At 71.1% G+C, this 55,185-nt stretch carries 45 protein-coding genes, 2 tRNA genes, 2 pseudogenes and 1 riboswitch; of the genes and pseudogenes, 21 read left to right on the top strand and 28 right to left on the bottom strand.

What is annotated here, in order from left to right:
- Nucleotides 1–132: 132 nt before the first annotated feature.
- The 5 genes and pseudogenes from ABD901_RS59350 to ABD901_RS51470 all read left to right on the top strand — a co-directional run.
- Nucleotides 133–348, top strand: a pseudogene (locus tag ABD901_RS59350) (IS1634 family transposase); the annotation flags it as partial.
- Between the two features lie 42 nt (nucleotides 349–390).
- Nucleotides 391–1,764: an IS4 family transposase gene (locus ABD901_RS51485; RefSeq protein ID WP_425556847.1), complete on the top strand. Its 1,374-nt coding sequence runs from the start codon at nucleotides 391–393 to the stop codon at nucleotides 1,762–1,764.
- A gap of 16 nt (nucleotides 1,765–1,780) precedes the next feature.
- A pseudogene (locus ABD901_RS51480) lies at nucleotides 1,781–2,218 on the top strand (IS1634 family transposase); the annotation flags it as partial.
- A gap of 207 nt (nucleotides 2,219–2,425) precedes the next feature.
- On the top strand, nucleotides 2,426–2,860 hold the full coding sequence (locus ABD901_RS51475) for a hypothetical protein (RefSeq protein WP_345141291.1): 435 nt from the start codon (nucleotides 2,426–2,428) through the stop codon (nucleotides 2,858–2,860).
- Complete coding sequence (locus ABD901_RS51470; protein ID WP_486303875.1) at nucleotides 2,860–3,057, top strand: zinc-binding dehydrogenase; 198 nt, start codon at nucleotides 2,860–2,862, stop codon at nucleotides 3,055–3,057. Before ABD901_RS51475 ends, ABD901_RS51470 begins: the two co-directional genes overlap by 1 nt.
- A gap of 35 nt (nucleotides 3,058–3,092) precedes the next feature.
- On the opposite strand, the gene manD is transcribed toward ABD901_RS51470, so the two are convergent.
- A complete protein-coding gene (gene manD, locus ABD901_RS51465; RefSeq protein WP_345141285.1) occupies nucleotides 3,093–4,301 on the bottom strand; it encodes a D-mannonate dehydratase ManD in 1,209 nt (402 codons plus the stop codon).
- The gene (locus ABD901_RS51460) at nucleotides 4,298–5,320 is read right to left on the bottom strand and encodes a LacI family DNA-binding transcriptional regulator (RefSeq protein WP_345141282.1); all 1,023 of its coding nucleotides are present in this window, start codon (nucleotides 5,318–5,320) and stop codon (nucleotides 4,298–4,300) included. The genes manD and ABD901_RS51460 overlap by 4 nt, the downstream gene beginning before the upstream one ends.
- 150 nt (nucleotides 5,321–5,470) lie before the next feature.
- Here ABD901_RS51460 and ABD901_RS51455 point away from each other — a divergent pair, with 150 nt between their 5' ends.
- Nucleotides 5,471–7,471, top strand: coding sequence for an alpha-glucuronidase (locus ABD901_RS51455; protein ID WP_345141279.1), 2,001 nt, complete (start codon nucleotides 5,471–5,473; stop codon nucleotides 7,469–7,471).
- Here ABD901_RS51455 and ABD901_RS51450 read toward each other — a convergent pair.
- The 7 genes from ABD901_RS51450 to ABD901_RS51420 all read right to left on the bottom strand — a co-directional run bounded on the left by ABD901_RS51450 (nucleotide 7,465) and on the right by ABD901_RS51420 (nucleotide 17,798).
- A complete protein-coding gene (locus ABD901_RS51450) occupies nucleotides 7,465–9,489 on the bottom strand; it encodes a beta-galactosidase (protein ID WP_345141276.1) in 2,025 nt (674 codons plus the stop codon). The genes ABD901_RS51455 and ABD901_RS51450 overlap by 7 nt on opposite strands.
- A gap of 25 nt (nucleotides 9,490–9,514) precedes the next feature.
- Entirely contained in the window at nucleotides 9,515–10,195 is a 681-nt protein-coding gene (locus ABD901_RS51445) for a YesL family protein (protein ID WP_345141272.1), read from the bottom strand.
- A gap of 5 nt (nucleotides 10,196–10,200) precedes the next feature.
- Nucleotides 10,201–11,727, bottom strand: coding sequence for a GH39 family glycosyl hydrolase (locus ABD901_RS51440; RefSeq protein WP_345141268.1), 1,527 nt, complete (start codon nucleotides 11,725–11,727; stop codon nucleotides 10,201–10,203).
- Nucleotides 11,728–11,815: 88 nt separating this feature from the next.
- The gene (locus ABD901_RS51435; RefSeq protein WP_345141265.1) at nucleotides 11,816–13,471 is read right to left on the bottom strand and encodes an ABC transporter substrate-binding protein; all 1,656 of its coding nucleotides are present in this window, start codon (nucleotides 13,469–13,471) and stop codon (nucleotides 11,816–11,818) included.
- 66 nt (nucleotides 13,472–13,537) lie between these two features.
- A complete protein-coding gene (locus ABD901_RS51430; protein ID WP_345141262.1) occupies nucleotides 13,538–14,458 on the bottom strand; it encodes a carbohydrate ABC transporter permease in 921 nt (306 codons plus the stop codon).
- Complete coding sequence (locus ABD901_RS51425) at nucleotides 14,455–15,435, bottom strand: ABC transporter permease (protein WP_345141259.1); 981 nt, start codon at nucleotides 15,433–15,435, stop codon at nucleotides 14,455–14,457. Before ABD901_RS51425 ends, ABD901_RS51430 begins: the two co-directional genes overlap by 4 nt.
- A complete protein-coding gene (locus ABD901_RS51420) occupies nucleotides 15,432–17,798 on the bottom strand; it encodes a beta-xylosidase/alpha-l-arabinosidase (protein ID WP_345141255.1) in 2,367 nt (788 codons plus the stop codon). Before ABD901_RS51420 ends, ABD901_RS51425 begins: the two co-directional genes overlap by 4 nt.
- Nucleotides 17,799–18,094: 296 nt before the next feature.
- Between ABD901_RS51420 and ABD901_RS51415 the strand changes: the two genes are divergently transcribed.
- On the top strand, nucleotides 18,095–19,117 hold the full coding sequence (locus ABD901_RS51415; RefSeq protein WP_345141252.1) for a LacI family DNA-binding transcriptional regulator: 1,023 nt from the start codon (nucleotides 18,095–18,097) through the stop codon (nucleotides 19,115–19,117).
- 15 nt (nucleotides 19,118–19,132) lie between these two features.
- Nucleotides 19,133–20,155, top strand: coding sequence for an acetylxylan esterase (locus tag ABD901_RS51410; RefSeq protein WP_345141249.1), 1,023 nt, complete (start codon nucleotides 19,133–19,135; stop codon nucleotides 20,153–20,155).
- A gap of 6 nt (nucleotides 20,156–20,161) precedes the next feature.
- On the opposite strand, the gene ABD901_RS51405 is transcribed toward ABD901_RS51410, so the two are convergent.
- From ABD901_RS51405 to ABD901_RS51395, 3 genes are all read right to left on the bottom strand, one after another.
- A complete protein-coding gene (locus ABD901_RS51405) occupies nucleotides 20,162–21,121 on the bottom strand; it encodes a ricin-type beta-trefoil lectin domain protein (protein WP_345141247.1) in 960 nt (319 codons plus the stop codon).
- 635 nt (nucleotides 21,122–21,756) lie between these two features.
- Nucleotides 21,757–22,044 (bottom strand): ribbon-helix-helix domain-containing protein, encoded by a 288-nt coding sequence (locus tag ABD901_RS51400; RefSeq protein WP_345141245.1) that lies wholly within the window; start codon nucleotides 22,042–22,044, stop codon nucleotides 21,757–21,759.
- A 2-nt stretch (nucleotides 22,045–22,046) separates the two neighbouring features.
- A complete protein-coding gene (locus ABD901_RS51395; protein WP_345141242.1) occupies nucleotides 22,047–22,334 on the bottom strand; it encodes a hypothetical protein in 288 nt (95 codons plus the stop codon).
- Nucleotides 22,335–22,991: 657 nt separating this feature from the next.
- Here ABD901_RS51395 and ABD901_RS51390 point away from each other — a divergent pair.
- The 5 genes from ABD901_RS51390 (at nucleotide 22,992) to ABD901_RS51370 (ending at nucleotide 28,245) form a co-directional block, all read left to right on the top strand.
- Complete coding sequence (locus tag ABD901_RS51390; protein WP_345141240.1) at nucleotides 22,992–23,123, top strand: hypothetical protein; 132 nt, start codon at nucleotides 22,992–22,994, stop codon at nucleotides 23,121–23,123.
- Between the two features lie 10 nt (nucleotides 23,124–23,133).
- Nucleotides 23,134–25,203, top strand: a complete 2,070-nt coding sequence (locus ABD901_RS51385; RefSeq protein WP_345141237.1) for an alpha/beta hydrolase-fold protein — start codon at nucleotides 23,134–23,136, stop codon at nucleotides 25,201–25,203.
- 264 nt (nucleotides 25,204–25,467) lie between these two features.
- Nucleotides 25,468–26,202, top strand: coding sequence for a GNAT family N-acetyltransferase (locus tag ABD901_RS51380; RefSeq protein WP_345141234.1), 735 nt, complete (start codon nucleotides 25,468–25,470; stop codon nucleotides 26,200–26,202).
- Nucleotides 26,202–26,426 (top strand): translation initiation factor IF-1, encoded by a 225-nt coding sequence (infA, locus tag ABD901_RS51375; protein ID WP_345141232.1) that lies wholly within the window; start codon nucleotides 26,202–26,204, stop codon nucleotides 26,424–26,426. The genes ABD901_RS51380 and infA overlap by 1 nt, the downstream gene beginning before the upstream one ends.
- 1,009 nt (nucleotides 26,427–27,435) lie before the next feature.
- A complete protein-coding gene (locus tag ABD901_RS51370; protein WP_345141230.1) occupies nucleotides 27,436–28,245 on the top strand; it encodes an arginase family protein in 810 nt (269 codons plus the stop codon).
- 579 nt (nucleotides 28,246–28,824) lie between these two features.
- On the opposite strand, the gene ABD901_RS51365 is transcribed toward ABD901_RS51370, so the two are convergent.
- Nucleotides 28,825–28,898 (bottom strand) — tRNA-Ile (locus ABD901_RS51365).
- A gap of 91 nt (nucleotides 28,899–28,989) precedes the next feature.
- Nucleotides 28,990–29,062, bottom strand: a tRNA-Asn gene (locus tag ABD901_RS51360).
- Nucleotides 29,063–29,287: 225 nt separating this feature from the next.
- Between ABD901_RS51360 and ABD901_RS51355 the strand changes: the two genes are divergently transcribed.
- Nucleotides 29,288–29,620, top strand: a complete 333-nt coding sequence (locus ABD901_RS51355) for a hypothetical protein (RefSeq protein WP_345141227.1) — start codon at nucleotides 29,288–29,290, stop codon at nucleotides 29,618–29,620.
- A 75-nt stretch (nucleotides 29,621–29,695) separates the two neighbouring features.
- Here the strand turns inward: ABD901_RS51355 and ABD901_RS51350 are convergent, their stop codons facing one another.
- The 8 genes from ABD901_RS51350 to ABD901_RS51315 form a co-directional block, all read right to left on the bottom strand.
- Nucleotides 29,696–30,703, bottom strand: a complete 1,008-nt coding sequence (locus ABD901_RS51350) for a sugar phosphate isomerase/epimerase family protein (protein WP_345141224.1) — start codon at nucleotides 30,701–30,703, stop codon at nucleotides 29,696–29,698.
- 293 nt (nucleotides 30,704–30,996) lie between these two features.
- Nucleotides 30,997–32,535, bottom strand: coding sequence for a ThuA domain-containing protein (locus ABD901_RS51345; RefSeq protein ID WP_345141221.1), 1,539 nt, complete (start codon nucleotides 32,533–32,535; stop codon nucleotides 30,997–30,999).
- A gap of 222 nt (nucleotides 32,536–32,757) precedes the next feature.
- Nucleotides 32,758–33,939 carry a xylose isomerase gene (gene xylA, locus ABD901_RS51340; RefSeq protein ID WP_345141217.1) on the bottom strand — a complete coding sequence of 394 codons (1,182 nt, stop codon included), beginning with the start codon at nucleotides 33,937–33,939 and terminating at the stop codon, nucleotides 32,758–32,760.
- Entirely contained in the window at nucleotides 33,936–35,072 is a 1,137-nt protein-coding gene (locus ABD901_RS51335; protein ID WP_345141302.1) for a Gfo/Idh/MocA family protein, read from the bottom strand. Before ABD901_RS51335 ends, xylA begins: the two co-directional genes overlap by 4 nt.
- Before the next feature lie 89 nt (nucleotides 35,073–35,161).
- Nucleotides 35,162–36,217 carry a substrate-binding domain-containing protein gene (locus ABD901_RS51330; protein WP_345141214.1) on the bottom strand — a complete coding sequence of 352 codons (1,056 nt, stop codon included), beginning with the start codon at nucleotides 36,215–36,217 and terminating at the stop codon, nucleotides 35,162–35,164.
- A 128-nt stretch (nucleotides 36,218–36,345) separates the two neighbouring features.
- Nucleotides 36,346–37,386 (bottom strand): ABC transporter permease, encoded by a 1,041-nt coding sequence (locus tag ABD901_RS51325; RefSeq protein ID WP_345141211.1) that lies wholly within the window; start codon nucleotides 37,384–37,386, stop codon nucleotides 36,346–36,348.
- Nucleotides 37,383–38,972: a sugar ABC transporter ATP-binding protein gene (locus tag ABD901_RS51320; RefSeq protein ID WP_345141208.1), complete on the bottom strand. Its 1,590-nt coding sequence runs from the start codon at nucleotides 38,970–38,972 to the stop codon at nucleotides 37,383–37,385. The genes ABD901_RS51325 and ABD901_RS51320 overlap by 4 nt, the downstream gene beginning before the upstream one ends.
- A complete protein-coding gene (locus ABD901_RS51315) occupies nucleotides 38,969–40,159 on the bottom strand; it encodes an ROK family transcriptional regulator (protein ID WP_345141205.1) in 1,191 nt (396 codons plus the stop codon). Before ABD901_RS51315 ends, ABD901_RS51320 begins: the two co-directional genes overlap by 4 nt.
- Before the next feature lie 354 nt (nucleotides 40,160–40,513).
- On the opposite strand from ABD901_RS51315, the gene mptB reads away from it, so the two are divergent.
- Nucleotides 40,514–41,878, top strand: a complete 1,365-nt coding sequence (mptB, locus tag ABD901_RS51310) for a polyprenol phosphomannose-dependent alpha 1,6 mannosyltransferase MptB (protein WP_345141202.1) — start codon at nucleotides 40,514–40,516, stop codon at nucleotides 41,876–41,878.
- On the opposite strand, the gene ABD901_RS51305 is transcribed toward mptB, so the two are convergent.
- Both ABD901_RS51305 and dnaG read right to left on the bottom strand, forming a co-directional pair.
- Nucleotides 41,875–42,414: a hypothetical protein gene (locus ABD901_RS51305; RefSeq protein WP_345141199.1), complete on the bottom strand. Its 540-nt coding sequence runs from the start codon at nucleotides 42,412–42,414 to the stop codon at nucleotides 41,875–41,877. The two genes, mptB and ABD901_RS51305, sit on opposite strands and share 4 nt — an antisense overlap.
- A gap of 37 nt (nucleotides 42,415–42,451) precedes the next feature.
- Nucleotides 42,452–44,302, bottom strand: a complete 1,851-nt coding sequence (gene dnaG, locus ABD901_RS51300; RefSeq protein WP_345141196.1) for a DNA primase — start codon at nucleotides 44,300–44,302, stop codon at nucleotides 42,452–42,454.
- A gap of 105 nt (nucleotides 44,303–44,407) precedes the next feature.
- Between dnaG and ABD901_RS51295 the strand changes: the two genes are divergently transcribed.
- Nucleotides 44,408–45,229 carry a SanA/YdcF family protein gene (locus tag ABD901_RS51295; RefSeq protein WP_345141193.1) on the top strand — a complete coding sequence of 274 codons (822 nt, stop codon included), beginning with the start codon at nucleotides 44,408–44,410 and terminating at the stop codon, nucleotides 45,227–45,229.
- A gap of 286 nt (nucleotides 45,230–45,515) precedes the next feature.
- Nucleotides 45,516–46,622: a polyprenyl synthetase family protein gene (locus ABD901_RS51290; protein WP_345141189.1), complete on the top strand. Its 1,107-nt coding sequence runs from the start codon at nucleotides 45,516–45,518 to the stop codon at nucleotides 46,620–46,622.
- 16 nt (nucleotides 46,623–46,638) lie between these two features.
- Here the strand turns inward: ABD901_RS51290 and ABD901_RS51285 are convergent, their stop codons facing one another.
- The 3 genes from ABD901_RS51285 to ABD901_RS51275 all read right to left on the bottom strand — a co-directional run bounded on the left by ABD901_RS51285 (nucleotide 46,639) and on the right by ABD901_RS51275 (nucleotide 50,682).
- Nucleotides 46,639–47,361, bottom strand: a complete 723-nt coding sequence (locus tag ABD901_RS51285; protein WP_345141186.1) for a hypothetical protein — start codon at nucleotides 47,359–47,361, stop codon at nucleotides 46,639–46,641.
- A 263-nt stretch (nucleotides 47,362–47,624) separates the two neighbouring features.
- Nucleotides 47,625–47,763: riboswitch (cyclic di-AMP (ydaO/yuaA leader) on the bottom strand.
- A 96-nt stretch (nucleotides 47,764–47,859) separates the two neighbouring features.
- Nucleotides 47,860–49,410, bottom strand: a complete 1,551-nt coding sequence (locus tag ABD901_RS51280) for a diguanylate cyclase domain-containing protein (protein ID WP_345141183.1) — start codon at nucleotides 49,408–49,410, stop codon at nucleotides 47,860–47,862.
- A 93-nt stretch (nucleotides 49,411–49,503) separates the two neighbouring features.
- Nucleotides 49,504–50,682 (bottom strand): FAD-dependent monooxygenase, encoded by a 1,179-nt coding sequence (locus tag ABD901_RS51275; protein WP_345141179.1) that lies wholly within the window; start codon nucleotides 50,680–50,682, stop codon nucleotides 49,504–49,506.
- Nucleotides 50,683–50,749: 67 nt separating this feature from the next.
- Here ABD901_RS51275 and ABD901_RS51270 point away from each other — a divergent pair, with 67 nt between their 5' ends.
- The 3 genes from ABD901_RS51270 to ABD901_RS51260 all read left to right on the top strand — a co-directional run bounded on the left by ABD901_RS51270 (nucleotide 50,750) and on the right by ABD901_RS51260 (nucleotide 52,874).
- Nucleotides 50,750–51,667 carry a TetR/AcrR family transcriptional regulator C-terminal domain-containing protein gene (locus ABD901_RS51270; protein ID WP_345141176.1) on the top strand — a complete coding sequence of 306 codons (918 nt, stop codon included), beginning with the start codon at nucleotides 50,750–50,752 and terminating at the stop codon, nucleotides 51,665–51,667.
- A gap of 23 nt (nucleotides 51,668–51,690) precedes the next feature.
- On the top strand, nucleotides 51,691–52,521 hold the full coding sequence (locus ABD901_RS51265) for an aldo/keto reductase (protein ID WP_345141173.1): 831 nt from the start codon (nucleotides 51,691–51,693) through the stop codon (nucleotides 52,519–52,521).
- 137 nt (nucleotides 52,522–52,658) lie between these two features.
- A complete protein-coding gene (locus ABD901_RS51260) occupies nucleotides 52,659–52,874 on the top strand; it encodes a hypothetical protein (RefSeq protein ID WP_345141171.1) in 216 nt (71 codons plus the stop codon).
- Here the strand turns inward: ABD901_RS51260 and dusB are convergent, their stop codons facing one another.
- A complete protein-coding gene (gene dusB, locus ABD901_RS51255) occupies nucleotides 52,875–53,990 on the bottom strand; it encodes a tRNA dihydrouridine synthase DusB (protein ID WP_425556846.1) in 1,116 nt (371 codons plus the stop codon).
- A 321-nt stretch (nucleotides 53,991–54,311) separates the two neighbouring features.
- On the opposite strand from dusB, the gene ABD901_RS51250 reads away from it, so the two are divergent.
- The coding region (locus ABD901_RS51250) for a PEP/pyruvate-binding domain-containing protein (RefSeq protein ID WP_345141169.1) at nucleotides 54,312–55,185 on the top strand (874 nt) is incomplete at its 3' end.

Below are 55,185 nucleotides of genomic sequence, written 5' to 3'. Positions count from 1 at the left end.
CATGCACGTCACGACCGGGATCACGACGCGGGCTTGTCGACCGCACAGCTGTAGGCATGACCATGATTGTCTTGCCCACCAACGGCATCGACCCGCAACGACTCACCGCAAAATCGAAAGATCTTTAAGGGGGACACCACCTCCACCTACTTCGAAACCGGCGAGGCCGACGACCCGGTCGGCCGCGACGAGCATGGCCGCCGCGTCGGCGGCGACGACGAGCCGGTCAGCGAGGCGGGATTTCGCAGTTTCGGCAAGTCCAAGGACCACCGCGACGACCTGCCCCAGGTGATCGTGGGCATGGCCGTGACCCGCGACGGGATCCCGGTGCGCTGCTGGTGCTGGCCCAATGCCGTTGCGTTAAGCGACTTGCGGCATACTCAGCCCGCGATGGATGGATCTTGGCGGCCTGAGATCGGGTTGGGGGCACCGACCCGATGGTGTCCCCCTGAACTGGTCGAGGCGGCGATCGACAAGGGTGGCCGGCGGGAAGAGCGACGCAGACTGCTTGCGGCGCGGACGATGGTGTACTTCGAACTCGCTCGGTGCCTGTATCCCGGCCAAGGATACGAGCAGGTCTTCGACCATCTCCTGCCCGACGATGTCGATCTGCCCTCGGCAAGGTCGTGGCCGGTTGTGAACAAGTCCTCGCTGTGCCGTGCCAGGTCCAGGCTGGGCGCGGCGGTGCTGGAGACCGTGTTCCGCGCCGTTGCCGGGCCGATCGCGCAGCCGGACACCTGTGCGCCGGCGTTTTGGCGTGGTCTGCGGCTGGAGGCGTTCGACGGCACCGTGTTGGATGTCGCGGATACTCCCGAGAACGCCGAGGAGTTCACGCGCCCCGCCGGCAGCTGCGGGGTAGGCGGGTACCCGCAGGCCCGGGTGGTCGCGCTGGTTGAGTGCGGCACGCACGCCCTGGTCGAAGCCGCGATAGGGGGCCGTCAGCAGGGCGAAACAACGTTGGCCATGAACTTGGCCGGCTCGGCCGGACCGGGCACCCTTGTGCTGGCCGACCGCAACATGCTCGGTGTTCCACTGTGGAACGCCTTCGTCGAAGCCGGAGCGCAGCTCCTGTGGCGGCTGAAGAAGACCGTCGCCAAGAAACCGCACGCAGTACTGGACGACGGGAGCTATCTGGCTCGGGTTCGACTGGACAAGCACACGGCAGCAGCGCTGCGCCGGGAGGGCAAGGGCGTGCCCAGCGCTATCACGGTCCGGGTGGTCGAGTACACCCTCGACGGCAGTGACGAGGTCTATCGGCTGGCCACATCCCTACTTGATCCCGAAACCGCACCCGCCGGGGAGCTCGCCGCCCTGTATCACGAACGTTGGGAGTCCGAGGGCGTACTCGCCGAGGTGAAGACAGTCCAATGTGGACCGCAAGGCGTGCTGCGCTCGGCTCGGCCTGACGGGATACGGCAGGAGATCTGGGCCCACCTGACCGTCCATCACCTGACCAGGGACCTGATACAGCATGCCGCGACCGGAGCGAACCGGTCGTTCGATCCACAGCGAATGTCGTTTCGCCGCGCACAGCACCTCGTTCGCCGCAGCATGGTCGCCGCGCCTCGACCTGCACAGCGGCACCGCGCAGCAGAACACGTTGCTGCCAGACTGGCGGCCAAGCCCAACCCGGACCGTCGGCCGCGCAGTTACCCCCGCGCCATCAAGCGGCGCACAACGCCCTATCCGACGAAGACCGCCAAGATGCGTGGGACCAGGCCCGATCCCAACTTTGGCCTCACAATCCACCGTCGACCGCTGTAAAGGCAACGGCATTGGGTGCTGGCCGGGCAACACCGCCGACTCCGCCCTGATCCGCCAGGTCAAGACCGACATGCGCGCGTGGAGCCTGGCCCGGGTGGTCTGGGTCGCTGACCGCGGGTTCGCCTCCGCGGCCAACCGCCGCATCCTGCAGCAGAGCGGCGGGCACTACATCCTCGGCGAGAAGCTGCGCGGCGGAACCCCGGCCGCCGACGCCGCCCTATCGAGGCAGGGCCGCTACCAGACCGTCCGCGACAGCCTGCAGGTCAAGGAAGTCCGCCTCGCCCCCGACCTGGCCGACGACCGGTTCGTCGTCTGCTACAACCCCGCAGAAGCCGAACGCGACGCCGCCACCCGGGCCCGTCACGTTGCGGCACTGACCGATCTGATCGACGGCACCGACACCCTGCCCCGGCCCCGGCGCGACGAACTCGCCGGGGTGATCTCCACCAAGCCCCACAGTTCAACGCCTGTTTTCGAGGACTAGGACTGCTACTCATCTGTGGAACCCGGGTTTCCGGCCTGCGCACCGGGACGCCTTACTTCGCACCCGCCTCGCCGCGGTGCGGCGAACCTTCCTCAGCGTGCCTATCGGTCGACGCCCGGGAGGCGAGTCGCCGCGCCCATCAGCAACAGCAGCACAACTACACGATTGGAGAAACGAATGCGTCGCACGACTCGACTGATCGCCAGCACGCTCGTCCTTGGGGCGGTCGTAGCTGGTGGAGCTGTGGCCAGGAGTGCCACGGCCTCGGCGTCCAACAAGACTTGGTTCCCCGAACAGGTACATCTCAAGCTCACGCCGTCGACACCGCAACTTGCCGCCTGCATGCCCAATGTCCGAGTCAACGTCGACGTCCAGCTGACCACCGAACGGCTGGGATTCGACACCTTCACGGTCAACGCCTTCAATCTGCCGCCGAACACGACGTTCACGGTCTTCCTGCTGCAACAGGCAGGCCCGCCGTTCGGGGCCGCCGAATACATCGGCGACTTCACATCCGACTGGCGCGGCCGCGCGCTCAACAGCTTCAAGCTGATCGTCCAGGCACCGGCGGCCTCTTCGCAGGCCTGCCCAGGACGGCGCGCGCGGTCCTGATGGGCCTCGGTTCCACCACAGTGCGGCTCGTGACCCCGGCCGTGAACCACGAGAACCTGACCGCGCTCCTGCGACTCCTGGAATCCGGCGAGGTCAAGGTGGTCATCGACCAGACCTACGCGCTCGGCCAAGCGGCGAGCGCCGTCAGGCACATGCTCGACCATCACGCCAGCGGCAAGATCGCGATCGTGGTGTAGCGGCCGGGGCCGGCGGCGCGCTCGGGCGCGGCGGCTCACCAGCTGTGCAGCGTGCCGTCCTCGAGGCGGTTCACCGGCAGCGACGCGGGGCGGTACGGGTACTGCGCGGCGAGCTCCTCGTCGATGTCGACGCCGAGGCCCGGCGTCTCGGCGGGCTGCAGGTAGCCGCCGGCGTAGTGGTACCCGTGCGGGAAGACCGCGTCGGTGGCCTCGGTGTGCCGCATGTACTCCTGCAGCCCGAAGTTCGGGATGGCCACGTCGAGGTGCAGCGCGGCGGCCATGCAGACCGGCGAGAGGTCGGTGGCCCCGTGGGACCCGGACCGCACGTGGTGCAGCGCGGCGAGGTCGAAGATGCGGCGCAGGTGCGAGATGCCGCCGGCGTGCACGACCGTCGTGCGGATGTAGTCGATGAGCTGTTCGCGGATGAGCTGCTCGCAGTCCCAGATCGTGTTGAAGACCTCGCCGACCGCGATCGGGGTGGTGGTGTTCCGGCGGATCAGCCGGAAGCCCTCCTGCAGCTCGGCCGGGACCGGGTCCTCCATCCAGGTCAGCGCGTACGGCTCCAGGCTCTTGCCGAGCCGGGCGGCCTCGATCGGGGTGAGCCGGTGGTGCACGTCGTGCAGGAGCTTGAGCGTCGGGCCGAACTCCTCGCGCACCCGGGCGAACACCGACGGCACGTGCGCGAGGTAGCGCTCGGTCGACCACACGTTCTCGGTCGGCACCGCCGCGTCGGCCGGCTCGTAGAACGTCTTGTCGTGGCTTACCCCGTAGGTGCTGGCCAGCCCGGGCACCCCGGTCTGCACCCGCACCGCCCGGTAGCCCATCTCGACGTAGCGGGCCACCTCGACCAGCACGTCGTCGACCGTCTCGCCGTTGGCGTGGCCGTAGACCGTCACGCCGTCGCGGGAGCGGCCGCCGAGCAGCTTGTAGACCGGCAGCCCGGCGACCTTGCCCAGGATGTCCCACAGCGCGGTGTCCACGGCGGCGATCGCGCTCATCGTCACCGGGCCGCGGCGCCAGTACGCGCCCTTGTAGAGGTACTGCCAGGTGTCCTCGATCCGGCTCGGGTCGCGCCCGATGAGCAGCGGGGCGACGTGGTCGCGCAGGTACGACGCGACCGCCAGTTCACGGCCGTTGAGCGTGGCGTCACCCAGCCCGTACACGCCCTCGTCCGTGACGATCTTCAGCGTGACGAAGTTGCGGTCCGGGCACGTGACGATGACGCGGACGTCGGCGATCTTCATGCGGATCCCTCGTGGTTCGAAGTGCGCGCCGGGCGGTCCGGGGCCGGGCCGGTCGATCCGCGCACCATCAGCTGGGCGAACAACTCGCGGCGCGCGGTTGCGGCGCGGTCGGGGTGCTCCAGCAACTGCAGCAGGAGCTCCACCCCGGCCCGGCCCGTCTCCTCAACGGGCTGGGCCAGAGTGGTCAGCGCCGGGCTCACCATCCCGGCGAAGACGATGTCGTCGAAGCCGACCACGCTGATGTCGCCCGGAACGGCGACGCCCCGCGCGTTGAACCGGTTGAGCAGGCCCAGGGCCACCAGGTCGTTGTAGGCGACGACGGCGGTGACACCCGCGGCCAGCACCAGGTCGGCGGCGGCCACACCGCCGGTGAACTGCGGCGCGACCGCCGCGACCTCCACCAGCTCGACGCCCGCCGCGGCGGTGGTCACGCGCAGTGCGCGCAGCCGCTCGCGGTTGGACCAGGCCAGGCGCGGCCCGGCGACGTACCCGATGCGGCGGTGCCCCAGCGCGACGAGATGCGCCACGGCCTGCCGGACGGCGTCGCCGTTGTCGACGGTCACCGACGGGACGCGGCCGATGCGCCGGTGGAGCAGCACGATCGGCGTGTCGCCGCAGGCGTCGAGCAGCTCGGCCTCGCTCGTGCGGGGTGAGCAGAGCAGAATCCCGTCGACCTGCTTGCCGAGTGCGCGAATGAGGTCGACCTCGGCCGCGTCCCGCTCGTCGGTGTCGGCGAGGAAGATGGAGTAGTCGGCCTGCCGCGCCCGGACCTGCACGCTCTTGACCACGCCGGGGAAGAACGGGTTGGTGAGGTCGGGCACGATCAGGCCGATGTTGCCGGTGCGACCGGTGATGAGCCCGCGCGCGGCCCGGTTGGGGTGATAACCGAGCTCGCCCGCGGCCCGTTGGACGCGTTCCCGCGTCCGCGGCAGCACCAGATCGGGCATGGACAGCGCCCGGCTGACCGTCGACGCCGAGACGCCGGCCGCGCGGGCGACGTCCTTGATCGTGACGGGCATCGGGCCTCCCGGTCTTTCCTGCCGTTGCGCTGCTGAGCAGTCTGAAATCCTTTGCACAACGTGTCAAGGCCGCCTCCCTGTCCAGCCCTTGACCTGAGCAGCCCCAGCCTTCATCGTTATGAAAAGGTTTGCAGCAAGGAGGCTCCCCCCGTGAAACGACAGGACCTGCACGCCGCCTGGCTGCCACCCGCAGCGTTCCGGTCCGTCGGCTCCCGGCACACCGTGGTCCACGGCGACGGCCCCCTCCTCGACACCGTCCTGGCCGAGCTGCGCGAGGCCGCCGGGCGCTACGGCGGCACGGTGCGCCACGGGGACGGCGCGGAGCCGGTCGACCTGGTCCTCGCCCTGTCCGCGGTGCCGGCCGAGTCCGGCGGTACCGGAGACGAGGGCTTCGTGCTGGCCCGGCGTGACGGCGTCACGACGCTGCTCGCCGACGCGCCCGCCGGGCTGCTCCACGGCCTGTTCCACGTGGTGCGCCTCGGCGAGCCGGCGTTCACCGGGGAACGCCCCGCCGAGCACCATCGGCCCGCGCTGCACCGCCGCATCGTCGACGACTGGGACAACGTCGACGTACACCCGGTGATGGGGCAGGTCGAGCGCGGCTACGCCGGCGGCTCCATCGTCTGGCGCGACGGCGCGCTGCGGGAGGACCTCAGCCGCGTCGCCGGCTATGCCCGGCTGCTCGCCTGCTGCGGGATCAACGGCCTCGTCGTCAACAACGTCAACGTCCACGCGAGCGAGGCGCACCTGCTCACCGACCGGCTCGGCGAGGTCGCGGCGGTCGCCGGCCTGCTGCGGCCCTACGGCATCCGGATCCACCTGTCGGTCAACTTCGCCTCGCCGGTACAGCTCGGCGGGCTGCCCACCGCCGACCCGCTCGACGAGCGGGTGCGCGAGTGGTGGGCGCACACCACCCGCGGGGTTTACGAGACCATCCCCGACTTCGGCGGGTACCTGGTGAAGGCCGACTCGGAGGGGCAGCCCGGCCCGTTCGCCTACGGGCGGACCCACGCCGACGGGGCGAACATGCTCGCCGACGCGCTCGCCCCATTCGGCGGCGTGGTGCACTGGCGCGCCTTCGTCTACAACCACCGCCAGGACTGGCGAGACCGCGGCACCGACCGGGCCCGGGCCGCGTACGACCACTTCGTCCCGCTCGACGGCGAGTTCCGCGACAACGCCGTGCTCCAGGTCAAGCACGGCCCGCTGGACTTCCAGACCCGCGAGCCGGTGTCCCCGGTGATCACCGCCATGCCCCGGACCCGGGTGGCGGTCGAGCTGCAGGCCACCCAGGAGTACACGGGCCAGCAGCGGCACGTGTGCTACCTGGCCCCGATGTGGCGCACGGTACTGGGCTTCCGGCCCTGGGGCGAGGATCGACCCGACGTGGCGCAGGTGGCGGCGGGCGGCGGGCTGGTCGGCGTCTCCAACGTCGGCGACGACCCCTACTGGACCGGTCATCCGCTGGCGCAGGCCAACCTCTACGCCTTCGGCCGGCTCGCCTGGGATCCGACGCTCGACCCGGCGGCGATCCTCGACGAGTGGATCGAGCTGACCTTCCGGCCGGACGACACCGCCGACCCGCAGACCCTGCGGCGCACCCTGCACGAGCTGATGGACGGTTCCTGGCAGACATACGAGCAGTACACCGCGCCGCTCGGTGTGGGCTTCATGGTCAGCCCGGGCAGCCACTACGGGCCCTCCGTCGACGGCTACGAGTACAGCCCGTGGGGCACCTACCACTTCGCGGACCGCGACGGCATCGGCGTGGACCGCACCCGGGCCACCGGCACCGGCTACACCGGCCAGTACCCGGCACCCTGGTCCGACATCTACGAGTCACCGGACACCTGCCCCGACGAGCTGCTGCTCTTCTTCCACCACGTGCCGTACCACCACGTGCTGCACAGCGGGCGCACCGTCATCCAGCACATCTACGACACGCACTTCGAAGGCGCCCGGCGCACCGAGCGGATGCGCGAGCTGTGGCGCGACCTGCCGGCCGGGCTGGTCGACCCGGCGCTGTACGCCCGGGTGAGCGAGCGGCTGGACGAGCAGGTGCGCAGCGCACACGAGTGGCGGGACCAGATCAACACCTACTTCTTGCGCAAGTCCGGCGTCCCCGACGCGCACGGCCGGCGCATCTACTGAGGCGCCACCATGCGCACTACAACGACACCGGCCGGCTCGAGCGTGATCGAGCCGGCCACGGCCGCCCCGGTGAGCAGGTCCACCCCGGGCGCCGGCAGCGCCACGGTGGCGCTGCCGGTGTCCGAGTGGTTGAGCAGGAACAGGTACGCGGCGCCGTCGTGGACCCGGCGGGTCGCCTCCACGTGCTCCGGCGCGCCGGCCACCACCGGGGCGACCCCGGCGACGCTGACCGCCTCCAGCAGGGTGTCCCGCAGCGCGGCCTCGGCCAGCCGGGTGCCGATGTAGACCACGCGGCCCTCCCCCACCGTGTTCTCCACGATCGCGGCCCGGCCGTCCAGGTCGCCGCCGACGTAGCTGCCGAGCACCCGGGCGGTCTCCGGGTGCAGGCTGTCCTGCCACCAGTCCGCGGTGCTCAGCGTCCCGTCGGCGGACCGGACGGTGAACGTCTCCCCCTCGCGGGCCGGCCAGTATTCGTCGATGTACGCGCCGATGAGCCGGCGCAGCGCACCCGGGTACGCCGGCTGGCGGACCTGGTTCGCCAGGTCCACCACGCCGGAGAAGAACGAGCAGACCAGCGTCCCGCCGCCGGCGACGAACTCCTCCAGCGCCGCCGCGAAGCCGTCGCTGATCAGGTAGGCGTTGGGCACCACCACGACGCGGTAGCGGCTCAGGTCGGAGCCGAAGGAGATCAGGTCCACCGCGTGCTGGGCCTGCAGCAGCGGGCGGTAGTGCTCGGTGGTCAGCTTCGGGTAGTCGAAGTCGTTGCGCGGCAGGCCGTACGTGGTCTCCAGGCCCCACCAGGCGTTCCAGTCGAAGAGCACGGCGACCTGCGCGGTGGAGGTGGAGCCGAGCGCCTCGGCGATGCGGGGCAGCTCGTTGCCGAGCGCCTCCACCTCCTTCCAGCTGCGCGCCCGCGTTCCCGAGTGGGGCAGCATCGCGGAGTGGAACCGTTCGTGGCCGCCGCGCCCGGCGCGCCACTGGAAGTACAGGACGCTGTCCGCGCCGTGCGCGATCGCCTGGTAGGAGCCGAGCCGCATCCGGCCGGGACGCTTGACGTTGTTGACCTTCCACTGCGAGACGCTGCTGGCCGCCTGCTCCATGAGGATCCAGGGCTCGCCGCGCAGCGAGCGCATCAGGTCGAAGTTGAGCGCCGCCGCGACGTGCGAGTCGGCCTGCCCCGGGTCGGGGTAGATGTCCAGCGCGACGGCGTCCTCGGCGGCGGCCCAGGCCCAGTAGTCGGCGCGGCGGTAGAAGCGCATGAAGTTGGTCAGCACCGGGATGTCGTCGCGGTACTCCCGGACGATGTCGCGCTCCGCGACGAAGCACTCCAGCAGCGCGTCGGAGACGAACCGCTGGTAGTCCAGCCGGCGGGTGGGGTTGGACCAGGAGCGCGGCAGCTCCGGCGGGTTCACCTGCTCCCAGGAGGTGTAGCGCTGCCCCCAGAACCGGGTGTACCAGGCGTCGTTGAGCCCGTCCAGGTTCCCGTACCGGCGCCGCAGCCATTGCCGGAACGCGGCCGCGCTGCTGGGCGTGTACGCAACCGGCCCGTACTCGTTGCTGATGTGCCACATGGCCAGCGCCGGGTGCTGCGAGTACCGCTGCGCCAGCATGCGGGTGATCCGGGCGGCGGCGCTGCGGTAGTGCACCGAGGTGGGGTCGAAGTGCAGCCGGTTGCCGAACCCGAAGGTGGTGCCGTCCTCCACCACCGGCAGTACCTCCGGGTGCTCGTGGCTGAGCCACACCGGCGGCGCCATGGTGGGAGTGGCGAGGTCGACGCTGATGCCGGCGTCGTGCAGCAGGTCCATCACCTCGTCCAGCCACTCGGGCGTGAACCGTCCCGGCTCCGGCTCCAGCGACGCCCAGGCGAACACGCCGAGGGTGACCAGGTTGACCCCGGCCCGCCGCATGAGCTGGACATCCTCCTTCCACACCGCGGGCTCCCACTGTTCGGGGTTGTAGTCGCCGCCGAAGGCGAAGCCGCCGAGGCGAGCGCGGAACGCGGCCATGCGAGGGTTCACGGTTGTCCCTTTGCGGTGAAGGTCCCTATGCGGTGAACTGGTCCCGGACGAGCGTGGTCATCGGCCGGCTGGTGTGCAGCAGCGCCAGGGCGAGCAGCGAGCCCAGCAGCGCGAGCACCGCCTCGGACGCGACCGCCGTGACGATGACCGCCACCGCGAGCAGGCCGGCGTTGCCCAGGGCCACCAAGGGGGTCCGGACCAGGCAGTAGAAGGCGAGCCGCGCGACGTCGACGGCTCGGAACGCGAAGAGCGAGGTGATCACCAGCGCGTTGACCGCCCACAGGGTGACCACCACGGCGACCACTGCGAGCAGCACCGCCCACCAGCGCGGGATGCCGGCCGCCTCGACATGGGTCAGGTTCACGCCGATCACGGTCATGAAGGCCAGCCACGGCACCCAGATCTTCAGCGCGCCGACCGCGTTGAGCCGGTACCCCCGCCAGAACGCCGACGCCGGCGCCAGGTCGGTCAGGTCCCGGCGGCGGTGTTGCAGCGCGTAGAGCGCGGCCGACAGCGCCGGGCCCAATGGCAACGCGCAGGCGGCGGCGAGCGGCACGTTGCTGGCGTCGCGGTCGAGCAGAATCAGCGCCACGAGGCCGGGCAGGGTCGTGACCACCAGCAGGAGCTCCACGACGAGCAGGGTGTAGACGAACGAGGCCACGCGGGAGAGCGGCCCCTCGCCGAACTGCCGTCCCGCCTCGGTCATCGCGGTCACCGCTCGTGCCCGAGCAGCCGGGACTCGTCCCACCAGGGCGGGGTCTCGTCGGCCACGGCGGTGATCTCGACCAGGCTGACCTCGTGCCGGGACAGCGTCAGGTCGAGCTCGACCCGGCCGCCCACGATCGGCAGGCTCCGGTGGCCGCGCACCGGCTCGGCCAGCTCGCGCAGCGTGTCCAGCTGCGCCGGGCGCGGCGAGCGCGGCCGTCCCAGCTCCGCCCAGGCCGTCCAGGCGTTGCCGGCCTCCTCGTTGACGGTGGATCGGACCATCGCGGCCGAGGTGGTCTGCGCGGTGCCGACCGGAATCGAGAGCTGCACCCGGTGCGCGCCGCCGGAGGCCGGGCTCGGGTACGGCTGGGTGACGTCGACCGGCGCCCAGGCCAGCACGCTCACCCGCCCGCCGGCGTCCCTGGTCACCAGGTGGTCGTCGCCGCGCGCCAGGATCTCGTCGCCCATCCGGGCGAGGAAGGCGTAGAGGTGGTACGTCGGCTTCTTCACCTGGCGGTGGGTGAGCAGCCCGAAGCCGCCGTGGAACAGCGACGTCGGCACTCCGACCTCCTCGAACATGTCGCTGAAGGTCCAGTAGGAGAAGGAGTCCACCAGGTCGCCGCCGTGTGCCAGGACCGGTGCCAGGTAGGCGGCGTGGAAGGCGGTGTCGTGGATCGGGTTGTCCGGCCGGTACGAGGAGTTGAACTCGGTGATGTGCACCGGCAGGCCGGCCAGCGCGCTGCCGGCCAGCGCCTGGCGCGGCTGGGCGAACTGCTCCAGCAGGTGCCCGGCCGGCTGCAAGGTCTGGTGCACCCCGAAGGGCACGTGCTGCGCGGGACCGGAGGTGTAGGCGTGCCGGCTGACGAAGTCGACGGGGACCGAACGGTCGGTCACGAACTCGGCGAAGCGCACCAGCCACTCGTCCGAGCCGGGTGAGATCGCCGGCCCGCCCACCTGCAACGCGGCGTCAACCTCCTTGACCGCGTGCGCGGTGACCTCGTAGAGGTGGTGGTACGCCTCGGGATCGGCGTCGCGCCAGAACTCCTTGAGATTGGGCTCGTTCCACACCTCGATCGGCCAGGTGCGCACCTCGTCCAGCCCGTACCGGTCGACCAGGTGCCCGACGGTGGCGCGGACCAGCTCGGCCCACTCCGCGAAGGACCGCGGCGGGGTGACGTTGCCCTGCCACCAGAACACCGTCTGGTCGCCGGAGGCCAGCGCCGATGGCATGAAGCCCAGCTCCAGGAAGGGCCGGATGCCCAGCTCGAGGTAGGCGTCGACGACCTGGTCGACGTAGCCGAACCCGTAGCGCACCTGTCGTGCGCCGCGGTACTCGTACGGTTGGTAGATGCCGACGCCGTCGCTGAGCAGCCCGTGGCCGCGGATGTGGCGGAAACCGATGTCCCGCTGGATCAGCGCGAGCGAGTCCTGGTAGTCGCGCCGCAGCGCCAGCTCGAACCGGCCGGTGCCGACGCAGAACCGCCAAGCCTCGGTCAGCCGGCCGGAGGGCCGGTCGGAAACGACGATCGCCACTGCTACTTCCCGCCTGTCCTGTGCTGTCGTACCGGTACGGCCGCGGCGGTCCGGTCGTGCCCCGTGACACGACCGGACCGCGGGAGGATCAGCCGTTCTTCTTGGCCCGCTCGTACGCCTTGTTCACCAGGTCGATGTACTGCTGCGAGTTCTTGGCCTTGAGCTCGCTGACGTAGTTGTCCCACTCGGTCAGCGGCCGCTGGCCGAGGATGAACTTGACCGTCTGCTGGGTCACGTAGTCCTTGATGCCGCTCGCCCAGAGCGAGGACTGCTCGCGCTCGTCGGCGTTCAGCGGGGCCGGCGGCGGCACGGGCAGCGTCTTGCGCTTGCCCATCTCCTCCTGGAACTTCTGCTCCTCCGGCGGGAACTGCGAGTTGAGCAGCTTGGTGCTGCCGCCGTAGACGAACACGCCGTTGAAGAAGCCGTAGTCCACCTGGAGGTTCTTGGCGCCCGACGGGTTCAGGCCGCCCCAGTTGGCGTCACCGCTCAGCTTGAAGCTGCCGTCGTCGATCTTGCCGCTGTAGGTGGTGCCCTCGACGCCCCACTTGGCGAACACCTTGCCGGCGTCGGAGTACCACAGCCAGTCGACGAACTGCATCATGGCCACGAAGTTCTTGCTCTCCCGGGCCTTCTTGGAGATCATGACGCCGTTCTCGAGCCGGACCACGCCCTGCTTGGTGGCGCCCATCGGGCCCATCGGGCGCGGGATCTTGGTCACCGTCGCGCCGGCGATCTTCGCGATGTCCTTACGGCACTCGTTCACCAGGGTCTGCGCGTTGCAGCTCATCACCAGCGACCGGCCGTTCGCGAACTTCTGCCGCGCCTGGTCGTCCTGCTGGGTGAAGCTCTCCGGGTCGAGCAGCTTCTCACTGACGAGCTTGTTGAGGAACACCACCATCTGCTTGTACTGGTCCATGCTGCCGGTCAGCACGAACTTGCCGGCGCCGGCGTCCCAGGTGTGGTTCTGGTAGTCCCAGCCCGCGTGGGTGCCGAAGGCGTCGCTCATGATGCCGAGCAGGTTGCCGGCGGGGGCGTCCGGCGGATTGTGGCTCCACCGGTCCGACATCGGGTACTCGGCCGGGTTGAGCTGCTTCATCGCCCGCAGCATGTCGGCCACGTCGTCCCAGGTGGAGGGCGTCTTCAGGCTCAGCTTCTCGAGCACGTCGGTGCGCACCGCCAGCGAGTAGTCCAGCCAGACGTCCTCGTGCAGGCCCGGCAGCAGGTAGTACTTGCCGTCGGACGACTTGAAGGTGTCCAGGTCGGGCTTCATGTTCCACCTGGCGACCTGGTCCTTGAAGTTGGGCATCAGATCGATGTAGTCGCTCACCGGAAGGATGGCGCCGCCGGCGATGTACTGCTCCTCGTCCGGGTGGTACGTCTTCGGGATGATGAACGGGGCGTCGCCGCCGCTGACCATGACGCTGCGCTTCTGGTTGTAGTCGCTGGCCGGGATCACGGTGGGCTGCAGCGTGACGTTGGTCCGCTTGGTCAGCTCCGACCAGAACAGCCAGTCGGCCTTGTACGGATAGGTCGTACTGCTGAGCACCATGATCGGGAAGCTCAGCGCCTCGGTGGCCTTGAACTGGTCGCCGACGCCGTACTTGTCCATCGCGCCGCCACGGTTGGCGGAGAGGTCGTCGCTCTTGCCGGAGTCGTCGTCTCCGCCGCCGCATGCGGCGAGCGCCATCGCGGCGGCCGAGCCGAACGCGCCGGCCAGCAACTGGCGCCGAGAGAGGTGAGCCATGGACTTCCTCGTTTCGTGGGGGTGTGTTTTCCGGGGGTGTTTTCGTGGGGGTGTAGCGGTGGGCGGCTAGCCCTTGACCGCGCCGAGCATCACGCCACGGACGAAGTAGCGCTGGATGAACGGATAGATGCACATGATTGGCAGCGCGGTGAGCACGATGGTCACCGCCTTGATGTTCGCCGCGATCTGCAGCGCGGTATCGCTGGCCTCGCCCTGGTTGGAGCCGCCGGTCGAACCGGCGATGAGGTTGCGCAGATACACGGTCACCGGCATGAGCTCCAGCCGGTCCATGTACAGGTATGCGGAGAACCACGAGTTCCAGAAGGAGACGGCGTAGAACAGGACCATCGTGGCGATGACCGCCTTGGACAGCGGGAGCACGATGCGCAGCAGGGTCTGGTAGGTGTTCAGGCCGTCGACCGCGGCGGCCTCCTCCAGCTCCGCCGGCATGCTCTCGAAGAACGCCTTCATCACCAGCAGGTTGAAGACGTTGATCGCGTTGGGCAGCACGATGGCCCACAGCGTGTTGCGCAGCCCCAGACCGCTGATCAGTACGTAGTTGGGGATCAGGCCGCCGTTGAAGAACATGGTGAACACGGCGATCGCGATGAGGGCACCGCGGCCACGCAGGTGCTTCTTGGACAGCACGTAGGCGTAGCAGATGGTCAGCACGATCGAGATGACCGTGGCGACCACGGTGTACACCACGGTGTTGCGGTAGTTGGTCCAGAACATCGGGTCCGCCATCACCCGCCGATAGGTGACGAGGTTGAACCCGCGCGGCCAGAACGAGACCTGTCCGGTCCGGATGTGGTGCTCGTCGCTGAACGAGATCGACACGATGTTGAAGAACGGAACCAGTGTCAGCACCACGACAGCGGTCAGAATGACGCCGTTGACCACCTGGAACACCCGATACCCGCGACTGACGCGCTGTCCCTTGCGCCGGCGCGGTGCCAGCACCGGCTTGGCGGCTGCTTCGGTCACCACAGGCTCGTCCCCACCGCTCGACGCGAGATGAAGTTCGCCGACAGCACGAGCGTCAGGCCGATGACCGACTCGAACAGCCCGATGGCCGCGGCGTAGCTGAAGCTGCCGCTGACCACGCCGACCCGGTACAGGTAGGTGGGAATGACGTCGGCGGTCGGATAGGTCAGCGGGTTGTACAGCAGCAGCACCTTCTCGAACCCGACCGCCATGAAGGTGCCGATGTTCAGGATCAGCAGGGTGACCATGGTCGGACGGATCCCGGGCAGCGTGATGTGCCAGGTCTGCCGCCACCGGCTCGCCCCGTCGATCCGGGCCGCCTCGTAGAGGTCCTGGTCGATGGTGGTCAGCGCGGCGAAGTAGAGGATGGTGCCCCAGCCCACCGTCTGCCACATCTCGGAGGAGACGTAGATCGTGCGGAACCATTCGGGCTGCTGGATGAACGGGACCGTCTCGTGGCCGACCGCCTTGAGCGCCTGGTTCACCACGCCGTCGACGGAGACGATCTCGTAGACGAGCGCGGCCACCACGACGATCGACAGGAAGTGCGGCAGGTACGAGACGGTCTGCACGAACCGCTTGAGGAAACGGCTGCGCACCTCGTTGAGCAGCAACGCCAGCACGATCGGCATCGGGAAGCAGAACAGCAGGGTGAGCCCGCCGAGCACGAGAGTGTTGGTGAAGACGTCCCAGAACGTGGGGTCGTCGAGGAACATCTTGAAGTAGTGCAGGCCGCGCCACTCGTCGCCGAAGATGCTCCCGCCGGGCTGGTACCTGCGAAACGCGATGACGTTGCCGAGCATCGGCAGGTACCGGAAGATCACGAAGAACAGCACCGGCAGCACAGCCAGCGAATACAGCTGCCAGTCCCGGCGCAACGACTGCCGCCAGGTGCGCCGCCGGCCACGAAGGGGCTTGGCGGGCGCCGGCGTCGCGCCGGCACCCGGTGGAGCGCCGAGGACGGTGGGTGTACTCATCGATGAGCCTCCAGGATGGCGGGCCGGGACGCCGGCTCGACGGCGGCGAGCGACACCAGACGTCGCTGGTGGCCCACCTCGCGGACGTCTCCGGCGAGGCGAAGCGGCAGGGTCGCCTCGAACTGCGCGCTGGAGCGGCCGAAGCGCAGCTCCACGGCGCCGGGTTCGACGATTCGGCGGCCGTGCACCCCGGTGAACGACGTGACGTCGGCCGGGACCGCGAACGTCACGCGTGCCTGCTCGCCCGCGGCCAGCGGCACGCGGGCGTAGCCGATCAGCCGGACCACCGGCCGGGTGGTCTGCGCGACCGGGTCGTGCAGGTAGAGCTGGACCACCTCGGTACCGGCGCGGGTGCCGAGATTGCGGACGTCGACCGCGACGCTGACCTCGCCGTCGACCGGCCAGTCGGCCGCCGGCCCGAGCACCGTGGCGTTGCTCCACTCGAACTCGGTGTAGCCCAGGCCGTGTCCGAAGGGGTACGCCGCGGTGGGGTCGACGTTGGAGACCTCGGAGCGCCGGCCCAGCGGCGGGGCCAGGTAGGTGGTGGGCACCCCGGCGGCGTCGCGGGGAACGCTCACCGGCAGGCGCCCGGACGGGTTCACCGCGCCGGTGAGGACTTCGGCCACCGCGGCGCCGCCGAGCTGGCCGGGGAAGAACCCGTACAGCACGGCCGCAGCCGCCTCGGCCGCCTCGCCCAGCGCGTAGGGCCGGCCGGCGAGCACCACCAGCACCACGGGGGTACCGGTGGCGAGCACCGCGCGGACCAGGTCCGCCTGCACGCCGGGCAGGTCGAGGTCGGCGGCGTCGCAGCCTTCTCCGGAGGTACCCCGGCCGAACAGGCCCGACCGGTCGCCGACCGCGAGCACGCACACGTCGGCCTCCCGGGCCGCGGCGACCGCCGCCGCGAAGCCCGCGGTGTCCTCGCCCGTGACGGTGCATCCCTCGGCGTAGGCCAGGTCGGGGACGAGGCCGGCGAGTGCTTCGCGCAGCGACGGGATCCGGACCCCGAGCCCGTGCTCGGCGTGCGGACCCACGTGGACCGGGAAGGTGTAGCAGCCGAGCATCGCCATCGGGTCGTCGGCGACCGGCCCGACCAGCGCGATCCGGCGACCGGCGGGCAACGGCAGGATGCCGGTGTTGCGCACCAGGACCACCGCCTCGCGGGCGAGCCGGTGCGCGATGTCCCGGCCGGCGTCGTCATCCAGGCACAGGGTCTCCGGGTCGACGCCGGGCCGGTCCGGGTCGAGCAGACCGAGCTCGATCTTCTGGGTGAGCACCCGCAGCAGCGCCCGGTCGACAAGTGCCTCGTCAACGTCGCCCGCGCGGACCGCCGCGATCAGTTCGGCGCCGAAGGCGTCGACGGTCGGCAGCTCGACGTCAATGCCGGCCCGCAGCGCGAGCGCCGCGGCACCCGCCGCGTCGCCGGCGACCCGGTGCAGGCTCTGCAGGAACCGGACGGCGAAGTAGTCCGAGACCACGGTGCCGGTGAAGCCCCAGTCGTCCCGCAGCACGCGGGTGAGCAGGTGCTCGTCGGCGGCGACGGGGACGCCGTCGATCTCGGCGTAGGAGTGCATCACCGACCGGGCGCCGCCGAGCCGCAGCGCCATCTCGAACGGCGGCAGGATGACGTCGGAGAGCTCCCGCGGGCCCATCGGCACGGGTGCGAGGTTCCGCCCGCCGCGCGAGGCGGAGTACCCGGCGAAATGTTTCAGTGTGGCGACGACCCCGGCGCCCTCCAGGCCGCGCACGTAGGCGGCGCCGACGGTACCGACCAGGTAGGGGTCCTCGCCGATGGTCTCCTCGGTGCGGCCCCAGCGGTAGTCGCGGGTCACGTCCAGTACGGGCGCGAGCCCTTGGTGGACCCCGGCGGCGCGCATACCGGCCCCGATCCGGCCGGCCATCTGTTCGACGAGCTCCGGGTCGAAGGCGGCGCCCCAGCTCAGCGGGGTGGGGTAGACGGTCGCGCCCCAGGTGGCGAAGCCGGTCAGGCACTCTTCGTGCACCTGGGCCGGGATGCCGAACCGGCTGGTCGCCGCGATCTCGGCCTGGGCGGCGGCGAGGGCCTTCAGGCCGGTCGCCGGCTCGACGGGCGCGGTGCCGAAGGGCCTGGTGAGCTGGCCGAGGCCGTGCCGGATGACCTCCGGCCAGCGGATGCCGCCGCCCATGTCGGCCTGGTGCGGCGCGACTGCCACGCCGGTGGCGTCGGCGCCCACCCAGACCCCGACCAGCTGGGCGACCTTCTCCTCCAGCGTCATCAGCGGGACGAGCGCCCCGGCCCGCTCGGTGCTGGAGCGCGCCGGATCGCGCCACGGCGGGATCTCGCCCGGCGCTGGTTCCGTGTCGACCGACAGCTGGCTGCTCATGCCGTCCTTCCGCTGCCCTAACGGGCTTCCTGACGGTGGCCCCGGGCCGACCGTGCGGGTCCCCGTAAGTCGAAACTTTCGGAAACAAGCCTTTACGTGTGCGAAAATCTAGGTTCATGAAGTTGGGGGTGTCAAGGGTTCGACGGGACCCGGTTCAGCCTTTCGTGCCAGCCTGGACGCCGGAAAGCCGCACCAGTGCCGACGAAGATCGGATCACGGCGATCGGCCGTCCGGTGCTACAGTCCGTCGAAACTTACGGGACGAGGCCTACGGGATTTCGACGACCAGGGACTTCGATGACCACTGACAGACCCGGCTCCACCACCATCGCGACCATCGCCAACGAGGTCGGCGTGTCGGTGGCTACCGTCAGCAAGGTCCTCAACGGACGCACCGACGTCGCGCCCGAAACCCGCGCGCGGGTCGAGGCCAGCCTCGAACGGCACAGCTACCGCCGCCGGGTTTCCCGGCAGGCGACCGGTAGCTCCGGCCAGATCGACCTGGTCTTCCACGAGTTCGACTCGGAGTGGGCCATGGAGATCATTCAGGGCGTCGAGGCGGTCACCGCCGTCTCCGGCCACGACCTGATGCTCTCGCAGCTGGGCGGCCGGCATCATCCCCCGCAGCAGTGGGTCGACGCGCTGCCGAACCGCCGCCCCCTTGGCGTCCTCTTCGTCGTCTCCAGCCCGACCCAGGCACAGCAGCAGCAGCTTCAGCGCCAGCGGATCCCGTTCGTGGTCATCGACACCGACAGCGCGACGTCGGCGTCGGTGCCCACCGTCGGCTCGAGCAACTTCAACGGCGGCCTGCAGGCCACCCGGCACCTGCTGGAGCTGGGACACCGGCGGCTCGCGGTGATCTCGGGCCACGAGGACGTGCTGTGCAGCCGGGAGCGGGTCGCCGGATTCCGGTTCGCCCATGAGGAGGCCGGTGTCGCGGTCGATGCGGAACTGGTGCGCTACGGCAACTTCACGGTCGAGAGCGGCTACCGGCACGGCATGGACCTGCTCAACCGGCCCGAGCGCCCCACCGCCATCTTCGCCGGCGCCGACATGCAGGCGGTCGGCGTGCTGCGCGCGGCCCGCCGCCTCGGCCTGCGCATCCCCGACGACCTGTCCCTGATCGGATACGACAACCTGCCGATGTCGGCCTGGACCGACCCGGCATTGACCACCATCAACCAGCCGCTGCGCGACATGGCCGGCACCGCCGCCCGCATCCTGCTCGACCTGGCCCGCGGGGTGCCGATCACCACCACCCGCATCGACCTGGTCACCGAACTGATCGTGCGGGAGAGCACGGCACCGCCGACCAGCTGATCCGAACGAGGAACCATGGCACTGTTCGACCTGCCGCTCGACGAACTCCGCCGATACGCCCCCACGGTCGGCGAGCCCGCCGACTTCGACGAGTTCTGGGCGGCCACGCTGCACCGCGAGGCCACCGCGCCGGTAGTGCTCGAAGTCCGGCCGGAACCGACCGGCCTGCGGCTGGTGGACACCTGGGACGTCACCTTCGCCGGCTTCGGCGGTGAGCCGGTGCGCGCCTGGTACACCCGCCCGGCCGGGGTGGACTCGCCGCTGCCCGCCGTGGTCGAGTACATCGGGTACGGCCGCGGCCGCGGCCTGCCGCACGAGCGCCTCACCTGGCCGGTGGCCGGCTACGCCCACCTGCTCATGGACGTCCGGGGCCAGGGCAGCCAGTACGGCAGCGGCGGCGACACCCCGGACCCGCACGGCGGCACCCGCGGCGGCCCGTGGCCGATCACCTGGGGCATCACGAGCCCGCACGACTACTACTACCGGCGGCTCATCGCCGACGCGGTCGCCGCGATCGCCGCCGTGCGAGAGCTTCCCGGGGTGGACCCGGCGGGGGTGGTCGCCGCCGGCAACAGCCAGGGCGGCGCGCTCGCGCTCGCCGTCGCCGGGCTGGTTCCCGACCTCGCCGCGCTCATCGCCACCGCGCCGCTGCTGTGCCACCTCCAGCGCGCCATCGACATCACCGACGCGCCGCCATACGGCGAGATCGTCAACTACCTGGCCGTCAACCGGGAACACGAGGCCGCGGTACGCCGCACACTGTCGTACGTGGACGGTGTGAGCTTCGCCCGCCGGGCCACCGCGCCCGCCCACTTCGGCGCCGGCCTGCGCGACACCGTCTGCCCGCCGAGCACCATCTTCGCGGCGTACAACCAGTACGGGCAGGCGCACGGCGGGGCGGCGCCGGAGCAGAACACGATCCAGGTGTACCCGTTCAACCACCACGAGGGCGGCGACGCGTACCAGGTCCAGCGGCAGTTGCACTGGCTCGCCGGGATCCTGCGCAGCCCCCGGCGGGAGCCCGTAGGCAGCCGCTGAGCATCGCTACGGCAAGGTCCATCGTTGCGCATCGGACCGGTTGCAGGCCGCCACGCGCTGCGGACCCCGGCTGCCCGGGTCGTCGTCCGGCCCGCTGAGACACAGCCCTGACGCCGGATTGATCAGCGAGTCCGCGGATCCCGACCGCCATTGCTGGCCGGGGCCGCCGTCGCAGGCCTGCAGGGCGACCTGGCCGCCGGTTGCCTGCAGGCATCGGCCCATGGTCTGCACGGTGCCGTCGCGCGCCACGGTCCATGTCTGGCCCGAACTGCCGTTGCACTCCCACCTGCGCGCCCTGTCGGCCTGCGGGCCGGCGGCGCCGTCGAGGCACAGCCCGGAGACGCCGGTGATCCGGCCGGTGCGATTCGCGGCCGGCGGTGGTTGCAGCGGCGCGGGCTGCTCATCGAGGGCAGGGGCATCGCTCGGCTGCGTGCTGTCCGATGGCTGCGGTGGCGCCGTGGATCCAGCCGGCGGCCCGGACGGGGCCGGCGCTCCGGCCGTCGACGGCGCTCCGGCCCTTGACGGCGTGCTCGATGCCGGCGACGGCGGTGGGGCCTGCACGGCGCCGGTGGTGAGATGACGGTCCTTCGGTGCTGCGACACCGTCCGCATTTGCGGCCGGAGCCGGCGGCTGGCCGCCGACGACGAGTACGAGTGCGGTGGTGCCCAGCAGCAGGATCAGCGTGCCCAGGCCGACGGTGAGCACGCGACGCCGGCGGCGATGGACGTGCCTCGTCAGGGTGGAGCCGATTCGCCGGCCTGCCCGCGTGGCGCCGGTGCGGTTGGGCGCCGCCGCGGGCCGGCCGTGCTGCTCGGGTCGCCCGGCCGAAGGCGATGGCCCGCCCCTGACCTCGTCCGCGGGGTGTTCCGTGCGCTGACGAAGGCGGACGTAGGGACGCACCAGCAGCGGCTCGTCGTCGATCTCCGATCCGGCCGTGCCCGGCTCCGTCTCATCGGGGTGCGTCATTCGCCGGCCGCCTTCTCCACCGCGGGCCGTCGGCCCGGGTGCGGCCGGGTGTTCATAACGCGGTACTCGACGTCGTCGCGGCCGGCCGCTCGATCATCATCAACAGCGCGTCAATCGGCATGCGCCGAAGGTAGCGACCATTGCCGTACGCCAATGAGATCCGCGAAGGGTGAAAGGAAAATTCACCCTCCGCCTCACCCTGGCGCGAACGCCCTGCGGGCAGTTCGGGTGCTAGGCCGCCCGGAGATCTGACACTTTCCCGACACTCCCGCCGATCCGAGTAACTCGAGCGGGCCGTTGCACGCTCATTCACCCAGACACACATTCCAGGCGGGGTGGACGCGGTGGACGCATCTGGAAGGCGCGGCTCAGCAACCGGCTGCGCGTGCCGCGATCCTGCCCTGTGCCGTGATCGTCAGCATCCCCACCAAGGACCGCCATGAAGGACTACAGGGCACCCGAAACCCGCAGCGAGGCCCTCGCAATCCTTGAAAAGCACACCGAACGGGACGGAATCTGCGAAGGCTGCCTGGCCTCGTGGGCACGGCTGGTCGCTTTCCCCTGCTCGCACGCGCAGTCGGCACACCGCATCCTCGCCGATGCTCCCGCCGCACCGGAAGTCCCCCCGTCGCCGCCTATGCAGCGGCGTCCGGGTGCCGCTCCAGCCATTCGGCCACAGCCTGACGGATGATGCCCGAACGCCCCGACCGGTCACGCCCTGCAGCATGGTCGAGCCGCGCAACCATGTCGCCCGGCATCTTGACCGTGACGACCTTCTCGACCGGCATGCCGGTTGCATCGACCTGAACCAAGGTGGCGCCTTCAACTCGCTCGCCAGACGCGATCAGCTCGCTCAGGTCGTTGGTCTCGAACCAGGCTGCGATTTCGTCCGGTGTCATCGCCTTGAAGTCCGGCAGTGCCATCGCTACGCTCCCATCCGCTTGTTCCACTGAGCGATCTCGCTGGTCTCAGCGAAGTGGGCCCGCAGGACCAACCAGACGAACGAATCATCCCTGCGATGCAGCAGCACGGCCACGAGGCGTGGTCCTGCGGGAGCGACCACCGCAAGCATCAGCTCGTTGAGCCTGATCTGCAAGGTCAGCTCGCTCGGCCGCTCCAGCGCTTCAGCGACATCCGCAACGGTCAGGTCGTCCCGCAGGATCGCCTCAGGGCGCTCACCCGGTTGCGGCATACGCCATTGAATCTCGCCCACGACTCAAGGGTAATACCGGTAATACCTCGCGGTGCAAGCGGGCACGACGTACTCGCAGATAGCGCAGTGCCGCTACCACCACGAATGAGATAGTTCTGCCACTGCTGTCCAGCCAGGTGGCGCACTCGCGTAGCCCGCCGCGCATGCGGGCCCGCCTTGAAGCTAGGGCGACGCGTGGTGACGCCGCCGGCCAGACGCTGACGCGCCAGCGTTACGTGAGCCCGCTCGATGTGCTGGCCGGGATGGGCTGGGTGCCACTCAGCTGGTGGTGGACTGGGCGGCACGGCCGGGTGCCAGCTCCTGGAGGCGGTCGCAGCGTGTCGGCCGACCGGCTTGCCCGACACGCTGGAGGCGTTCCACCGCTGGGTCGCCAGCCGCGGCCTGCGCCCCCTCACGCTCACCATCCCGTTCGCTGCGTCCCCGTGTGGGCGGCTACGCAACGCCGAGAGCGCCCGGCAGTGGCCGCGCGGCGGCAATGGGGGTGCGGGTTGGGAACCCCCGTCCGCGCCGAGACGCGAGAGGGCGCAATGGAGCGAACGATGCACCATGCGATCGCACGCTCATGGTCGCCGGTGAACGCCGACGTTCGCCCATGTAGTCGAGCGAGGATGACATCCCGGTCGAGCCGCATCAGCGACCTCAGCGACGCTCACCTCGATGAGCTTCGCCGCCGACGACGTCGATGCCGGTGACTTGACAGCGATCATCACGACGACGACACTCGCCGGACACGATCCCGTCATCAATCACCTCAGGCGCGGCGAAGCTGTAAACGTTTACAAACGCTGAGGAGCCCCCCGTGAAGCGTTTCCTCATCCCCATACTCTCGGTACTCGTCCTCGTCGTGGGCGGCGTCGGCACGGCCGAGGCGGGCCGCACCCAACCCGGCACTCTCGTCACCGCAACGGCGGACAGTCCGGCGCTGGGAGAGCAGATCGCATACACCGCCTACCTGCCCTACGGGTACGACAAGAACACCGGTCGCTACCCGGTGCTGTACCTGCTGCACGGCCGCGGCGACACGATGGCCGCTTGGACGCAGGTGAAGTCCGCACTGGACCAGCTGATCCAGCAGAAGACGATCCCGCCGGTCATCGCGATCCTGCCGGACGCACCGTGGAACGAGCGGGGCAACTGGTACGTCGACTCGCGCTACGACAGCGGCCGACCGGTCGAGACCGCGCTGACCCGCGACCTGATCAGCGCCGTCGACGCCAAGTACCGCACCGCACCGATCCGGCAGGCTCGCCTGGTCGGCGGCTACTCGATGGGCGGCGCCGGCGCGCTGCGCTTCGCCCTCGCCCACCAGGATCTGTTCGGGTCGGCGCTGGTGCTCAGCCCGGCCGTCTACACGCCGCTACCGCCGGCCGACTCGTCCACCCGGGAGTTCGGCGCGTTCGGCGACGGCGCCGCAGCCTTCTCCGACGCGGTCTACCAGGAGCTGAACTACCCGGCGCTGCTGCGGCACGTCGACGCCGACCTGCCGGTGCGGCTGTTCATCGCGGTCGGTGACGACGAGTTTGCCAATCCCGACCCCGCCGACGCCCACCACGACCTCGACTTCGAGGCCGAGGCGCTGTACAACGCCGCCCGCCGGGTCCCCGGAATCTCGGCCGAGATGCGCATTCTCAACGGCGGGCACGGCTGGGACGTCTGGGGCCCGGCGTTCGCCGACGGCATGGCGGATCTCGGCCCGCTGCTGAGCACCGTCGCACCGCAGGGCCTCCCGGCGGCGCCCGTCGGGACGGCCGGCGTCGACTGGGCAGGCGGCGTCGCGCCCGGCCCGGACGGTTCGGTCACCACGGGGTTCGCCGCCAGCGGGTCGTTCGGCGGCCAGCCGTACCACGGCAAACTGGACGCGGTGGTGACCCGCCGCAACGCTGACGGCACGACGGCCTGGACCACCCAGCTCGGCACCGCGGCGGACGAGCGGCTGTACGGCGTGGTCGCGCTGCCGGACGGCGGCGTGCTCGCCACCGGCTACACCAGGGGCGACCTCGACGGTCAGCACCCGGGCGCGAGCACCGACGACGCGTTCGTGGTGCGCCTGAACGCGGCCGGCACAGTCCAGTGGATCACGCAGTTCGGTGTCGCGAGCGCGGCGGATCGCGGCTACGGCCTCGCGGCCGGCCCGGACGGCGGCGCCTACGTCACCGGCTACACCAAGCGAGCGCTCGACGGCGCCAACGCCGGCGACAAGGACGCCTTCCTGGCCCGCGTCACCGCCACCGGCCAGCTCTCCTGGGTGCACCAGCTCGGCGGGGCCGGCGAGGACAAGGCGTTCGGCGTGGCGGCTGATGGCAATGGTGCCTACGTCGTGGGTACCGCCGGTGCGGCCCTGCCCGGGACGCAGGCACTCGGCGGGTACGACGGCTGGCTCGCGCGGTACACCGACGCTGGGGCGCTGTCCTGGGTGACGGCGCTCGGCGGCGCAGACGACGACCGGCTCAACGGCGTCGCCGTCACGACCGGCGGGCTCGCCGTGGTGACCGGATCCGCGGGCGGCGATCTGATCGCCGCCGCATACACCGCCGCCGGGCAGCAGCGCTGGACCACCACGGTGGACAGCGGCGCGACCGACGGTGGTGCGGCGGTCGCGGCGCTGCCGGACGGTGGCGTCGAACTGGTCGGGTACACCCGCGGCCGGATGACCGTCCCGGCGGGCGGAGCGGATGTGCTGACCGTCCGGCTGTCGGCGAAGGGCAAGACGCTCGCCACCGGGCAGTTCGGCTCGGCTCGCGACGACGGCCTCGACCCGTTCGCCGAACCCAACCTCTACGCCGCGGCCGCCGCGGACGGGACCGTGCTGATCAGCGGGCTGACCTACGCGAGCAACGGCCCCGGAAACGGCGACGTGTTCACCGGATGAGCTGCTACACGGAAGTTGTGCCGTCGGTGTCCGATTCGGCGCCAACTTCCGTGTAGCTGGTCCGGCAACGCGCCGGGCGGGCTTAATCACTGGACGGACGGCGGCCGGCCGCGGTAGCGTTCCGACGACCGTGGTCCGGCCTGAGGGGGTGAGCGCCGTGAACGTTGTAGCGATGTGGGTGCTCCCCATTCCCGTCACGGTCGGGCGACAGCAGTAGGTGCTGCCCGGGAGCGTCTCTTTGGGATCTCCCGAAAGGTGACACCGATGAACACACTCGTCATCACGCGCGTCGCCGAGCGGCAGTGGCATGCCCTCGACGACGACCTCGTGGTCGGCCGCGGCGACGCCTCGCCCCGCCCGGACGGCCGCCTCTTCCTGAGCATCGACGCCTGGCACGACGACGTCTTCGCCCGCCTCGCCGGGGCCATGCTGGCCGACCTGCCGCGGCCGCTGTACACCGTCGTGGACGAGGCCGACCTCGACCTGCGAACCCGGTGGGTGCAGGCCGGCCTGACCACCCGCCGCCGCGAGTTGGAGTACGTCATGTCGAGCGGCGGCGGTGGTGCAGCACCACCGCCGGGTCTGACGTTCCTGCCGATCGGCACCGCAGAGCTGGACCCGCTGCGCCAGCTGGACCACACAATCCGCGCCGAGATCGAAGCCACGATCGGCTGGGATCAGATGCCGGCAGCGGTACTGTCCCGGCCGCTCGACCCCACCCACTACGCGGTCGCCGCCGAGCTCGACGCCTACGTGGGCCTGGCCCGACTGGCGCTGCTGCCGAGGCACACGAGGATCGGCCTCATCGCGGTCCGGTCCGACCACCGCCGCCGCGGCATCGCCCACGCCCTGCTCGCGGAGATCCTGGCCGCCACCCACGCCCGCGGCGTCGCTACGGTCTCCGCAGACGTACACGAGGCCAACACGGCGGCCATCGCCCTCTTCGAGGCCGCCGGCGCGCGCCGCACCGGCAGCAACCTCGAGCTGGTGATCCACTGATGCCCAAGGCAACCGACGGCATCCAGCTCGAGGGCATCGTGCTGGAGTGCCTGCGCGACGCCAAGTTCCGCGTCGAGCTCCCCAACGGCCACATCGTCCTGGCCCACATCAGCGGCAAGATCCGTAAGAACTACATCAAAATCCTGCCGTTCGACCGCGTGCTGGTCGAGCTCAGCCAGTACGACCTGACGAGGGGCCGGATCCTCTTCCGGTACCGCAACTAGCTCTCGGAAACGAAGGACGGCGCCGGTCTCCCGGCGCCGTCCTCGTCAGTGCGCTGCATCTTCGGCGCCCGGTGGCGGAGTTGCACGCATGGTGCGTGTGATCCTCGAGTCGGGCAGGAGAAGCCACGCCAGCGGCGTCGAGGCTGAGGGTCCGGCGTAGTCGCTGTCTCGGGCGCTGGACGAACACTACCGGCGCAGCCGGCGGTCGCCGGTGGCGCTGATCCCGAGATGCTTGCGCAACTGCCGGAGGGTGCGCCGGTTGTGCCCGGCCACATCCGCGAACTGTCGCCTCGGGTTACCGAACATCCACAGCCTGGTGCGCTCGCCGTCCCCGTTTCATCGTGCCAGGACATGGTCGGGGTGCGGGCGAACAGCAACGTGGTATCGCCGTCATGGAGGGCGTCCACACCGCTGCGTGGCACCACCCGGCTCCGGCACATCCCGCGAATGGTGACGGTCTGCCCCTCGACGATGACTGCCATACGGTAGCCACGCACGGCCAGCACCACGCCGAGTGCAACCACTGGGACCGCCATCGCCAAGAGCGCGGCATCCGCCTCCCGCATCGCGCCGGCGCCGACGAGCGCGGCAGATAGCGAACCAGGAAGCGCGCACGCGATCCGGGTCTCCAGCAGGGGCCGGAACACTAGCGCAGGAGCGGGCATGGCGCCATTCTGGCCTGCCCTGCAGCGCGTCTGCGATGCCGCCGAGGAAGGTCGTCGCGTCGGCTGGCGGTCGCGGCGTCGGCGACCGGACCATGACGTCGAGCGCGACATCCTCGGCAACGCTGGTCCGGCCGGCCTCCGCCACGGCCGTAGCCGCCGCGGCGAGCAAACTCGGTTGCGTCGGCGGGAGGCGGCTGGTCTGTTGGGGAGCATGGCAGTGGCCGGCGATGCTGTGCGGGCCTGATTCCGCCGGGCGCGGTTCGTAGACGTGCCGGGGGTGCCGCGCGGGCCGTCACGGCCGCGGCCCGGCCTGCGTGCCCGCTGGATGGAAAGGGAGGCAACTCGTGGCTGACCACAGTGGCGGCGGCTGGGATCTCATCGCGACACCCTGGCACCTCGACGAGCACATCCCGGCCTTCCCGATCCCAGCCAACGTGACCGAGACGATCAGCCCGGCCCTTCCCGCCGGCCCCGCGCCCGGCCGGACGACGCTGCGGTACCAGGCGGTCGCCGACGCGGCGGCACGGGCAGCCAGGCCGCTGCTGCTGTCCGGCGACTGCCCCGCTGCCCTGGGAGCAGTGGCCGGGCTGCAGCGCCGCCATCGCGACCTGACAGTGGTGTGGCTGGACGCGCACGGCGACTTCAACACCCCGGCCATAACGATCAGCGGCTACCTCGGCGGCATGGCGCTGGCGATGCTGACCGGCCGGGCACCCGAACCCTTCTGCGACGCACTCGGGCTGCGGCCGGTGGCCGACACTCACGTCGTGCTCGCTGACGCCAGGGACCTCGACCCCGCCGAGCGCGACGCCCTGACCGCCAGCCAGGTCCACCGCGTGCCCGCCGACCCTGCCGCGATCACCTCCGCCCTCGACGGGCTCGGCCGCACGCCGGTCTACCTGCACCTCGACGTCGATGTCATCGACAGCGCGCAACTGCCCGGCCTGCGCTTCCCCTCAGGCCCCGGACCCTCCGTCACCCAGATCGAGGATTGCCTGGCCGCCGTCTGCGCCACCGGCGATGTGAGAGCCGCCAGCATCGCCTGCGCCTGGCTGCCCGACCGCGTCAGTGACGGGGCCACGCGCGAGACGATCACCCGGCTCGCCAGAGCACTCGGCGCCGACCTGGCATGGACCGAACCCGCCGACCGCTGACCGTTGTGCTGGCCGGATGTGTCACCCACGTCCCGCCGAGTGCTGGTGGAGTTGAGTCGAAAGACCTTGGTCTAAGCGATCTTGGTTGGGGCGGGCCGGCGTGGGTACCGATCCCGACCATGACGATCAGCGCAGGCGAGTTGGTTCGGCGCAACGCGGTGTTCGCCGCGACGGGGGCCTTCGCCGGTCTTCCCTTCCCGACCAGCGACACCCTGCAGGTGCTCGGCTGCGTTGACTCCCGGGTCGACCCGAGTGATGTACTCGGTCTCGAGCTCAGCGTCGTACGGCTTCTGCCCGACCGCGCAGTGATAGCAGTGCGCAACGCCGTCGCCGCCACGGCGGACGGCGTGAAGTGTCACAACCCCGAAAGCCTTGGTTGTGGCTGGCGCGGTGGGGATGACGCGGGCCCGTGCGGACGCCGAGACGGTGGCCCGTTCAGCCTCGGTGCAGAGTGGGAGCGACTCCGCCAAGGAAACGCTGATCTGGCCGCGCGGAGCGCCAGGCCAGTGGCCGCGCAGCGGCCATGGGGGGTGCGGGGTGGGAACCCCCCGCCCGCGCCGAAGGCGCGAAGAAGCACAGTGGGGCGGGCGGGACTCGAACCCGCGACCAAGGGATTATGAGTCCCCAGCTCTAACCTGCTGAGCTACCGCCCCGAGCGTCGCAAGCTTACCGAGCCGCACAAGTCAAATGTCGCCCGGAAACGGGCCGCGCCGTGAAAAAAGGCCCCCTGAAGGGGCCGTACTGCTCCCGCGATAGGACTCGAACCTATAACCTGCCGGTTAACAGCCGGCTGCTCTGCCAATTGAGCTACGCGGGACCGCGTCTCCCCCTGTTCGAGGGCGACCGGGAAAGAGTACAGCATGACTTGGGGGGTCCACGCCAGCGGGTATCCCAATCCGCGACCTGGACCACCGCTTCGGGTGCCATGAGCTGGCAAACCGGAGCAAGATCGATGTGTCGGGACGACGATGGACGGGTATGTCAACGCAGACGGCGTAGCAGGCAACGATGAACCCGCCGCCGTCAGAAGGAGGTCGTCGCCATGCGCGGCAAGCTACTGTTCCTCGGCGGTCTGGCCGCTGGCTTTGTGCTCGGTGCACGGGCCGGGCGGGAGAAGTATGAGGAGCTCAAGGCCACTGCTCTGAAGATCAAGGAGAGCCCGACGATGCAGGAGGCCGCCGGGGTCGTCCAGGAGCAGGCGACGCGGCTCTACAGCGAGGGCAAGACCAAGGTTACCGACCGGCTGGCGAACAGCCGCTTCGCCGAGACCGATCTCGGCCAGCGCCTGCTGCACACGTCGCCGCCGCCGGCGATCGAGCGGGACATGGCGACCAGCGGCGCGCCCAAGGCGCCGACGACGGGAACCAGCTTCTAACCCGCAGAACCGGGGCATAACCGAAATGTCAGAAATGTCGGGCGCGCCAGCGCCCGACATTTCTGTTTCAACGGATCAGGACGACGACGAGAACGCCGCGTCGAAGGCCGCCGCGGGAGCGTCGAAGGCCAGCTTGCGCACGAACTGCAGGGCCTCGGGCGCGCCGACCAGGCGGTCCATGCCGGCGTCCTCCCACTCGATCGAGATCGGGCCGTTGTACCCGATCGCGTTGAGCGCCCGGAACGAGTCCTCCCACGGCACGTCGCCATGGCCGGTGGACACGAAGTCCCAGCCGCGGCGCATGTCGGCCCACGGCAGGTGCGAGGCCAGGCGGCCGCGGCGGCCGTCGCCGGTGCGGACCTTCGCGTCCTTGCAGTCCACGTGGTAGATGCGGTCGGCGAAGTCGAAGATGAAGTTCACCGGGTCGAGCTCCTGCCACACGAAGTGGGAGGGGTCCCAGTTGAGGCCGAACGCCGGGCGGTTGCCGATCGCGTCGAGGGTGCGCCGGGTGGTCCAGTAGTCGTAGGCGATCTCGCTGGGGTGCACCTCGTGCGCGAACTTGACGCCGACCTCGTCGAAGACGTCGAGGATCGGGTTCCACCGGTCGGCGAAGTCCTGGTAGCCGGCCTCGATCATCTCCGGCGGCACCGGCGGGAACATCGCGAGGGTGTGCCAGATCGACGAGCCGGTGAAGCCCACGACCACGTCGACGCCGAGCTTGCGCGCGGCCCGCGCGGTGTCCTTGATCTCCTCCGCGGCGCGCTGGCGCACGCCCTCGGGCTCGCCGTCGCCCCAGATCCTGGCGGGCAGGATGCCCTGGTGGCGCTGGTCGATCGGGTGGTCGCAGACCGCCTGGCCGACGAGGTGGTTGGAGATGGTCCAGACCTTGAGGTTGTACTTCGCCAGCGTCTCCAGCTTGCGCTCCACGTAGGAGTCGTCGGAGACGGCCTTGTCGACCTCGAAGTGGTCGCCCCAGCAGGCGATCTCGAGGCCGTCGTAGCCCCACTCGGACGCGAGGCGGCAGACCTCCTCGAACGGGAGATCGGCCCACTGGCCGGTGAAGAGCGTGATTGGACGCGCCATACTGCTGTCCTCCGATGAAGGGGGTCCAGGCGCGAGGGTGACCTGTGTTTGTTCAGTGAGCAAAAGTGGGTTGCGCCCCCACACGCCCAATCCTAAAAGACCTGCTACGAAACCAAAAGAGGTTCCCCGCCCGCCCGGACCGCGACGCTGGCGGAAGGTCCGGGCGGAGTCGGCGTCACCGACCCGGGTTTTCCGCACGCGACGCGTGTGGTGTCCGAGCGGGCGGGGCCCGAGGGAGAGGCCGGTCGGCGTCTCGGCCCCACCCCCGTCAAAACGGCCGACAGCGAAAGCGATCAGCCGATGAGCGAAAACTCGTCGACGTCGAACAGCGAGCCGGATCCGCCGTGGAACACCAGGAAGATCGACGTCGCCGAGTTGGTGGTCAGCGGGATCGCGGCGTCGCGGAACGTGTCCCAGCTGCCCGTGTTGGCCACGGCCAGGGTGCCGAGCAGCGCGCCGGTCTGCGAGCCGGCCCGGAACTCCACGGTGCCGCCGGGGCCTGCCGAGGACCACCGCAGCCGCACGCCGGCGACGTTGGACAGGGTGACGCCGCTGTACCCGGCCCAGTCGTTGTTGTCGATGAAGCCCGCGGTCTGGCCACCGACGGCCGGGCCGTGCGAGGCGACCTGCAGGCCACTCATCGACGACCACGCCTCGCCCTGCTTTGTGGTGGCGTTGCGCGCGAGGGTGAACTGGTCGACGTCGAACAGCGAGCTGCCGGTGCCGCGGAACACGAGGTACAGCGACGTGGAGGTGCTGGACGCGAGCGTGGTGAAGACGTCGCGGAAGGTGTCCCAGCTGCCGGTGTTGGGCACCGCGACCGAGCCGAGCAGCGTGCCGGTGGTGGAGCCCGCCCGGAACTCGACGGTGCCGCCGGCGCCGGCCGAGGCGGCCCGCACGGTGACGCCCTTGACCGCGGACAGGTTCACGTTGTTGAACGCGATCCAGTCGTTGTTGTCGATGTACCCGGCGGTCTGGCCGCCGACGGCGGGCGTGTGGTTGGCGACCTGGACGCCGCCGGTGGAGTTGTACGCCTCGCCCTGGTAGACCGAGCCGCCCGACGGCGCCGGCGGGGCGCAGTCGGCGTCGACGCGCTTCGCGGTGTACCGGATGGCGCCCAGCAACAGCTTCGTGAAGTTCGGATCCGTGTAGCTCTCCTCGGTGTGGCCGAAGCCGGTGTAGAAGGAGCGCCCGCTGTCGATGGTCTTGCACCAGGTGATCGGGTGGTCGCCGTTCATGGTGCCGCCGGAGTACGACGACTCGTTGAGCGATGCGAGCACGTGCGCTGTGGTGCGCGGGTTGGACTGGTAGTTGTACCACTCGTCGGTGCGCACCCAGGTCGCGCCGAGATGCGCGGTCGCCGGGTGCGCGCGGTCCTCGACGTTGACCGTGGCCTGCTGGATCGCCGGGTGCGAGGAGAACCAGGCGCCGACCAGGGTGCCGTAGAAGGGCCAGCTGTACTCGGTGTCGGCGGCCGCGTGCACGCCGACGTACCCGCCGCCGCCGCGGATGTAGCTCTCGAACGCGGTCTGCTGCGTGTCGGTGAGCACATCGCCGGTCGTCGACATGAACACGACGGTCTGGTACTGCGCCAGGTTCGCGGTGGTGAACGCGTTCGCGTCCTCGGTGGCGGTGACGGTGAAGTTGTTGGCGGCGCCGAGCGTCTGGATGGCGGCGATGCCGTTGGGGATGGACGAGTGGCGGAAGCCGGCGGTCTTGGAGAAGACCAGCACCTTGTACGGAGCGTCGGCAGCGCTGGCGGGCGCGGCGTTCAGGGCACCGGCGGCTAGGAGGCCCACCGTAGCGGCGGCGAGCCACGAGCGGAGGTTCATGACAGTTCCTTCACGATTAAGGCCCTCATGATCAGAACCGGAATGGGGCGCGCGCCGCCGCGCTGTCATGTCGTTCGAGCTATGCAGTTGTCCGGGCCCGGCACGGCGCCTGGTTGACGCCGCGCCGGGTCTCCGGTTCTCTCTCCCCGATCCGGTACCCCCACCCGCGGGGCGCAACCGCGAATGGTCCCTCGCCACCGGACCGGCGAGAAAACTCAGGGCTCAACCACGGATACCCAGCAGGTGCTCCATGGCGAGCTGGTCGAGGCGCTCGAAGGCCATGCCCCGCGCCGCGACCGTCTCGATGTCGATCTCCTCGGCGCGCAGCGTGTCGAGGGACTCCCCCGGCAGCAGCGTCGGCACCGAAAGCTCGTCGACCCGCGCGGTGGCCAGGGCGGCGGACACCTCGGGATCGTCGCGGAAGGTATGCACCTTCTCCTTGAGGATCAGGTAGTTGCGCATGCACGCCGCCGCGGTGACCCAGACGCCCTCGGCGTCCTCGGTGCGCGGCGGCTTGTAGTCGAAGTGCCGCGGCCCGGCGTAGGCCGTCGGGTAGCCCGAGCTGTTCTCGAGCACGTCGACGGTCCAGAACGCGCCGCGGAGGTTCCCTGCGCCGAAGCGCAGGTCCTGGTCGAAACGCGGCCCGTGCTGCCCGTTGAGGTCGATGTGGAACAGCTTGCCGTGCCACAGCGCCTGGGCGATGCCGTGCGCGAAGTTCAGCCCCGCCATCTCCTCGTGGCCGACCTCGGGGTTGAGCCCGACCCGGGACGGCTCGTCCAGCGTCGAGATGAGCGCCAGCGCGTGGCCGATCGTGGGCAGCAGGATGTCGCCGCGGGGCTCGTTGGGCTTCGGCTCGATCGCCAGGCGGATGTCGTACCCGCGCTCGCGGATGTACGCGCAGATGGCGTTGATCGCCTCGCGGTAGCGGTCCAGCGCGGCGCGCATCTGCTTGCCGGCGCCGGACTCCGCGCCCTCTCGGCCGCCCCACAGCACGTACGTGGGCGCGCCGAGCTCGGCGGCGAGGTCGATGTTGCGCAGCACCTTCTGCAGCGCGAACCGGCGCACGGCACGATCGTTGGCGGTGAACGCGCCGTCCTTGAACACGGGGTGCCCGAACAGGTTCGTGGTGGCCATCGACACCACCAGGCCGGTGCCGTCGAGGGCCTCGCGGAAGCGGGCCACGACCTTGTCCCGCACGGTCTCGTCGCTGCCGAACGGGATCAGGTCGTCGTCGTGGAAGCTGACCCCGTACGCCCCCAGCTCGGCCAGCCGGTGCACGGTCTCGACCGGGTCGAGGGCACGGCGCGACGCCGAGCCGAAGACGTCCTGGGCCTGCCAGCCCACGGTCCAGAGCCCGAACGAGAACCGGTCGGCGGGTGTGGGGACGTACGGGTCGCTGCTCATGGCGCCACGCTCACCCAGGACGAGTCGGACTTCGCGACGGCGTCGAGGACCAACTGCACCTGCAGGGCGTCCTCGAACGACGGCGTCGGGTCGGCGCCGGTGGCGATCGCCTCGATGAAGTCGCGCATCTCGTGTGTGAACGAGTGCTCGTACCCGATGATGTGCCCCGGCGGCCACCAGGCCCCCAGGTACGGGTGCTCGCCCTCGGTCACGAGGATGCGCGACCAGCCCTGCTCCGCCGCGGGCAGCGAAGCGTCGTAGAACTCGAGCTCGTTGAGGCGCTCGAGGTCGAAGGCGAGCGAGCCGTACTCCCCGTTGATCTCCACCCGCAGCCCGTTCTTGCGGCCGGTAGCGAAGCGGGTCGCCTCGTAGGTGGCCACGGCGCCGCCGTCGAGCCGCGCGATGAACAGCGCCGCGTCGTCGACGGTGACCTCGCCGGTCGCGCTGCCGGCGCTCGCCGACAGCCCGCTGGAGGCCTCCGGCAGCGGCCGCTCCTTGATGAACGTCTCGGTCAGCCCGGACACCCCGGTGATGCGCTGGCCCGTGACGAACTGGGTCAGGTCGATGATGTGCGCGCCGATGTCGCCCAGCGCACCCGAGCCGGCCAGCTCCTTCTGCAGCCGCCACACCAGCGGGAAGCTCGGATCGACGATCCAGTCCTGCAGGTAGACGGCCCGCACGTGGCGGATCGCGCCGAGCCGGCCGGCGGCGACCATGTTGCGCATGAGGCTGACGGCCGGGACCCGGCGGTAGTTGAACCCGCAGGCCGAGCGCACGCCCAGCGCGCGGGCCTTGGCCGCGGCCGCGACCATGGCACGCGCCTCCTCGACCGTGTTGGCCAGCGGCTTCTCGCACAGGACGTGCTTGCCCGCCTCGAGTGCGGCAATGGCGATCTCGGCGTGGCTGTCGCCCGGGGTACAAACGTCGATGACATCGATGTCGTCCCGGGCGATCAGCTCGCGCCAGTCGGTCACCGCCTCGGCCCAGCCGAGCCGGGCCGCGGCCTCGGCCACCTTGGCCGCGTCGCGACCGCAGACGGCGACCATGCTCGCCCGCGCGGGCAGGTCGAACACCCGGTTCACGGTGCGCCACGCCTGGGAATGCGCGGCGCCCATGAAGGCGTACCCGACCATGCCGACGCGCAGCTCCCCGCTGCTGCCCTGACTGGACACTGGCGGTTTCCTTTCCTAATAAGGTTCAGGTCCTAATGAGTTCCGGTGGATCAGGACTTGAAGCCGAGCGGCAGGTACTTGTCGACGTTGTCCTTGGTGATCGTCTCGGACTGCAGCACGATCAGCTTCGGCACCTGCAGCTCCACCAGGTCGCCCATGCCCTTGCCCTGCGCGGCGAGGCGGGCCAGGATGATCGCCGACGAGGCCATCGACGGCGGGTAGGTGACCGTCGAGGTCAGCACGGTGTCGCCGGCCTTGATGTGGTCCATCGCGTCGCGCGAGCCGGCGCCGCCGACCATGAAGAACTCCTTGCGCCCGGCCTGCTGGATCGCGGCGAGCACGCCGACGCCCTGGTCGTCGTCGTGGTTCCACACGGCGTCGAGCTTCGGCGCGGCCTGCAGCAGGTTCGCCGCGGCGGCCTGGCCGGTCTGCACGGTGAAGCCGGCCGCGACCCGGTGCTTGACGCTCAGGCCGTAGGTCTTGAGCGTGTCGGCGAAGCCCTTCGAGCGGTCCTTGGTCAGCTGCAGCTCGTCGATGCCGGGGATCTCGCCGATGACCGCGTCGGTCTTGCCCTTGAGCTTCTCGCCGATGTAGTGACCGGCGGCGACGCCCATGCCGTAGTTGTCGCCCTTGATCAGGCAGAACGACGCGGCCGAGTCGGAGAACTCGCGGTCGAGGTTGATGACGATGATGCCGGCGTCCATCGCCTTCTTGCCGATCGCGGTGAGCTGCGCGCCGTCCTGCGGCAGCAGCACGATCGCGTCCGGCTTGCTGGCGATGAGGGTCTCCAGCGCCGCGATCTGGGCCGGCGCGTCCTTACCGGCGTCGACCGCCTTGAGGGTCACGTCGGAGAACTTCGCCGCCTGCGCCTTGGCGTTGGCGGTGATGGCGCCGATCCAGCCGTGGTCGGCGGCCGGCGCGGAGAAGCCGATGGTGACCGGCTTGCCCGGGGCCTCGCTGGCGGCGTTGCCCTCCTTGACGTTCGCAGCCGGCGGGTTGTCCTTGGTCTCGTTCGACGTGCAGCCGGCCAGCAGGGCGCCGGCGCCGATCGCCGCTCCGCCGAGCAGGAGCCGGCGACGGGACATGTCGGGCGAGGTTGCGCTCATCACGACCTCCAGGTCGTCTGTGGGATTTTGGGTTTTCGGGGTGTACCTCATGAGCTTTTTGGGTGCACCGATCAGCGCTACCGTCCCGGCGTGGACGGCGGCGTCAGCGGTGATCGGGAGTTATCGGGCTATGAGGATGCGGGTTTGCGCCAGAACGACGTGACCCGGAACTGCTGAATGAGCACGGCGACGACGATGATGCCGCCGTTGATGATCCGCTGCAGGTCGAGCTGCAGGTTGTTGATGATGAACAGGTTGGTGATCTGGGTGAAGATCAGCACGCCGAGCAGCGAGCCGATGATGGTGCCGCGGCCGCCGGTGAGAGCGGTGCCGCCGATGATCGCCGCGGCGATCGCATTGAGCTCGTAGAGATCGCCGTGGGTGTTGCTGCCGGACTGCGCCTGCGAGACCACGATCAGCGCCGCGATACCGCAGCACACGCCGGACAGCACGTAGAGGGCGACGGTCTGCAGCCGCACGTTGATGCCGGCCAGGCGGGCCGCCTCGGCGTTGCCGCCGATGGCGATCGTGCGCCGCCCGAACGTGGTGCGGTTGAGCAGCACCCAGCCGACCGCGACGACGGCCAGGAAGATGAGGACCACGATCGGGATGCCGGCGACCTTGTTGAGGGCGAAGCCGTTGATGAACGCGTCGCGGTTGATCTGCGTGTGCGAGCCCGAGATGCTCTGCGCGAGGCCGCGGGCCGAGAGCATCATCGCGAGCGTCGCGATGAACGGCACCAGCTTGCCGTAGGCGATCAGCGAGCCGTTGATCAGGCCGGCGACGGCGCCGACGGCGATCGCGGCGAAGATCATGGCGCCGGCGCCGTAGCTCTGGGTGGCGACCGTGGTGCACCAGACGCTGGCCAGGGCCAGCAGCGCGCCGACCGACAGGTCGATGCCGCCGCTGATCATCACGAAGGTCATGCCGACGGTCAGCACCCCGATGCTGGAGGCCTGGGTGAGGACCGTCACCTCGTTGTTCCAGAGGTTCTTGCCGTCGAGGAAGATGTCCGGTGCGGTCACCATGCCGATGATCAGCAGCACCACCATCACGCCGAGCAGGGCGAGGTTGCGCTTGGCGTTGTCCGCGCCCTCGCGCTGCCACCAGCTCTGGGTGGTGACGCGGGGCGGGTCGTGGACGTCCACCGGTTCGGTAGCGGTGCTCATGCTGCGGTCCCTTCAACGGCATCGCTCGAGAGGTCGGCGCCGTCGAGCAGCGAGCCGGCCATGACGAGGTCGAGCACGGTGTCTTCGTCGAGTTCGTCGGCGAGCGCCTCGCGCACGACCCGGCCCTCCCGCATGACCAGCACGCGGTCGGAGAGGCCGAGCACCTCGGGCACCTCGCTGGATACGAGCAGGACCCCGACGCCCTCGTCGGCGAGCCTGCGGATGACCTGGTACAGCTCGGCGCGCGCGCCCACGTCGACGCCGCGGGTCGGCTCGTCGAGCAGCAGCAGCTTCGTCTCGCCGAGCAGCCAGCGCCCGACGACCACCTTCTGCTGGTTGCCGCCGGACAGGGTGCGCACCGGACGACGGACGTCGGCGGGGCGCAGGTCCAGGCCGCGCGTGACCTCCTCGGCCGCGTCGCGCTCGCGCCCGGCGTCGGTGAACCCGGCGCGGGCGTAGCGGGCGAAGCCGGCCAGGGTCACGTTGCGGTAGATCGGCTCGGCGAGCAGCAGCGCCTGGCTCTTGCGCTCCTCCGGCGCCATGCCGATGCCGGAGCGCACGGCGGCGTTGACGCTGCCGCGGCGCAGCCGCCGGCCGGCGAGCTCGACCGTGCCGGCGCTCGGGCGGCGTGCGCCGTAGATGCTCTCGAGCACCTCGGAGCGGCCGGAGCCGACCAGGCCGGTGATGCCGACGATCTCGCCGCCGTGCACGTTGAGCGACACGTCGGCGAAGCGCCCCGGCAGCGTGAGGCCCTCGACCCGCAGCAGCGGCTCGCCGTCGAAGGCGCGCGCGGCGGGGCGGACTGGGAAGACGTACTCGATGGTGCGCCCGGTCATCCGGCTCACCAGCTCGCGGTTCGGGGTGCTCTTGGCGTCGAGGTTCGCGGCGGTGGTGCGCCCGTCCTTGAGCACCGTCACCCGGTCGCCGATCTCGCGGATCTCGTCGAGGCGGTGCGAGATGTAGATGACCGCGATGCCCTGCGCGGTCAGGCCGCGCACGATGCGGAACAGGTTCTGCACCTCGTCGTGCGCGAGCACGGCGCTCGGCTCGTCCATGATGAGCAGCCGGGCCTCGCGCGACAGCGCCCGGCCCATGCTCACGATCTGCTTGGCGGCGGCGGGTAGCTTGCCGACCTCGCGCCCGACGGGGATCTCGGGGTGGCCGAGGCGCTGCAGGATGGCGGCGGCGCCGCGGCGCATCTGGCGGCGGGCGACGAAGCCGACGCTGTTCGGCTCGTGGCCCAGGTACAGGTTCTCGGCCACGCTGAGCCCGTCGACCAGGTCGAGCTCCTGGTAGATGGTGGCGATGCCGGCCTTCATGGCGACCTGCGGGCTGCCGAAGGAGGCCGCCTGGCCCTGCCAGAGGATCTCGCCGGAGTCGGGGGTGTGCGCGCCGGAAAGGATCTTGATCAGCGTCGACTTGCCGGCGCCGTTCTGGCCGAGCAGGCAGTGCACCTCGCCCGCGCGCACCTCGAGCTGCACGCCGTCGAGCGCGCGGACGCCGGGGAAGGTCTTGACCACATCGGTGAGCCGGAGGACCACGTCCTCCGGTGAAGTTTCGGGGGGTTGTGCCGGTGGGGCTGTCATGATGGCCGTCCATATGCGAGTTCGCTGGCCAGCACGGCGGCGCCAACAACGCCGGCGCGTGGGCCGAGCTCGGACAGGACGACCGGCAGGTTGCCGGTCGCAAGGGGCAGCGAGCGCCGGTACACCACGCTGCGGATCTCGGCGAGCAGGATGTGCCCGAGGCCGGCCAGGCCGCCGCCGATCACGATCATCGACGGGTTGATGAAGCTGACCAGCCCGGCGAGGACCCCGCCGACGCGCCGGCCGCCATCGCGGATGAGCCGGATACAGGTGACGTCGCCCTCGGCCGCACCGTCGGCGACATCCTTCGCGGTGACCGTCCCGTTGGCGGCCAGCCGGTCCGCGAGCGCCGGTGAGGCGCCGCTGCGGGCCGCCGCGGTCGCGTCGCGCGCGAGCGCTCCGCCGCCGAAGAGGGCCTCCAGGCAGCCGACGTTGCCGCACGAGCACACCGGCCCGTGGCTGTCGACCTGGATGTGGCCGATGTCGCCGGCGCACCCGTCGGTGCCCCGGTACACCTCGCCGTTGAGGTAGATGCCGCACCCGATGCCCGTGCCGACCTTGAGGAACAGCAGGTTGTCCACCGAGTGCGCGACGCCGCCGTAGCGCTCGCCGATGCTCATGATGTTGACGTCGTTGTCGACGACGACCGGGCAGTTGTGCTCGCGCCCGAGCGCCTCCCGCACCGGGAACCGGTCCCAGCCGGGCATGATCGGCGGCGAAACCGGGACCCCGTCGCGGAAGCTGACCGGGCCGGGCACGCCGATGCCGATGGCGTTGAGCCGCTCGTACGAGCCCTCCGCCTTGAACTTGTGCAGGATCTCGTTGACCCGCTGCAGGATCACCTTCGGTCCCGAGCGGATGTCCGCGGGCTCCCCGTAGGCGGCGATCGGCTCCAGCCGGCCGTCCGTGATCTCCACGTCGATCGAGCTGGCGCCCAGGTCCACCGCGGCGAAGCGCAGACCCGGGTTGAGCTCGACCAGCGTGGAGCGCCGCCCGCCGCGGCTCGCCGCCGGTCCCGCCTCGCGGATGAGCCCGGTCGCGACGAGCGCGTCCAGGTCGGCCAGCAGCCGGGGCCGCGGCACCTCGAGACGGTCGGCCAGCTCCGCACGCGACAACGCACCCGTGTCCCGCAACAGGCGGAGCAGGCGCGACTGAACCGGGTTGTCGATGGCGCTGACAGTGTTCATGGAGGCACCTCCTCATCAGGTCGCAGTCCAGGGGCGTCCGCGACATGCGGCTACACCACCACACCGCCGCCTAGCTGCTGGTAGCCGGGGCGTGTGCCGTGCGTTACACCCGTGTTGCGTCGAGACTTTAGGCCCGCCCAACCCCCCGCGTCTAGGGCTTCTTTCGCCTGTTACCAAACTTTTGCTGGATACGACAGAAGTTCGGACGCTCTCGAAAATATGGCCGTTTCCGCAGTTCAGGGCCCACGATCGGAGATCATCCGACCTTTCCTAAATCGGGGCAAACGGGTCGCCAAAACTTTTCTCGGCGAAGCGCTTCCAGGCCGGCCCCGTGCCGCTGTCTAGGATGCCGAGGTGCGCCTCAACCCGCGCTGGCTCGGGCTGGCCGCCACCGTCCTGCTGGCCGTCAGTGGCTTCCTGGCCGGCAAGCCGCTGCCGCACGACGCCGCCTGGGTGACCGGCGTCTGCGTCTGGTTCGTCGCCCTGCTCATGCTGGCGCGCGCCTGGTGGGGGCTGCGCGAGTCGACGCGACCGCGCGAGGTCCTCGTCACGGCGGCGATCTGGGCCGCGCCGCTGCTGGTCGCGCCGCCGATGGGCGCGCTGGACGTGTACGCGTACGCCTGCCAGGGCCAGCTCTTCGACGCCGGCCTGAACCTCTACGAGCACGGCCCGTCGGCGCTGCCGTGCACCTGGCTGTCGGACGTGCCGCCGCTGTGGCGCGACACGCCGACACCGTACGGCCCACTGTGGTTCGCCATCTCCGGCGGCGTCGCCTGGCTCGCGCACGGGCACCTCATCGTGGCCGTCGGGCTGTTCCGGCTGGTCGCCGTGCTCGGGCTGGTGCTGTGCGTGGCCGCGGCGCACCGCCTCACCGACGGCAACGCCGCGCTCGCCGCGAGCCCGCTGGTGCTCATCCACGTCGTGTCCGGCGTGCACAACGACATCCTGCTCGCGGGCTTCGTGCTGGCCGGGTTCGCGTTCGCTACGCGCGGGCGCTCGGGCCTGTCCGGCGTCGCGTTCGGGCTCGGCGCCGCGATCAAGGTCACGGCCGTGGTCGCGGCGCCATTTGCGGTACTGCTGCTGCTATTTCGAACCAACGGCCTCTGCCGGCGGGCGCCGATCAGCTTCACCGCGACGGCGGCCGGCGCGTATGTGCTCCTCGCCGCGGCGACCGGGCACGGCATCGGCTTCCTGGGCGCGCTGGGGTCCACGGCGCAGCTCAAGCAGTGGCTGTCGATCCCGACCGGCGTGGGCATGGCCGCCGGCTACGTGCTGCGCGCCGCCGGCCGGCCCGCCGCGTTCGACACCGCGGTGGCCGTCGCGCGCGCCGCCGGGTTCGTCGCCCTCGCCGCGATCCTGCTCGCCCTGTGGTGGCGGGCACTGCGCACGGCCCGCCGCGCGCCGGGCGAGGCGGCCGACCCGGTGCTCACCGGCGCGGGCCTCGCGCTGCTGGCCACGGCCGTGCTCGGCCCGGTCTTCTACGCCTGGTACGCGCTGGCCGGCATCGCCGTCCTCGCCGGCACCCACCTGACCGGACGGCTGCGCACCGGCGTGCACGTCGCGGTCGTCGCGCTGCCGTTCCTGACCCTGCCCGACAGCCTGGGCCTGGCCACGAAGACCAAGCTGCCCGGCGCGTTCCTGGACGTGGCCCTCGTCGCGGTCGTCGTCTACCGGTTCGTTCGGCGCCGCGGTGGTACCGCGGTGCCGGCCGAACGCTAAGGAACCGTGCCCACCCCGGACTTGGCCCAGGCGACCAGTTCCTGGGTGTGCTCGGCCACGCCCGGCGCCTCGGCGTCGACCCCGTCGTCGTAGCGCACGGTCCAGCGCAGCCCATTGATCCCGGGCACCCGCCGCCCGACGACCCGCACGCCACCGCGCACGCCGGTGATCTCGTCCAGCGGGTGGTGCGAGGTGTGCGCGATCGACTTGTTGACCCGCACCCGCACCTGCTCCGGCACGCGGTCGGGGTCCAGCAGCGTGATGACGAGCGGCGGCAGGTCGGCCATCACCGCGTACTGCTCGTCGCCGCCCACCTCCCGCGCCGCGACCACGGCCAGCTGCCGGCCCGACCAGGTCGCCTTGTGGATCTCGTGCCAGCCGAGCCGCTCGCCGACGCCCGGCAGCCACACTCCCTGGTTGGTGACGACCACGACGTTGTCCCCGGTCGCTCCGGCCCAGGCGACCACGCGCTCGTCGGGCCCGAGTTTGGGGCGTTTGTCCGCCGGCAGCCGCCGGCGTTGCAGAAACCCGAACATTGCGGTGCAGACCCCTAAAAACGTGAGATCGGACGCGTCACCAGCGGCTCGCGCCGCGGTCGCGCAGGGCGCGGGCGTGCTGCTCCAGCGACACCAGCTCGCTGAACAGCCGCAGGTGCTCGTCGGCGTTGGTCACCGGGTTGATGCGCTGCAGCTTCGACTTGAGCTCGGCGATCGTGCGGTTCAGCGCCATCAGCTGCAGGCGGTTGATCGTCGCCTCGACGTAGCGCGGGTCGGGCTCGCCGTCAAGGCGCAGCGGCTCCACGGCCAGCTCCGCGACCAGGGCGCCGGCCGCGAGGTCCATGCAGGACTCGCGGACGCGCTCGATCCAGACCGCGCCGCCGCCGGCGCTCGAGGCGCCGCCCGCCTCGACGAACGCGGCGCGCAGGGTCGCATACATCGGATGGGTGTACATCTCCGGGCCGACCGCGTCGAACATCGGGCCGGCCAGCGCCGGCTGCTGCAGCGCGAGCTTCAGCGCCTCGCGCTCGACCAGGGCCTCGGCGCTGTCGGGGGACAGCACGCGCCGCTGCGGCTGGGCGGGGATCGGGTCGATGACGCCCTTCGCGGCGGAGGCGACCGCGCGCTGGACGGTCTCGAGCTCCATGCCGAGGTCGCCGGAGAGCTTGCGGGCGTACTCGGGGCGCAGCGCCCGGTCCTTGATCTTGGCGACGAGCGGGGACGTGGCGCGCAGGGCGCCGACGCGGCCCTCGGCGGTGTTGAGGTCGAAGCGCTGGATCACCGAGCGCAGCGCGAAGTCGAGCAGCGGCTGGCGGTCGGCGACCAGGTCGCGCACGGCCGCATCGCCCTTGGCCAGGCGCAGCTCGCACGGGTCCATGTTGTCGGGGCCGACCGCGATGAACGTCTGCGCGACGAAGCGCTGGTCGTCCTCGAACGCGCGCAGCGCCGCCTTCTGCCCGGCCGCGTCGCCGTCGAAGGTGAAGATGATCTCGCCGCCGTAGCCGTCGGCGTCCAGCAGCAGCCGGCGCAGGACGGTGATGTGGTCGCCGCCGAAGGCGGTGCCGCAGGTCGCGACGGCCACTGGGACGCCGGCGAGGTGGCAGGCCATCACGTCGGTGTAGCCCTCGACGATGACGACCCGGCTCTGCTTGGCGATCTCCCGCTTGGCCTGGTCGATGCCGTAGAGCACGTGCGACTTCTTGTACAGCGGGGTCTCGGGCGTGTTGAGGTACTTCGGCCCGTCGTCGTCGTCGAACAGCTTGCGCGCGCCGAAGCCGATCACCTCGCCGGAGATGTCCTTGATCGGCCACAGCAGCCGGCGGCGGAACCGGTCGATGAGCCCGCCGGAGCGGCCCTCGCGGGAGAGGCCTGCGCTGGTCAGCTCCTGTGCGGAGTACCCCTTCTGGCGCAGGTGCTTGCTGAGATGGTCCCAGCCGTCGGGTGCGAACCCGCACCCGTAGCGCTCGGCGGCCTCGCGGCTGAAGCCGCGCTGGGCGAGGAACTCGCGGGCCGCCCGGGCGCCCGGCGTGCCCAGTTGCTCGGCGTAGAAGCGGGCCGCCTCCCCGTGCGCGGCGATCAGGCGCTGCTTCTGCCCGGTCTGGCGGATCGGCGCGCTGCCGGCCTCGACGTAGCGCAGCTGCAGCCCGGCGCGCGCGGCCAGCCGCTCCACCGACTCGACGAAGCTCAGGTGGTCGTGGTCCATCAGGAACTTGATGGCGTCGCCGCCGGCGCCGCAGCCGTGACAGAAATACACGTTGCGGGCGGGCGAGACGTTGAAGGAGGCGGTCTTCTCGTCGTGGAAGGGGCACAGGCCCTTGAGGTTGCCGCCGCCCGCGGAGCGCAGCGTGACGTGCTCGGAGATCACGTCCTCGATCGACGTGCGCTCGCGGACCAGGGCGATGTCCTCGTCCTTGATCTTGCCGGCCAACTGCCACCTCCCAACCGTCCGACGCCGTCCATCCTGCCTCGCGGCACCGACAATCTACGACTCACGGGGCGGCGGCGGGTTGCCGGGCCGTGCCATGCTGCGCGCATGCCGACCGAGCCCGATGTCCCGCCGGCCCAGCCCGAGGGGGTGGCGGCCGAGCCCGAGGCGGCGCCGCGCCCGGCCGCGCGACCGTGGTACCGCCGGCGCTGGGTGATGATCGCCACGCTCGGGCTCTCGAGGCGCCTGCCCGACGACCGGCGCCGCCGCCGTCGCGCCCTGCGCCGGCTCGCGGTCGCCGCCGTCGTCTCGGTGGCCGTACTGCTCGCGCCGACGGCCTGGATCCGCGCGGAGTCCTCCGGGCGGGTGGTGCCGGCGGGCCGCGCGCCGTCGGCCGACGTGGCGATCGTGTTCGGCGCGCAGATCGCGCCGGGCGGCAAGGACCCGATGTCGTTCCTGCGCAACCGGCTGGACGCGGCCGCCGCGCTGGTCTCCTCCGGCAAGGTGAAGGCGCTGCTGATCTCCGGCGACGCGCACGGCGGCTCCGGCAACGAGGTCAAGGTCATGAGCGACTACCTCGCCGCGCACGGCGTCGACCCGTCGCGGATCGTGGTGGACCCGTATGGCCTCGACACCTACGACACGTGCCGGCGGGCGCACGACGTCTACGGCGTCAACCGGGCGCTGCTGGTGAGCCAGGACATCCACCTGTACCGCGCCGTCACCCTCTGCCGCCGGGTGGGAGTCGACGCGTGGGGCGTCCCGTCCGGCTGCCACGGCTGCCAGATGGTGACGATCTGGTTCAACGCGGCCAGGGACGTCGGCGCCGCCTGGAAGGCCGCCTGGGACGCGCTGCGGCACCGCCGGCCCGCGGTGCAGTCACCCCCGGACCCGTCGCTGCGGCAGGCGGTGGCCGCGCACTCCGCGTGACCGCGTCTGCGGCGACGACACGCGGATTTCGCGCGACACGCACCTGACGGGCGACAACCGTCTTCGCCACGCCCGCATCCTCGATTTCGCCGTGCGGGCCCGGCCGCACCGGCATACTTGACCAGGCCCGTGACGCCGGCCGGATCGGCACCGCCCGATACCGCGACCGGCGCTCGCCGGCCACGCAACCGTTGAGGACCGGCGCGAGTGCCGGTTTGAGTGCGATGGGTGGTGCGGGTCCGGTGAGGGCGAGTGTGCGCGTGGAACTCCAGGTGCGGCGCGGCTGATGGTCATCGTGCTGCGTTCCACCGAGGACGTCCTGGGCTGGGCCGGCCGGCTCGTCGACCCGCCGCTGCGCGCGGCGATCGGGCGGCTGCCCGAGCCGTCCCGCGAGATCGCCGAGCTCCAGCTGGGCTGGCACCTCGGCGACGACACCCGGGCCGCCTCGCTGCGCAGCGCGCTCACCCTGGTGTGCGCGGCCGCGGTCGGCGGCGACCCGCACGATGCGGTGCCCGCCGCGGTCGCCGTCGAGCTCATGCACCACTGGTCGGCGATCCGCCGCGACCTGGTCGACGGGCGCGCCGGCGCCGCCTGGAGCGTGGTCGGCAGCCAGCCAGCGGCGCTGGGGGGCGAGGCGCTGCTCGCGCTCGCCTTCGACGTCGTGGCCACCGGCGACCCGACGCACACCGCGCCCGGCCGGCCTCGCCGGCGACCGCACCGCATCGGCCCGGCCGGCTCCGCGACGCACTCCCCCGCGGAACCACCCGGCCGTCCCGGCCCGGACCGCACGATGATGCGCGTGCTGGGCGACACCGTGCAGGAGCTGCTGCACGGCCAGCACGCCTCGCTCGCGCTGCGCGAGACCCGACCCGACGCCGTCGGCGAGGAGCGCACCGACCTGCTGCGCGACTGCCTGGCCATGGTCGAGCAGCGCACCGGCGCGCTGTTCGGCTGCGCCTGCGCCCTCGGCGCCGTCGCCGGCGGCGGCGACCCGGCCCAGGTCGAGCGGCTGCGCCTGTTCGGCGTGCGCCTGGGCCTGGCCGTGCAGTTCGCCGAGGACCTGCTGGGCATCTGGGCCGAGGGCGCGCGCCCGGGCCGCCCCGCGTACGCGGACCTGCGCCGCCGCCGTCGCTCCCTGCCGGTCGCGGCGGCGATCGCGGCGGGCGCGGACGAGCTGAGCCGCCTGTTCGACGGCCGCGGCCGGCTCAGCGACGCCGACGCCGAGCGCGCCGCGAAGACGATCGAGCAGTCCGGCGCCCGCGACTGGTGCCGCCGCCAGGCCGAGGAGCTGCTCTCCCAGGCCCTGCTCGCGCTGGACCTGGCCTCGCCGGAACCGGCCGCGGTCGCCGAGCTCGTCGCCCTCGCCCGCCGGGCCACCGCCGCGCCGCGTTAGCCACGGCGGTCGCGGGTCAGGCGATGGCGGCGACGACCTGGGCGGCGCGGTCGGCGTGCTTCTGGTACGCACTCGGGTACGCCGAGCGCTGCACCGCCTGCGCCGCGCCCGTGACGCTCATGCCCTGCCAGCCCTTGACGCGCACGAGCGCGTTGTAGAACAGCATCGCCGAGTGTGCCGGGTTCATCAGCTCGGCCACGGTGCCCCAGCCCTGGCTCGCGCGCTGCTGGAACAGCCCGACCGAGTCGTGGTCCTGTGAGACGCCGTCGTGCGGCAGCTTCAGCGAGGACGGGACCGCGGGGCTGGCGACGTTGTACAGGTCGCTCTCCTGCATCGCGGTGGCGACGGCGACGACGAGCGCCTTCGGCGGCAGGCCCTGCGCGCGGCCCTGGCGCACGATCGCCGCGGCGTTGTTCATCTGGGTCTGGTTGAGCCCGGCGACCGGACGCGGCGGCTGCGGCGGCGGCGGAGCGACGGGCACGGCCGGCGCGGCCGGCGTGACGCCTTCGGCGGGCGAGATCGCGGCGGTGCCGGTCGTCGGCAGCAGCATCAAGGCGTCGTAGGCGAAGGCGGGCGCGACGGCCGCGACCGGCGTATGGTCCACCGGCGAGCCGGTGGAGCCGGTGGAGCCGGTGGCCAGCAGGGCGGCCGACACGACGGCGGCGGACACGGCCCCGGTCTTCACGGCAAGGCCGGACCGGCGGTGCTGCGGACGGAACTGGCGCGGTAATGGCTTCATGTAAGCGGTTTCCTCTTTGAAAGTCAGCGCACGGCGAAGCGCACGCCCGCTATGGGCGCGCGGTGACACGGCGCACGGAAAAGGGCGCGCGGCATCGGCACGGCCCCGAAGGCTCAGCCGGGAACGGCTAGGCGGGGACGCGCGAGAACTGGGCGTCGATCAGCGTGAAAGGCGCGGCCAGGAGGCTAGGTCCTGGCGTTCACCCGGCCGAGAGGATGGCGGCGGGCGGCCGCTGACGAAATATCGAGATACAGCACGAGCGGTGCTCCTTCCGGTGCCGCCTACCGGGTTAGCTGACGGGTTCGGGCGGGAGGATTCGCCCTACCGTGACTCGGTCACGGATACACCCCAAGGACTGCTTGGGTCCCCGGCCCGCGGTATCGAGGAATGCGACACGTTCGATCGCGCGACTCGATGATGCGGCTCGACGGCGCCTGCCCGGCGGCGCCATCTTGGCGCTCGTCGACCGGAGCAGACCAGCCGACCATACTGGGCGGTTTACGGCTCGGCCAACCGCAGTAACGGGATCCCACCCGGAGCGGCCGAATGCTCACCGTGCGCTGTCACCCGGCCCGTCATCTGCCCCGTCACCCGTTGATCGCGTCGATGCCCTTTCACCTGGTACATCGCCTTGTCCGCGATCCGCAGCGCCGCGCCGGCATCGGTGACCGTGTCGTCGATCACGGCGACGCCGACGCTGACCCGCACGCACAGAACGTGACCGTCGTGCACGATCGGCGCGCGCACGGCCCGCTCGACCCGCTCGACCAGCGCGGCGCGGGCGTGGTCCCGGACGTTCTCGGTGAGCACCACGAACTCGTCGCCGCCGAGGCGGGCGACGGTGTCGCCGGGGCGGACCAGTGACGTCAGCCGCTGCGCGACGGCGACGAGGACCGCGTCGCCGGCGTCGTGCCCGAGCGTGTCGTTGACGACCTTGAAGTCGTCGAGGTCGCAGAACAGCAGCGCGCTGTCGCCCTGCCCGGCGTGTGCCCGGCGGATCGCGGCGGCCAGCGGCGCGGCCAGGGCGTCGCGGTTGGCCAGGCCCGTCAGCGCGTCGCGGGAGGCGCGGCGGACGAGGTCGGCCTCGGCGGCCTTGCGGCCGGTGATGTCGTGGACCTGCAGGATGCCGAACGCGGGCGGCCCGGCCACGATCGACAGCGTCGCGGCGACCCAGATCGTCTCGCCGTCGGCGCGCACGCAGCGCATCTCGTAGTCGCGCACCGGCGCGCCCTTGCTGGTCAGGGCCGTGGCGAAAGCGAGGCGGGCCCGGTCGAGGTCGTCGGGGTGCAGCAGGTCGCCGACGCGCAGCCGGACGAGCTCGGCGCCGTCGCGGCCGAGCAGCTCACACAGGGCGGGGTTGACGCGGGTGAGCCGGGCGCTGTCGGCGCCGTCCAGCCCGATCATGCACATGCCGCTGCCGGCGCCGTCGAAGGCGAGCCGGAACGCCTCCTCACTGGCCGCGAGGTGCCGCCGCTCGCGCTGCAGGGCCTCGACCAGGTTGGCGTTGTCGATCGCGATGCCGGCCTGACCGGCGAGCATCTCCAGCAGCTCGCGCTGGAACGCGCCGGGGCGGCGCCCGTCGGCGGGCAGGTCGACGCTGAGGATGCCGACGATGTGACCGTCCGGGGCGCGCAACGGCGCGAAGAGGGCGTCGAGGGGGTGCCAGCGCTCGTCCTCGGGCACGCCGTCGCCGCCCGGCACCTCGTCGGGCACCCACGACTGGATCTGCTCGCTGAAGCGGTCGTGCGGGAGGTACCGCAGCTGCCCCCACTCCTCGGCACGCTCCAGGTAGGCGTCGAGCTCCTGCGCCGCGTAGCGCGCGCCGAGCAGCGACTCGCGCGCCTGCTCGGAGCCGGCCAGCGCGACGGCCTCGTACACGCCCTCGGGGTGCAGGTAGTTGACGACGGCGACGCCGAACCCGACGCCGTCGACGACCGCGTCGACGATGAGCTGGAGGGTCTCGGCGAGCGTGACGCCGGCGTTGATGCGGCCGGTGATGCGGTAGACGGAACGGATCGCGGCCATCGCCGCGTCACGATCGCGCTCCATGCCTCGCCCACCCGGTTCCGGCCGACCTTCGATCCCTGCCTGATGCATCCCCTACATCGACGCATCAAACGGGATCTGGTGTAAACCCTCGCATCACCCCGGTGCGGCGGGCGGCAGCGTCAGTGCGCCGGCCGCGTGGCGGGCCTCCCGCATCATCGCCGAGATGATGAGCCCGCGCCATGGCAGGTGCGGCAGCATCCGGATGCTCATCGCCTGCATCCGGGCCGCCCGCTCGGTCTTCGGCGCGAAGCCCTTCGCGGGGCGCAGTGCGGCGCGCTGGTTGAGCTCGACGAACTCGCGCATCGCGGCGTCGTAGCCGGACAGATCGCCCGTGCCGGCGGCGATCTCGCGCGCCAGCAGGTACGCGCCGACCAGCGCCATGCCGCTGCCCTGCCCGGTCAGCGCGGACGGCGCGTAGCCGGCGTCGCCCACGAGCGCGATCCGCCCGGCCGTCCAGCGGGGCATGCGCACCTGCGCGTTCGGCGCGACGTACAGGTCGGGCGCCACGCGCATCGCCTCGAGCAGCCGCGGGATCACCCACCCGGCGCCGTCGAACGCCGCCTCGACCGCTTGCACCCGGGCCGCGCGGTCCCGGGCCGGCTGCGGCCCGCCGTACAGCAGCGTCACCTTCACCTCCCGCGAGCCCCGGTCCGTCTTCACGCTCGCCACCCGCCCCGGCGCGGAGTGGATCAGCTGCCAGCGCTCGATGCCCAGCTCGTTCGGGGCGGTGAAGATCGCGGAGTTGCTGCCGAGGTGGTGGAGGTACCGCTCGGCCGGCCCGAACGCGAGCTCCCGGACGCGGGAGTAGATGCCGTCCGCGCCGGCGACGTAGTCGAACTGCCGGACGCCGCCGCGCTCCAGCCGCGCCTCGACGCCGTCGCCGCCGGGCCGCAGCTCGGCGACGGTCTCGTTGAAGAGCCACTCGACCCCGTCCGGCACCGACTCGTGCAGCAGCCAGGCGAAGTCGCCCTTCATGATCTCGATGTCGGCTGGGTCGAGCACCCCGAACCCGAGCGGCAGCGTCGCCACCCGCCGCCCGTCGCGGTCCACGAAGCTGGTGCCTTCCGTGTCGGTACCGCGCCGGCGCGCCTCGTCCGCGATCCCCATCCGCTCGGCCACCTCGAGGGCGACCCCGCGGATGTCGATCGCATACCCGCCGTCGCGCACCGCCGGCGCCCGCTCGACGACCGTCACCGCACACCCGCCACGGCGCAGCCAGTAGGCCAGTGCATTGCCGGCGACACTCGCGCCGCAGATCAGAACCCGTGCCATGCGTACACCGTACGAACACCCCCACGGGGCGCCGCACGGTGCGCGGGAACGGCTAGGGTGTGCACTAGTGCACGGCGCCGAGGCCCCCTTCCAGCGGATCGTCGCGCGGATCCGCTCCGCCATCGCGGCGGGCGAGCTGCGCCCGGGCGACCGCGTGCCCTCGACCCGCGAGCTGATGCGCGAGCACGGCGTCGCGATGGCCACCGCCACGAAGGCGCTCACCGCGCTGCGCCGGGAGGGGCTGGTCGAGCCGCGCCCGGGCGTCGGCACCGTCGTGGCGCGCCCGCCCCGCGCCCGGCCCGAGGCCGTGCCCGACAGCCCCGCGCCGCTGGAGCGCGTCGTGGCCACCGCGATCCGGCTCGCCGACGCCGACGGGCTCGCCGTGCTGTCCATGCGTCGCCTGGCCGCCGCGCTCGGGCTACCGACGATGACGGTGTACCGCCACGTCGCCGGCAAGGAGGAGCTGCTGCTGCTCATGACCGACGCGGCGTTCGGCGAGGCGCCGCTGCCGGGCGTCGCCGACGGCGACTGGCGATCCCGGCTGGAGACCTCGGCGCGGCTGCAGTGGGGCGTGTACCGCCGCCACCCGTGGGCCGCCGAGGTCATGTCGTTCACCCGCCCGCCGATGGCCGCGAACGCGATGGCGCACACCGAGTGGAACCTCGCCGCCCTCGACGCCGCCGGCGTGCCGCTGCCGGTCGCCATGCACGCCACGATGATGCTCGCCAACCACGTGCGCGGCACCGCGATCAACCTCGAGTGGGAGGCCGGCGCCGAGCAGGACACCGGCCTGGACAACGTGCAGTGGTTCACCGCGCAGGAGGAGCGCTTCGCCCGCATCACCGCCACCGGGCGGTTCCCGACCTTCCTGCGCCTGGCGATGCTCGGCCCGGACGCGGTCGACTTCGAGCTCGACACGCTCTTCGAGTTCGGCCTCACCCGGCTCCTGGACGGCCTTACCCGGTTGGTGCGGGACGAGCGGTAACGGCGCCGATTACGGTTGGGAGCATGAGCATCCCGACCGTGAAGCTGAACTCCGGTTACGACATGCCCGTCGTCGGCTACGGCACCTGGCCGCTCAAGGGCCGCCGCGCCACGGACGCCGTCCTCGCCGCGATCGGGTCGGGGTACCGCCTGATCGACACCGCGGCCGCCTACGACAACGAGGAGGCGGTCGGCGCGGCCGTGCGCGAGTGCGGCCTGCCCCGCGAGGAGCTGTTCGTCACCACCAAGCTGCGCGGCGCCGACCAGGGCCTCGGCTCGACCCGGCGCGGCCTGGAGGGCTCGCTGGAGCGCCTCGGCCTGGACTACGTCGACCTGTACCTCATCCACTGGCCCATGCCCGCGGTCGGCCGGTTCGCCGAGTCGTACGCCGAGATGGCCGACCTGCAGCGCGAAGGGCTCATCCGCTCGCTCGGCGTGTCGAACTTCCTGCCCGAGCACATCGAGACCGTCACGACCGAGACCGGCATCCGGCCGGCGCTCGACCAGCTGCAGGTCTCACCCTCGCACTCCCGCCCCGAGCTCGTCGCCGACGTGCAGCGCGACGGCATCGTGGTGCAGGCGTGGAGCCCGCTGGAGCGCAACACCGGCGTGCTGGACCACCCGTTCGTGACCGCGATCGCGCAGCGCCTCGGCGTCACTGGCGCCCAGGTCGTGCTGCGCTGGCTGCTGCAGCGCGACATCACCGTGGTGCCGCACTCCGGCGACCCGGGCCGCCAGCGCGCCAACGCCGACCTGTTCGGCTTCGAGCTCACCGCGCAGGACATGGCCGCCGTCGCCGACCTGGACACCGGCGCGCCGGTCAAGCAGGACCCGGCGACGTGGGAGGAGTTCTGAGCTCCATATCCGTTTCCCGCTGTGCGTTTTTTCCGCAGCATTCGCGCTGCGATCGAAAAAACCGTGGACATCAAAGCCGGCGCACAGTTCCTCGCCATTCTTGACACAATGCCCCTGCGCCTGTGATCGTCGCCGGCATGGGCGGAGAGCGGCAACCGGGCCGACGGAAGTTCGGCGGTCTCGCGATCTATCTGTTCGTGGTCGCGCTCGCAGTGGCCGGCTACGCCACCTATGCCTGGGCCGCCGGCGGCGACGCCGGCCGCCCGATGGGCATCGCCCTGCTGCTGTTCGGCGGGCTGGTCCTCGTGCTCGCCGCGTTCCTGTGGACCCTCCGCGACCCGACCGGGCGCTAGTCAGCCGCCGGAGTCGTCGAGCTCGGCGCCTTCGGGGACGGTGTCGGACTCGCGGTCGGCGAGCCAGCCGTCGGGGAGGACGACCTTGCCGGGGGTGCCGGTGCGGCCGCGCGGCTGGCCCAGGATCTCGCGCGGGAAGGGCGCCGCGTGGTCCAGCTGGGCCAGCAGGTCGGACAGCTCGGCCAGCGACGACGCCATCGCCAGGGCGCGGCGCAGGTCGCCGCCGGCGGGGAAGCCCTTCAGGTACCACGCCACGTGCTTGCGGAAGTCGGTCACGCCGTCGCGTTCGGTGCCGAGCCACTCGGTCAGCAGCTCGGCGTGGCGGTACATCAGCGCGGCGACCTCGCCCAGTGACGGCAGGACGCGCTCGGGCGAGCCGGCGAAGGCGGCGGCCAGGTCGGCGAAGAGCCACGGGCGGCCCAGGCAGCCGCGGCCGATCACCACGCCGTCGCAGCCGGTCTCCGACATCATCCGCAGGGCGTCGGTGGCCTCCCAGATGTCGCCGTTGCCCAGCACCGGGATGTCCAGCGACTGCTTGAGCTCGGCGATCGCGGACCAGTCGGCCTCGCCCGAGTAGCGCTGCGCGGCCGTGCGGGCGTGCAGGGCGACCCAGGCCACGCCGGCGTCCTGGGCGATGCGCGCCGCGTCCAGGAACGTCTTGTGGTCCTCGTCGATGCCGATGCGCATCTTCACCGTCACCGGGATCGAGCCCGCCGCCGCGACCGCGGACGTGACGATCTCGCGGAAGAGGCGGTGCTTCCACGGCAGGGCGCTGCCGCCGCCGCGGCGGGTGACCTTCGGGACGCTGCAGCCGAAGTTCATGTCGATGTGATCGGCCAGGTCCTCGGCGACCACCATCTCGACGGCCTTGCGGATGGTGGCCGGGTCGACGCCGTACAGCTGGAGGCTGCGCGGGTGCTCGCCCTCGGCGAAGCGGATCATCGACATGGTCTTCGGGTTGCGCTCGACCAGGGCCCGGGTGGTGATCATCTCGCAGACGTAGAGGCCGGCGCCCTGCTCGCGGCACAGGCGGCGGAACGCCACGTTCGTGATGCCGGCCATGGGGGCCAGCACTACGGGCGGGTCGACGACGTGGGATCCGAGCGGCAGCGGCACGCCACCGAGCATCGCACGCAGGCGGGCGGGTGCCCAAAGCAAAACCGATGATTGAAGCTGCGCGCAATTCGAACCGCGCATACATCTATACGCATCCCGAAGTGTGGAAACGTGCCAAGTTTGCGAAAGGTCAGAGAGCGCTCTCGTGCGTGTTTCTGCGCGTGGAATCGCTCCCAAATGCAGTGGAAATCGACCGGAGTACCAATCTCTGTGCGACATGTCACCCGACATGGCGACGGACCGGAAAGGCGCCTTACGGTGTGCCGCACACCCCGGACCTAACGAGGACTTAGGCCGTGCCGCAGTGGGTATGGAGGCGTTGTGCAGAAGTTCGTGTACGACTTCGAAGAGGGCAACCGCGACCTCAAGGACCTGCTCGGTGGCAAAGGCGCCAACCTGGCGGAGATGACCAATCTCGGGCTGCCGGTGCCGCCCGGCTTCACGATCACCACGGACGCCTGCCGCGCGTACCTCGACACCGGCGAGATCCCGGGCCGTGACGAGATCACCGAGCACCTGGCGGCGCTGGAGGCCAAGATGGGGCGCCGGCTGGGCGACCCGGGCGACCCGCTGCTGGTATCCGTGCGCTCCGGCGCCAAGTTCTCGATGCCGGGCATGATGGAGACCGTCCTCAACGTCGGGCTGACCGACGACAGCGTCTCCGGGCTGGCCGCGCAGGCCGGCGGCGACGAGCGCTTCGCCTGGGACTCCTACCGCCGGCTCATCCAGATGTTCGGCAAGACCGTGTGCGACGTGCCGGGCGAGGAGTTCGACCACGCCCTGGAGGACGCCAAGCACCGCGCGGGCACCCGCGAGGACGTCGGGCTGCGCGCGGAGCACCTGCGCGAGCTCGTCGGGGCGTACAAGCACATCTTCCGCGAGCACACCGGGCGCGACTTCCCGCAGGACCCGCGCGAGCAGCTCGACCTCGCCGTCGGCGCCGTGTTCGGGTCGTGGAACGCCGACCGGGCGGTGCTGTACCGCCGCCAGGAGCGCATCCCGGCGAACCTCGGCACCGCCGTCAACGTGGTCGCGATGGTCTTCGGCAACCTCGGCGCGGACTCCGGCACCGGCGTCGCCTTCACCCGCGACCCGGCCACCGGCGAGCGCGGCGTCTACGGCGACTACCTCGCCAACGCGCAGGGCGAGGACGTCGTCGCCGGCATCCGCAACACCATGCCGCTGCAGGACCTCG

The organism is Dactylosporangium darangshiense (assembly GCF_039537565.1).
GTDB classification, from domain to species: Bacteria; Actinomycetota; Actinomycetes; order Mycobacteriales; family Micromonosporaceae; genus Dactylosporangium; species Dactylosporangium darangshiense.
Note: the sequence above shows the minus strand (reverse complement) of the source record. Positions and strands in the feature narration are given on the sequence as shown.

Excerpts from the sequence above, each read along its gene's own strand:
- ABD901_RS51485 (WP_425556847.1), top strand. The coding sequence starts at position 391 with ATGGATGGATCTTGGCGGCCTGAGATCGGGTTGGGGGCACCGACCCGA.
- ABD901_RS51475 (WP_345141291.1), top strand. The coding sequence starts at position 2,426 with ATGCGTCGCACGACTCGACTGATCGCCAGCACGCTCGTCCTTGGGGCG.
- ABD901_RS51470 (WP_486303875.1), top strand. The coding sequence starts at position 2,860 with ATGGGCCTCGGTTCCACCACAGTGCGGCTCGTGACCCCGGCCGTGAAC.
- manD (WP_345141285.1), bottom strand. The coding sequence starts at position 4,301 with ATGAAGATCGCCGACGTCCGCGTCATCGTCACGTGCCCGGACCGCAAC.
- ABD901_RS51460 (WP_345141282.1), bottom strand. The coding sequence starts at position 5,320 with ATGCCCGTCACGATCAAGGACGTCGCCCGCGCGGCCGGCGTCTCGGCG.
- ABD901_RS51445 (WP_345141272.1), bottom strand. The coding sequence starts at position 10,195 with ATGACCGAGGCGGGACGGCAGTTCGGCGAGGGGCCGCTCTCCCGCGTG.
- ABD901_RS51435 (WP_345141265.1), bottom strand. The coding sequence starts at position 13,471 with ATGGCTCACCTCTCTCGGCGCCAGTTGCTGGCCGGCGCGTTCGGCTCG.
- ABD901_RS51425 (WP_345141259.1), bottom strand. The coding sequence starts at position 15,435 with ATGAGTACACCCACCGTCCTCGGCGCTCCACCGGGTGCCGGCGCGACG.
- ABD901_RS51420 (WP_345141255.1), bottom strand. The coding sequence starts at position 17,798 with ATGAGCAGCCAGCTGTCGGTCGACACGGAACCAGCGCCGGGCGAGATC.
- ABD901_RS51415 (WP_345141252.1), top strand. The coding sequence starts at position 18,095 with ATGACCACTGACAGACCCGGCTCCACCACCATCGCGACCATCGCCAAC.
- ABD901_RS51410 (WP_345141249.1), top strand. The coding sequence starts at position 19,133 with ATGGCACTGTTCGACCTGCCGCTCGACGAACTCCGCCGATACGCCCCC.
- ABD901_RS51405 (WP_345141247.1), bottom strand. The coding sequence starts at position 21,121 with ATGACGCACCCCGATGAGACGGAGCCGGGCACGGCCGGATCGGAGATC.
- ABD901_RS51400 (WP_345141245.1), bottom strand. The coding sequence starts at position 22,044 with ATGGCACTGCCGGACTTCAAGGCGATGACACCGGACGAAATCGCAGCC.
- ABD901_RS51390 (WP_345141240.1), top strand. The coding sequence starts at position 22,992 with ATGAGCTTCGCCGCCGACGACGTCGATGCCGGTGACTTGACAGCGATC.
- ABD901_RS51380 (WP_345141234.1), top strand. The coding sequence starts at position 25,468 with ATGAACACACTCGTCATCACGCGCGTCGCCGAGCGGCAGTGGCATGCC.
- infA (WP_345141232.1), top strand. The coding sequence starts at position 26,202 with ATGCCCAAGGCAACCGACGGCATCCAGCTCGAGGGCATCGTGCTGGAG.
- ABD901_RS51355 (WP_345141227.1), top strand. The coding sequence starts at position 29,288 with ATGCGCGGCAAGCTACTGTTCCTCGGCGGTCTGGCCGCTGGCTTTGTG.
- ABD901_RS51350 (WP_345141224.1), bottom strand. The coding sequence starts at position 30,703 with ATGGCGCGTCCAATCACGCTCTTCACCGGCCAGTGGGCCGATCTCCCG.
- ABD901_RS51345 (WP_345141221.1), bottom strand. The coding sequence starts at position 32,535 with ATGAACCTCCGCTCGTGGCTCGCCGCCGCTACGGTGGGCCTCCTAGCC.
- xylA (WP_345141217.1), bottom strand. The coding sequence starts at position 33,939 with ATGAGCAGCGACCCGTACGTCCCCACACCCGCCGACCGGTTCTCGTTC.
- ABD901_RS51335 (WP_345141302.1), bottom strand. The coding sequence starts at position 35,072 with ATGGTCGGGTACGCCTTCATGGGCGCCGCGCATTCCCAGGCGTGGCGC.
- ABD901_RS51330 (WP_345141214.1), bottom strand. The coding sequence starts at position 36,217 with ATGAGCGCAACCTCGCCCGACATGTCCCGTCGCCGGCTCCTGCTCGGC.
- ABD901_RS51325 (WP_345141211.1), bottom strand. The coding sequence starts at position 37,386 with ATGAGCACCGCTACCGAACCGGTGGACGTCCACGACCCGCCCCGCGTC.
- ABD901_RS51320 (WP_345141208.1), bottom strand. The coding sequence starts at position 38,972 with ATGACAGCCCCACCGGCACAACCCCCCGAAACTTCACCGGAGGACGTG.
- ABD901_RS51315 (WP_345141205.1), bottom strand. The coding sequence starts at position 40,159 with ATGAACACTGTCAGCGCCATCGACAACCCGGTTCAGTCGCGCCTGCTC.
- ABD901_RS51305 (WP_345141199.1), bottom strand. The coding sequence starts at position 42,414 with ATGTTCGGGTTTCTGCAACGCCGGCGGCTGCCGGCGGACAAACGCCCC.
- ABD901_RS51295 (WP_345141193.1), top strand. The coding sequence starts at position 44,408 with ATGCCGACCGAGCCCGATGTCCCGCCGGCCCAGCCCGAGGGGGTGGCG.
- ABD901_RS51290 (WP_345141189.1), top strand. The coding sequence starts at position 45,516 with ATGGTCATCGTGCTGCGTTCCACCGAGGACGTCCTGGGCTGGGCCGGC.
- ABD901_RS51285 (WP_345141186.1), bottom strand. The coding sequence starts at position 47,361 with ATGAAGCCATTACCGCGCCAGTTCCGTCCGCAGCACCGCCGGTCCGGC.
- ABD901_RS51280 (WP_345141183.1), bottom strand. The coding sequence starts at position 49,410 with ATGGAGCGCGATCGTGACGCGGCGATGGCCGCGATCCGTTCCGTCTAC.
- ABD901_RS51275 (WP_345141179.1), bottom strand. The coding sequence starts at position 50,682 with ATGGCACGGGTTCTGATCTGCGGCGCGAGTGTCGCCGGCAATGCACTG.
- ABD901_RS51265 (WP_345141173.1), top strand. The coding sequence starts at position 51,691 with ATGAGCATCCCGACCGTGAAGCTGAACTCCGGTTACGACATGCCCGTC.
- ABD901_RS51260 (WP_345141171.1), top strand. The coding sequence starts at position 52,659 with ATGGGCGGAGAGCGGCAACCGGGCCGACGGAAGTTCGGCGGTCTCGCG.